This is a genomic window from Nocardia blacklockiae (assembly GCF_015477355.1).
GTDB lineage: Bacteria > Actinomycetota > Actinomycetes > Mycobacteriales > Mycobacteriaceae > Nocardia > Nocardia blacklockiae.
The window spans coordinates 1,318,876-1,376,546 of record NZ_JADLRJ010000001.1 but is presented as its reverse complement, the minus strand read 5'-3'; the positions used below and the strand labels follow the sequence as shown (position 1 = coordinate 1,376,546).

At 72.7% G+C, this 57,671-nt stretch carries 35 protein-coding genes (2 of these 35 only partly in view); 12 read left to right on the top strand and 23 right to left on the bottom strand.

The window, feature by feature from the left end; genetic code table 11:
- A protein-coding gene (locus tag IU476_RS05915) for a helix-turn-helix domain-containing protein (RefSeq protein ID WP_195097249.1) crosses the window boundary here: on the top strand, positions 1–242 show its end. The gene continues 30,199 nt to the left of window position 1, outside the view; only the last 242 of its 30,441 coding nucleotides appear in the window; its start codon lies off the left edge, out of view; the stop codon is at positions 240–242.
- Between the two features lie 40 nt (positions 243–282).
- On the opposite strand, the gene IU476_RS05910 is transcribed toward IU476_RS05915, so the two are convergent.
- Both IU476_RS05910 and IU476_RS05905 read right to left on the bottom strand, forming a co-directional pair.
- Positions 283–576: a hypothetical protein gene (locus IU476_RS05910; RefSeq protein ID WP_195097247.1), complete on the bottom strand. Its 294-nt coding sequence runs from the start codon at positions 574–576 to the stop codon at positions 283–285.
- A gap of 55 nt (positions 577–631) precedes the next feature.
- Positions 632–1,189, bottom strand: coding sequence for a hypothetical protein (locus IU476_RS05905; protein ID WP_195097245.1), 558 nt, complete (start codon positions 1,187–1,189; stop codon positions 632–634).
- 60 nt (positions 1,190–1,249) lie between these two features.
- Here IU476_RS05905 and IU476_RS05900 point away from each other — a divergent pair, with 60 nt between their 5' ends.
- The 3 genes from IU476_RS05900 to IU476_RS05890 all read left to right on the top strand — a co-directional run bounded on the left by IU476_RS05900 (position 1,250) and on the right by IU476_RS05890 (position 3,085).
- The gene (locus IU476_RS05900; RefSeq protein ID WP_195097243.1) at positions 1,250–2,032 is read left to right on the top strand and encodes a helix-turn-helix transcriptional regulator; all 783 of its coding nucleotides are present in this window, start codon (positions 1,250–1,252) and stop codon (positions 2,030–2,032) included.
- A gap of 125 nt (positions 2,033–2,157) precedes the next feature.
- Positions 2,158–2,493, top strand: a complete 336-nt coding sequence (locus IU476_RS05895; RefSeq protein ID WP_195097241.1) for a histone-like nucleoid-structuring protein Lsr2 — start codon at positions 2,158–2,160, stop codon at positions 2,491–2,493.
- A gap of 184 nt (positions 2,494–2,677) precedes the next feature.
- A complete protein-coding gene (locus IU476_RS05890) occupies positions 2,678–3,085 on the top strand; it encodes a VOC family protein (RefSeq protein WP_195097240.1) in 408 nt (135 codons plus the stop codon).
- Positions 3,086–3,179: 94 nt separating this feature from the next.
- On the opposite strand, the gene IU476_RS05885 is transcribed toward IU476_RS05890, so the two are convergent.
- The 10 genes from IU476_RS05885 to IU476_RS05840 form a co-directional block, all read right to left on the bottom strand.
- Positions 3,180–3,650, bottom strand: coding sequence for a MarR family winged helix-turn-helix transcriptional regulator (locus IU476_RS05885; protein WP_195097239.1), 471 nt, complete (start codon positions 3,648–3,650; stop codon positions 3,180–3,182).
- Positions 3,647–4,771 carry an LLM class flavin-dependent oxidoreductase gene (locus IU476_RS05880; RefSeq protein WP_228823012.1) on the bottom strand — a complete coding sequence of 375 codons (1,125 nt, stop codon included), beginning with the start codon at positions 4,769–4,771 and terminating at the stop codon, positions 3,647–3,649. Before IU476_RS05880 ends, IU476_RS05885 begins: the two co-directional genes overlap by 4 nt.
- 5 nt (positions 4,772–4,776) lie before the next feature.
- Positions 4,777–4,914 carry a hypothetical protein gene (locus tag IU476_RS05875; RefSeq protein ID WP_195097238.1) on the bottom strand — a complete coding sequence of 46 codons (138 nt, stop codon included), beginning with the start codon at positions 4,912–4,914 and terminating at the stop codon, positions 4,777–4,779.
- Positions 4,915–4,932: 18 nt separating this feature from the next.
- Positions 4,933–5,679: a DUF1684 domain-containing protein gene (locus IU476_RS05870; RefSeq protein ID WP_195097237.1), complete on the bottom strand. Its 747-nt coding sequence runs from the start codon at positions 5,677–5,679 to the stop codon at positions 4,933–4,935.
- The gene (locus IU476_RS05865; RefSeq protein ID WP_195097236.1) at positions 5,676–7,352 is read right to left on the bottom strand and encodes a dipeptide ABC transporter ATP-binding protein; all 1,677 of its coding nucleotides are present in this window, start codon (positions 7,350–7,352) and stop codon (positions 5,676–5,678) included. The genes IU476_RS05870 and IU476_RS05865 overlap by 4 nt, the downstream gene beginning before the upstream one ends.
- Complete coding sequence (locus IU476_RS36990) at positions 7,349–8,236, bottom strand: ABC transporter permease (RefSeq protein ID WP_195097235.1); 888 nt, start codon at positions 8,234–8,236, stop codon at positions 7,349–7,351. The genes IU476_RS05865 and IU476_RS36990 overlap by 4 nt, the downstream gene beginning before the upstream one ends.
- A 1-nt stretch (position 8,237) precedes the next feature.
- Positions 8,238–9,194 carry an ABC transporter permease gene (locus IU476_RS05855; RefSeq protein ID WP_195097233.1) on the bottom strand — a complete coding sequence of 319 codons (957 nt, stop codon included), beginning with the start codon at positions 9,192–9,194 and terminating at the stop codon, positions 8,238–8,240.
- Positions 9,191–10,858, bottom strand: coding sequence for an ABC transporter substrate-binding protein (locus IU476_RS05850; RefSeq protein WP_195097231.1), 1,668 nt, complete (start codon positions 10,856–10,858; stop codon positions 9,191–9,193). Before IU476_RS05850 ends, IU476_RS05855 begins: the two co-directional genes overlap by 4 nt.
- A gap of 65 nt (positions 10,859–10,923) precedes the next feature.
- The gene (locus tag IU476_RS05845) at positions 10,924–12,108 is read right to left on the bottom strand and encodes an acyl-CoA dehydrogenase family protein (RefSeq protein ID WP_195097228.1); all 1,185 of its coding nucleotides are present in this window, start codon (positions 12,106–12,108) and stop codon (positions 10,924–10,926) included.
- On the bottom strand, positions 12,105–13,292 hold the full coding sequence (locus IU476_RS05840) for an LLM class flavin-dependent oxidoreductase (protein ID WP_195097226.1): 1,188 nt from the start codon (positions 13,290–13,292) through the stop codon (positions 12,105–12,107). Before IU476_RS05840 ends, IU476_RS05845 begins: the two co-directional genes overlap by 4 nt.
- A gap of 217 nt (positions 13,293–13,509) precedes the next feature.
- Here IU476_RS05840 and IU476_RS05835 point away from each other — a divergent pair, with 217 nt between their 5' ends.
- Positions 13,510–14,388, top strand: a complete 879-nt coding sequence (locus tag IU476_RS05835; RefSeq protein WP_195097224.1) for a LysR family transcriptional regulator — start codon at positions 13,510–13,512, stop codon at positions 14,386–14,388.
- Positions 14,389–14,409: 21 nt separating this feature from the next.
- Here the strand turns inward: IU476_RS05835 and IU476_RS05830 are convergent, their stop codons facing one another.
- The 3 genes from IU476_RS05830 to rox form a co-directional block, all read right to left on the bottom strand.
- Positions 14,410–15,759 (bottom strand): FAD-binding oxidoreductase, encoded by a 1,350-nt coding sequence (locus IU476_RS05830; RefSeq protein WP_195097221.1) that lies wholly within the window; start codon positions 15,757–15,759, stop codon positions 14,410–14,412.
- A 117-nt stretch (positions 15,760–15,876) separates the two neighbouring features.
- A complete protein-coding gene (locus IU476_RS05825; protein ID WP_195097219.1) occupies positions 15,877–17,244 on the bottom strand; it encodes an NAD(P)/FAD-dependent oxidoreductase in 1,368 nt (455 codons plus the stop codon).
- Positions 17,245–17,314: 70 nt separating this feature from the next.
- Complete coding sequence (rox, locus tag IU476_RS05820; protein ID WP_195097216.1) at positions 17,315–18,739, bottom strand: rifampin monooxygenase; 1,425 nt, start codon at positions 18,737–18,739, stop codon at positions 17,315–17,317.
- A gap of 649 nt (positions 18,740–19,388) precedes the next feature.
- Here rox and IU476_RS05815 point away from each other — a divergent pair.
- Complete coding sequence (locus IU476_RS05815; protein ID WP_195097214.1) at positions 19,389–42,332, top strand: non-ribosomal peptide synthetase; 22,944 nt, start codon at positions 19,389–19,391, stop codon at positions 42,330–42,332.
- A gap of 159 nt (positions 42,333–42,491) precedes the next feature.
- Here IU476_RS05815 and IU476_RS05810 read toward each other — a convergent pair whose 3' ends face one another.
- From IU476_RS05810 to IU476_RS05795, 4 genes are all read right to left on the bottom strand, one after another.
- Complete coding sequence (locus IU476_RS05810; protein ID WP_195097212.1) at positions 42,492–43,328, bottom strand: M12 family metallopeptidase; 837 nt, start codon at positions 43,326–43,328, stop codon at positions 42,492–42,494.
- Between the two features lie 166 nt (positions 43,329–43,494).
- Positions 43,495–46,095, bottom strand: coding sequence for a helix-turn-helix transcriptional regulator (locus IU476_RS05805; RefSeq protein WP_195097561.1), 2,601 nt, complete (start codon positions 46,093–46,095; stop codon positions 43,495–43,497).
- Between the two features lie 65 nt (positions 46,096–46,160).
- Complete coding sequence (locus IU476_RS05800; protein ID WP_195097210.1) at positions 46,161–47,288, bottom strand: catalase family protein; 1,128 nt, start codon at positions 47,286–47,288, stop codon at positions 46,161–46,163.
- The gene (locus IU476_RS05795; protein ID WP_195097207.1) at positions 47,285–49,102 is read right to left on the bottom strand and encodes a peroxidase family protein; all 1,818 of its coding nucleotides are present in this window, start codon (positions 49,100–49,102) and stop codon (positions 47,285–47,287) included. Before IU476_RS05795 ends, IU476_RS05800 begins: the two co-directional genes overlap by 4 nt.
- Before the next feature lie 310 nt (positions 49,103–49,412).
- Between IU476_RS05795 and IU476_RS05790 the strand changes: the two genes are divergently transcribed.
- Complete coding sequence (locus tag IU476_RS05790) at positions 49,413–50,168, top strand: hypothetical protein (RefSeq protein WP_195097205.1); 756 nt, start codon at positions 49,413–49,415, stop codon at positions 50,166–50,168.
- Positions 50,169–50,380: 212 nt separating this feature from the next.
- Here the strand turns inward: IU476_RS05790 and IU476_RS05785 are convergent, their stop codons facing one another.
- The 3 genes from IU476_RS05785 to IU476_RS05775 form a co-directional block, all read right to left on the bottom strand.
- A complete protein-coding gene (locus IU476_RS05785) occupies positions 50,381–51,007 on the bottom strand; it encodes a hypothetical protein (RefSeq protein ID WP_195097203.1) in 627 nt (208 codons plus the stop codon).
- A complete protein-coding gene (locus IU476_RS05780; protein WP_195097202.1) occupies positions 51,004–51,951 on the bottom strand; it encodes a hypothetical protein in 948 nt (315 codons plus the stop codon). Before IU476_RS05780 ends, IU476_RS05785 begins: the two co-directional genes overlap by 4 nt.
- A gap of 131 nt (positions 51,952–52,082) precedes the next feature.
- On the bottom strand, positions 52,083–52,226 hold the full coding sequence (locus IU476_RS05775) for a hypothetical protein (RefSeq protein WP_195097201.1): 144 nt from the start codon (positions 52,224–52,226) through the stop codon (positions 52,083–52,085).
- Between the two features lie 268 nt (positions 52,227–52,494).
- On the opposite strand from IU476_RS05775, the gene IU476_RS05770 reads away from it, so the two are divergent.
- From IU476_RS05770 to IU476_RS05760, 3 genes are read left to right on the top strand one after another with little or no spacing between them, the layout of a single operon-like run.
- Positions 52,495–53,397, top strand: a complete 903-nt coding sequence (locus IU476_RS05770) for a helix-turn-helix domain-containing protein (RefSeq protein WP_195097200.1) — start codon at positions 52,495–52,497, stop codon at positions 53,395–53,397.
- Positions 53,398–53,442: 45 nt separating this feature from the next.
- A complete protein-coding gene (locus IU476_RS05765; protein ID WP_195097199.1) occupies positions 53,443–54,267 on the top strand; it encodes an SAM-dependent methyltransferase in 825 nt (274 codons plus the stop codon).
- Entirely contained in the window at positions 54,264–55,136 is an 873-nt protein-coding gene (locus IU476_RS05760) for an SDR family NAD(P)-dependent oxidoreductase (protein ID WP_195097198.1), read from the top strand. The genes IU476_RS05765 and IU476_RS05760 overlap by 4 nt, the downstream gene beginning before the upstream one ends.
- Before the next feature lie 12 nt (positions 55,137–55,148).
- On the opposite strand, the gene IU476_RS05755 is transcribed toward IU476_RS05760, so the two are convergent.
- A complete protein-coding gene (locus IU476_RS05755) occupies positions 55,149–55,859 on the bottom strand; it encodes a PAS and ANTAR domain-containing protein (RefSeq protein WP_195097197.1) in 711 nt (236 codons plus the stop codon).
- Between the two features lie 292 nt (positions 55,860–56,151).
- Between IU476_RS05755 and IU476_RS05750 the strand changes: the two genes are divergently transcribed.
- On the top strand, positions 56,152–56,535 hold the full coding sequence (locus IU476_RS05750) for an STAS domain-containing protein (protein ID WP_324193884.1): 384 nt from the start codon (positions 56,152–56,154) through the stop codon (positions 56,533–56,535).
- Positions 56,536–56,618: 83 nt separating this feature from the next.
- Positions 56,619–57,671, top strand: partial view of a PP2C family protein-serine/threonine phosphatase gene (locus IU476_RS05745; protein ID WP_228823286.1) — the 5' portion only. It continues 603 nt past the right edge of the window; only the first 1,053 of its 1,656 coding nucleotides appear in the window; the start codon lies at positions 56,619–56,621; the stop codon falls past the right edge of the window.

Below are 57,671 nucleotides of genomic sequence, written 5' to 3'. Positions count from 1 at the left end.
GTGAAAAACCACCGCAGGCAGGCGAATTCACGTCCGCGTACGCCTGGGTGGACGCCACTCGCCTGTTCCGGCGCAGTCTGTGGGGCGTATTCGACGCGTTCGCCGGGGACCGGGCCCGTGCGCTGCGAAGTCGCCCCGACGCCGCGTACCTGGCGGGCCTGCGCGACGCCGGGCACATCTCCGAGGAGACCATGCGGGCCGCGATGGCGCTCTTCGACATTCCCCCGAATCCCGCCCCGTGACCACCGGCGGCCATGCGAGATCCGGACAGCCGCCAGGCGGTCAGCTCGGCGTCGCGGTCCCGGATTCGAGGACCTCGACGTACATCTCGCCGTCGACGACGCCGAATTCCATGCGCGCGGGCAGCAGCTCCTGGCCCGGGCGCCGGCTGGCGGCGATGAAGGTGATCGCCCAGTCGGTCAGCGGGGTGGGCACCCGGTAGACCGTGCCGTCGGCCAGCCGCAGATACGGATGACCGGTGATCGCGGGTTCGGTGATGCCGACGTCGACCACCTCGAGTATCAGCCCGGTGTCGTCCGCGGACGCGACGGTCGGCGGCTCCAACGCCAGTTCCATACCCTGAAGATAGCCCGACGTAGGTTGCCGGGCGCCAAGACCCCTACGCTCGGCCTCATTGGGCCGGACCCGCCGCGGCCAGGCGCTGGTGGTCTCGGCGGGCCCACGGGTCGCGGGGCTCGCCGACGCGGCGGCCCTGGCCCGCGTCGAGACGGCGACGGGCTTCGGCCAGGGAGGCGCCGATCGAGCGGTGCGTGCCCCACCAGTGGATGTGGCGGAGGTAGCCGCGCGTGCGGTAGGCGTCCATCACCGCGACGTGCTCGGGGCTGCCGGTGAATTCCTCGAGGGGCTGCTCGCCCGCCCAGAGGGACAGGGAGAAGGTGATGCCGCCGTGCGGCTGGTAGCCGGTGACGATGCCCAGCGCGCCGTTCGTGCGCACCACCTGCTGCTCGAGTTCCGCGGAGACCAGGGCGACGGGGAACAGGGCCGTCCGGCGGTGTGGGCGGAATTCATTGACGCTCAACAGGACTCGGTCGGGGAGCGGGGCGGCGGTCGCGAGCCACGCCCGGCACAGGCGGAAGTCGCGGGCGGCGAAGCCCGACTGCGTGTGCGCGCGCAGCGTCGTCGGCACCGAGAACCGGAGAGCCGCCGCGGTCGTACGGACGGAATGCATGGTCACCACTCTTTCGACGAGGTTCGACGCCGGCGCGCCGGTCCCGCTAGCCTCGCAAGGATGGGTGGTGCGGTACTTCCGAAAACGTGCGGTGGCCCGCCGCCGGTGGTGTGGCTGCGGCCCGGCCACGCCGGATACCTCGGACCCAATATTCGCGTCGAGCACCACACCGCCGCGGTCGACGTCCTCAATGTGGGTGTGGACGGGCCCCTGCTGTTCGACGCGCCCGACCTCGCCCCCGTGCGCCTGCGCAGTGTCTTCGCGCCCGCCCGTGTGCCGCATCGGGTGCTGATTCCCGAAGGCCGGGTGCTGCTGCTGTTCGCCGACCCCGGTGGTCCGGTGGCGTCCGGGACGGCCGACGCCATGGCCGGCCGCCTCGGCCGCTTCGGCTTCGGCCACCGATCCGAAGCCGAGATCGCGGCGGCGTGCCGCGCCGGCGAGCCGCCCGAGGCGATCGCCCGGCACGCCGCGGTCGGCGTCGACGTCCCCGCCGACCCGCGCATCACCCGGCTGGCCGACACCATCCGATCCGCCCCCGACGGCGTCTACCGGGCCCACGATGTCGCCGCCGAATTGGGCCTGTCCACTTCGCATTTCCTGCGCTTGTTCGCGCGCGGCACCGGCACCACATTCCGGCGCTACCAGCAGTGGGCCCGGCTGCGCCGCGTCGTCCGGGGCCTGGCGGCCGGCCACGACCTGACCCGCAGCGCCGTCGAGGCGGGCTTCGCGTCGCCGTCTCACTTCAGCGACACCTTCCGGCACACCTTCGGTTTGTCGGCGACCGATCTGCTCCACACCGGCGTGCGATTCGACATCGCGGACCCGGCCGCGGAATTCGCGTGAATCACGGGGCCCGCCGAGTCCCGCGAATATTCGGCGAAAGCTTCGCCACTGTCGAATTGCTTTCTGTTTCGCGCGCGGATTAAAGTTGTTCGTTCTTGAACTTTTGGGAGAAAGAAGGCGGTTGTATGGCGAGGAAGGTCATCGTCGAGTTGGTCGACGATTACGACGGTAAGTCGAAGGCCGAGGAGACGGTTCGGTTCGCTCTCGACGGTGTCGAGTACGAGATCGACTTGTCGCTGAAGAATGCCGGGAAGCTGCGCGAGGTGTTCGAGCAGTGGACCGAGTCGGCGCGCAAGGTCGGCCGTATCCCGAAGGGCAAGAGCAAGGTGATCGGGCGTTCGTCGACCGATCGGGAGCAGACCGCGGCGATCCGGGATTGGGCCCGCAAGAACGGTTACAACGTGTCGAGCCGGGGCCGCATCCAGGCCGATGTGGTGGCGGCGTACAACAAGGCCAGCTGAACTCGCGAGGCGTGGCCGGCATCCGTTTCCGCGGGGTGCCGGCCGCCCGGCGGGCCACGCCGATTGCCGCCCGGCCGTATTCTCCTGCGGGCCGCGGACTTCTCCCGTATCAGGAATCGGCGCGTGCACCGTTCCCGCCGAAAAGCGCTGTCGCGCGCGATCGCGCACCCGTAGTGTCGCGCGCATGGCTTGCAGGATCACCGAACTCGTCATCGACTGTGCCGACCCGCCACGGCTGGCGGAATTCTGGTGCGCGGTACTCGGCTACGCGGTACTCGGCCACGACGGCGGCGCGGTCGAGATCGGCCCGCCCGCAACCGGTTTCGGCGGCCCGCAGCCGACCCTGGTGTTCGTCCCCGGTGCCACTCCGCGGCGCGGGAAGCTGCCGCTGCACTTCGACGTGAACCCCACCGACCGCGACCAGGACGCGGAACTGGACCGCCTGCTCGCCGCGGGCGCCCGCAAGGTCGACATCGGCCAGAGCCCCGACGTGTCGTGGCACGTGCTGGCCGACCCCGAGGGCAACGAATTCTGCCTGCTGCGCCGCCGCGTCGCCGCGGTCGCACCGCAGCCGGAAATCGGATCGCCCTGACCGCAACTCTGTTGCCGCACATCCGCTCCTGCGACTCCGGCGCCCGCGTGTTCGCCAGACACCGTGCCGTACCGGGTCTGGTAACCGGCTTCCGTCAGCTCTCGGCCTCGAGGCGGCGGAGGTGGCGGCGGATCTTGGTCGAGAGCGCGATGAGAGTGTCCAGTTCCTCGGGGCTGAGCGCGTCGACCAGCGCCGCGCGAATGTGACCGGCGCGGTGGACCTGCGCCCGCCGGAAGCAGGCCAGGCCCGCGTCCGTGAGGGCGAGCACCGTCCCGCGCCCGTCCTCCGGTGCCGGATGCTGTTCCAGCAGGCCGCGTTTCATCATGCGGGCGGCGTGCTGATGCAGCCGTGGCTTGCTGAAGCTGATGCGCTCGGCGAGCACGAATGCCCGCAGCGCATGTCCGGGTGTGTTGCCGAGCGCGTCGAGGACCTGCCAATCGGCCTCCGACAGGTTCGCGTCGTCACGCAGCCGCCGGCCGAGCCACTGCCACAGCTCGCCCTCCATCGGGAAGAACGACGTCCACAGCGCCCACTCCCGCGGCGACGCGATCGGCGGCTCGGTCATGCGGTGATCGGCAGGGCGGTGCCGTCCGGCCGCGAATCCCACAGAGTGGTGGGAACTTCCGCGCGCACCACCGGCGCGACCTCGTCGAAGAATCGCTCGAGATAGCCCTTGGTGGCGGCGAGATCGGTGGTGTAGGTGGAGAAGAAGCCCTCGACGCCGACACCGAACACCTGGTTGCCGAACTGCCGCTGCATGCGCAGCAGCTTCTCGGTGATCTGCTCGGCCGTGCCGACGAGCGCCGAGCCGTTCGCCACGAAATCCTCGAGCGAGTCGAACGGAAAGCGGCTCGGATCGGAGAAGTGCTGCCGCACGGACGCTTCGAAGACGGGACGGGCCAGCGCCAGGGCGTCTTGCGAGCGATCAGTGATGATCGGCGAATGCACCCCGACCGCGACGAGCGCGTCCTCGGCGCGGTGCCCGTGGTGGGCCAGCCGTTCGCGATAGTGCCGGACCAGCTCGAGATAGGTCTCCGTGCGGCCCAGCCCGTTCGCCGAGTAGAGCGGGTCGCCCCAGCGGGCGGCCAGCTCGGTGGAGCGGCGGCTGGTGGCCGAGCCGTGCCAGACCCGGGGCGCGGGCTGCTGCAGCGGATGCGGCTCGATGGTCGCGCCGGACAGCGGCGGCCGGAACCGTCCGCGCCAGTCGACCTCGTTCTCCCGCCAGAGCCTGCGCACCAGTTCGTAGGCCTCCTCGAGTCGATCCCACAGATCCGCTTCGGGAACCTGGAACACCGAGGGCGCGACCCGGTCGCCGCCCTTGCCGATGATCAGGTCGAGCCGGCCGTCACTGAGATGGTCGAGGGTCGCGTAGTCCTCCGCGGTCCGCACCGGGTCGGTCAGCGACAGCACGGCGACCGTGGTCACCAGGCGGATGCGCCGGGTGCGCGCGGCGATGTGGGCCAGGATGACCGCCGGTGAGGAGGACAGCAGGTCCGGGTTGTGGCGCTCGCCGACGCCGAACGCGTCGTACCCGACATCCTCGGCCCAGCGCGCCAGCTCGACGAGTTCGCGGAACCGTTCCCGCCGGCTCAGCGCCGGGCGCGCCGACCCGGTGCTGTGCTTCGGAACCAGTGTGCTCGCAAGGAATTTCATCGCCACCCCCCGCACCGGCGAGCTGATAAACATATTAACTAAGCTAGGCCCTCGCGCGCCCCGGCGTCAACGGCCGGATCGTCGGGAAGCGCCGTCGCGAGTTCCTTCGGGCTCGGCAGGTCGACACCGCCGATCCAGCGGGCCGCGCTGCGCTCGGCGTCCACCCCGTGCCGCACCGCCACGACGAGGACGGGTCACCGGGCGCGCTCCGGTGCGCGCCGCAGCCGCGATTCGCCCGCGCGGACCGCGAAGTCGAGGCGGTTCCCGGCCGGGGGCAGCGGGCACAGGAAGTGGTCGGAGAAGGCGCACGGCGGCAGGTAGGCGCGGTTGAAGTCGACCTCGACCCGACCCCGCGCGTCGGGCGCGGGCAGGGTCAGGAAGCGGAAACGCTGCGTCTCGACGCCGTTGGTGGTGTCGGCGAAGGTGATCTGCAGCCCGCCCGAGGTGGTCACGGTGCCGCGCAGGGCGAGCTCCCGCCCGCCGACCGTCAGCCGGACGGTGCCGCCGGGGTTGTCGCTGACGAAGCCGTCGATGTGGTCGAGTCGCAAACCGCCCGAACCGATCTCGGCCACCCCCGGCACCACCCACGCGGGATCGAAGTCGAAGGTGTCGATGCCGAGCAGATCGGCACGGGTGGACGCCTGCGGATCGAAGACCCGCAGCGCCACCTGCCCGGCGCGAACGAGGGCCCGCAGCGACAATTCGCCGAGCCGCAGACTCTCGCCGGGCGCGATCTCGGCGTGGAAGTCCGGGCCCGTGCCCACTGCCCGGCCACCGGAATCGACCCAGGCGCCGGGGATTCCGTCGATGGTCGACGGGTCGTCGCCAAGCCAGTGGGTGCCGGTGAGCGCAGCCGGGCCGTGGGCGTCGAGGGCCTGGGTCTCGCGCTCGGCGTGCCAGCGCTGCCAGTCGGCCTGCCGGGTCTCGAGGGAGGTGGTCATGAGAGTGCCCTTTCGGTGCGGTCGGAGCGGATACGGCGGCCGGGGACGGCGGCCAGCAGACGCCGGGTGCCGTCCTCGGCCGGTGCGCGGAAAATGGCTGCGGTGGAGCCGGATTCGACCACGCGCCCGCGCTCGAACACCGAGACGGTGTGCGCCACGCGGGCCACCACGGCGAGATCGTGGGAGACGAACAGGTAGGTCAGGCCGAGCCGCTGTTGCAGATCGGTGAGCAGGTCGAGGATTTGTTCCCGCACCGACACGTCCAGCGCCGACACCGGCTCGTCGAGCAGCACCACCTCCGGTTCCAGCGCCAGCGCCCGCGCGATCGCCACCCGCTGGCGCTGGCCGCCGGACAGCTCGGCGGGCAGCCGGTCCAGGTAGGTCCGCGGCAGCCCCACCTGGTCGAGCAGGGCGGCGGCGCGGGCGCGCCGGTCGGCGCGGCTGCCCACCCGGAACGACACCAGCGGCTCGATGACGCTGTCGCGCACGGTGAATCGGGGGTCCAGCGACGCGTACGGATTCTGGTGCACGAGCTGGAAACGCCGGCGCAGCGGGCGCACCCGCCGCCACGACAGCCCGGTGATGTCGACGCCGTCGAAGCGCACCGCGCCGCTCGTGGGCGCGGTCAGGCCCATGGCGATGCGCAGCGCGGTCGACTTGCCCGAACCCGATTCGCCGACCACGGCATGGGTCCGCCCGCGCGCGACGCGCAGCGAGACCCCGTCCAGCGCCACCACCCGCCCGCCGCGGCGGGAGTCGAAACGTTTGGTCACAGTGTCGAGTTCGAGGATCGGCGCGGGCGCGTCGAGCGGGTCGTCCGGCACCTCGAAGCGCGGCCGGAGGACGCCGCCGTGCGCCAGGGCGGGCGCGGCGGCGATCAGGCGGCGGGTGTAGGCGTTCTCGGAGTCGACGAGAATCTCCGCGGTGGAACCGGATTCGACGACGCGGCCCTGCCGCATGACCACCACCCGGTCCGCGCGGTCGGCGGCGACGGCCAGGTCGTGGGTGATGATCAGCAACGCCGTGCCGCTCTCGCGCACCAGCGCCTCGAGGTGGTCGAGAATGCGTGCCTGCACGGTCACGTCCAGCGCGCTGGTGGGTTCGTCGGCGATGAGCAGGTCGGGCTCGCCCGCCAGCGCGATCGCGATCAGCACCCGCTGCCGCTGGCCGCCGGAAAACTCGTGCGGGTAGCGGTCGACCCGCTGTTCGGGGTCGTCGAGCCCGGCCTTGCGCAGGATCCGCACGACCTCCGCGGCCACCTGGGGCCCGCGCACGCCACGCAGCCGCACCGCCTCCGCGACCTGGACGCCGATGCGCTGGGTCGGGTTGAGTCCCACCATCGGGTCCTGCGGGATCAGCCCGACCGTCGAGCCGCGCAGCCGCCGCACGACTTTCTCGGGGGCGCCGGCGATTTCGACGCCCGCGACCCGGATCGAGCCGCCGGTGACGCGTCCGCTGTCGGGCAGCAGGCCGAGGACGGCGTGCGCCGTCGTGGACTTGCCGGAGCCGGATTCGCCTACCAGCGCGACGATCTCGCCGGGGTGTACGCGCAGGGACACGTCGCGGATCGCGGTCGTCAGCGCGCCGTCGCGGAGGTATCCGGCGGTGAGGGCGGCGATTTCGACGATCGGTGTGCCGGTGTGCTCGCGGTCCGCGACCGGCGCGCGGGTCATCGCCGCACCTCCTGCAGCGTCTTGGCGATGTGGTTGAGCGACAACACGGTCAGCACCACCACCGCTCCCGGCAGCAACGCGACCCAGGGCGCGGTCACCAGGAAGTTGCGTCCGCCCGCGACGAGCGAACCCCACTCCGCGCGCGGCGGCGCGGCGCCGAATCCGAGGAAGCTCAGCGCCGCCACGGAGATGATCGCCGTCCCGAAATCCAGCACGGCCAGGCCGAGCACCGGTCCCCACGAGTTCGGCAGGATGTGCCGGATCAGTACCCGCGGCCAGCCCGCGCCCCCGGCGCGCGCCGCCTCGACATACGGAAAGGTCTTGACCCGCAGTACTTCCGCGCGGGTCGTGCGGGCGAAGCCGGGAATCGTCGCGATCCCGACCGCGACGGCGACCGGCACCGTCCCGAAACCGAGCGCCGTCACGATCGACAGGGCCAGCAGCAGGCCCGGGATCGCCAGCTGCACGTCGATGCCGCGCATGACGACGGCATCGACGCGACCGCCGAAGAAGCCCGACACCACCCCCAGCACCAGCCCGGCGCACAGCGCGATCGCGATGGCGATGAGCGCCGCCTTCACCGTCAGGTCGGAGCCGTACAGGGTGCGTGCCCACAGGTCGCGGCCGACGTCGTCGGTGCCGAAAAGATGTGCGCCGCTGGGCTTGCGCAGCCGCTCGGCCGGCGCGGTGGCATAGGGGTCGTAGGAGGTGAACAGCGCCGGCGCGAAGGCGGCGACGAGGACGAAGCCGACGAACACGGTGGCGAGCACGAATCCGGGACGGCGAGCCGCCCACCCGAGCCGCAGTCGCCGGCGGCGGGCGACGGCACGGTCCTCGTCCGTGGTCGTCGCCGCGGCGTCGGCGGTGGTGACGGTCTGGAGCACTTCAGTCCCCCTCGGCTGTCGCGGTGTGGGTGATGCGCGGATCCAGCAGCGGATACAGCAGATCGACGATCAGGTTCACCAGCACGAACCCGGCGGCGGCCAGCACCACGATGCCCTGCACCACCGGAACGTCCTTGACCAGCACCGATTCCTGCGCCAAGCGACCGATCCCGTTGCGGTTGAACACGGTCTCGACGACGATCGCGCTGGTCACGGTGACGCCGACGAGCACGCCGACGATGGTGAGCGCGGGCAGCGCGGCATTGCGGAACGCGTGCCGCAGCTGCACCTGCCCCCGCGACAGGCCCTTCGCGCGGGCGGTCACGATGTACTGCTCGCGCAGGGTGTCGTGAAAACTGCGGCCGAGCACCTGGGCGAGTTGCGCGGCGGCGGGCAGCGCCATCGTGATCACCGGCAGCACCAGGTACTTCCAGCCGCCCGAGCCCGCCGACGGGAGCCAGCCCAGCTGGAAGGAGAAGTACTGGATGAGCGCGAGCCCGACCAGGAAGGTCGGCACCGCCACCCCGAGCGCGGGCAGGCGGTCCAGCAGCAGGCGCAGCGGTCGCAGGCGGACGAAGGCGGCCAGGTAGGCCAGCGTCGTGCCGAGCAGTATCGCCAGCACACCCGCGATCGCGCTGAGCACGAGCGTGCCGCCGATCCGGTCGCCGATGAGCTGGGTGACCGGCACGTGCTTGGCGATCGAGGTGCCGAAGTCGCCGTGGAGTACTCCGGTCAGCAGCGTCCGATACTGCTCGAACACCGGCCGGTCCAGTCCGTACTGCGCCTTCGCGGCGGCGAGCTGTTGCGGTGTGAGGGAATCGGTTTCGATTCCCGCCGCGCCGAGCTGGATCGCCACCGGGTCGCTCGGCAGCAGGTACAGCACCGCGAAGGTGACCGTGAACGCCGCCCACAGCACCACCGCCGCCTGCGCGAAACGCCCGGCGACGTAGCGGATCACGGCTCGATCCAGACGTCGCGCAGATCCAGGAAGCTCTCCGAGGTGAACCGGAAACCGTTGACCCGGTTGCGGATACCGGCGTACTGGACCCGTTCGAACAGCGGGAAGGTCACGCCCTCGTCGAGCAGCACGCTCTGCAACCGGCCGTAGATCTCCTGGCGCTGCGCCGGATCGGTGGTCTGCACCGCGCGGGAGAACAGATCCGCGATCCGCGCCGCCGTCTCCGGCCGCTGCGCGTTGCGGGCGAGCGCCTTGGAGTTGGCCAGCCGCTCGACCAGAATGAATTGCAGCGCACCGGGATCCGCGCGGGTGAAGTAGGAGCCGAGCAGGTCGTACTGGCCGTTCGCGACGACGGCCTGCCGCTCGGCCTGGGTGATCACCTTCAGCCGCACCTCGATCCCTACCTGCCGCAGCTGATCCTGGAACAGTTCCTGCCCGATGCTGCTGGGCTCGACCGCGAGGGTCAGCGTCAGCCGCCTGCCGTCCTTGGCGCGGTACTGCTCGCCCGGCGCCGTCCGCCAGCCCGCCGCGTCGAGGAGGCGGCCGGCCTCGGCCGGGTCGTAGGCCAGCTTGGCGTCCTGCGCCGCGAAATACGGTGTGGTGCTGTCGAACGCGCCCGCGACGGCCGGATAGTCGGGACCGAACACCGTGGTGCCGAGCGTCTTCACGTCGAGTGCGCGGTACAGCGCCCGCCGCACCCGATCGTCGGCGAGCGGGCGGCCGTCGGCGACGTTCGGGTACAGCGTGTAGGACACTCCGGGCAGCGACCGGGACCGTAGATAGGCCCCCGAGCGGCCGATCAGCGCGCGGTCCTCGACGGTGAACGGGTTGCGCGGCCAGGCGATGTCGATCTGCCCGCTGACCAGGTTGCCGGTGCGCACGCTGTCCTCGGCGACGTAGCCGACCCGGATCTTGTCCAGGTAGGCCTCCCCGGTGTTCTTCGTCAGCGGGGACGGCCACCGGTAGCCCGCGCGGCGGCTGAGCGTGACGCCTTGGCCGGGCGTGTAGTCGTCCAGCGTGAACGGGCCGGTCCCGGCGATGTCGCCGAGGCAGCGTTGCTGCGGCGTCCGCCGCAGCGACGCGGGGGACAGCAGCGCCAAATTGGTGGTCGAAGTCGCTTGCAGGAACGACGAATTGGGTTGGTCGAAGTGGAAGCGCACGGTCTTCGAGTCCAGCGCGTCGGTCGACCGCAGGCCTTGAATGTAGCTGGCGCCGTAGGCGGTGCCGCCCGAACCCTGCGAAAGCTCCACGAAGGCATCGAAGTTCGCCTTGACCGCGGCGGCGTCCAAGGGCGCGCCGTCGGCGAAGGTGACGCCGTCGCGCAGGGTGAAGGTGTAGTCGCGGCCGTCGGGCGCGATCTGCCACCCGGTGGCCAGCCACGGCACGATCTCGCCGGTGTCCGGGTTCTGGTCGGTGAGCGAGTCGGCGAAGTTGCGGATCAGCGTGCGGTGCTCGATCCAGTAGGTCTGGAAGGGATCGAGGCAGGCGAAGGCCGCGTTGTCGGGAAAGAACGCCAGATTCAGCGTCCCGCCGCGCACGGGCTCCTGTCCTTCCCCGGTCGGGCCGCTGGGCTGGTCGGCGCCGCCGCAGGCGGTGGCCAGCAGGGCGAGCGCGGCGGCAGCGGCAGCGGCGGCCCGGCGCAGCAGGCGGGTCGTGGTCGGCATGGCGGGGTGATTCCTCGGGATCGGCCGGACCGCGGAGGTCCGGCGGGTACGGACAGGGGTGCGGATCAGTCCGCGAGCGGATCGGGCGGCGCGAGCACCGCGCGACCGGCGGCGAGCAGGGCCGTGTCCTCCTGCGGCGGGTGCACGCGCACGCACAGCACGTCGCGCAGGTGCCGTTCGAGGGGGTGCCGCCGGGTCAGGGCCGCGTTGCCGAGCGCGGCGACGGCGGTCTGCACGGCCGCGATCACCGATCGGGCGATGAGCGTCTTGATCAGCGACAGGTGCTGTGCGGCAAGGCCTTCCCCCGCCTCCAGCCGTCGCAGGGTGCCGTACAGCAGCGTCTCGGCCTGCACGATCTGCGCCTCGATCTCCCCGGCCACCGCCTGGATGCGCTCGGTGTCGGCGATGGGCCGTCCCAGCGCCGACGGGACGCGCGCGCGAGCGAACTCGGCGAACGCGCGGCGCGCCGCCCGGGCCACCCCGACGTAGAGGGCGACGTGGCCGAACGAGGCCGGGCCGGTCGCGGCGGCCGGATCGCGGTAGACGCCGTCGCGGAACGGGATCTCCAGGAAATGGCCGTGCGGCACAGTGACATTCGCGTAGGTGACGTCGTGCGTGTTCGACGCGCGCAGGCCGAGGTGATCCCAGGTGTCGTGCCAGGTGATGCCGGGCGCTTCGGCGGGAACGACGACATGCCCCACCCGGGCCGGGGTTTCGTCGGTGACCGCCCACACCAGGTGGTAGGCCAGCGCCGGGCCGCCGGTGGCGAAGCTCTTGCGGCCGTCGACGATCCAGCCGTCGGCGGCGCGGCGGGCGACGGTCGCGGGCAGGCCGCCGCGCGCGGGCGCACCGAGTTCGGGCTCGGCGCGGATCACATTGACCAGCGTCGGCCGCTCGGCGGAGCGACGCAGCAACTCCGTGTAGACGTCCTCGGGCCAGCTGCCGCCGAGCGCCTGCGCGTGATGCGCGGCGAGGGTGTTCGCGGTGAGCAGCGCGACCGAGGGATCGCCCTCGCCGATCGCGGCGAGGATCCGCGCCACCTCGCGGTGGGGGAGTTCGGGGCCGCCGTAGCGCCGGGCGGCCGACGCGGTCAGGTAGCCGCCGCGGTGCGCGGCCCGCAGCCCCGCCGCGGGGATCGCCGCGCTGCGGTCGTATTCCGTTGCGGTGGCGGCGATTTCCGTGGTGAGCGCGGCGAGCGCGGCCGGTGTGGTGTCCGGTGCGGTGAGCGCCCGCGGTCCGGCGGCGGTCACGGGCGGCCCGCCGCGGCCAGGGCGCCGGGATGGTCGGCCTGCAGGGTGCCGCGCCGTCCGGTGGCCGTGCGGTGCGCCAGCTCCTGGCGGACCAGCGGCAGCACCGTGCGCCCGTAGTCGACGACGTCGTTGTAGGTGTCGTAGCCGCGGATCGACACCAGGCTCGCGCCCAGGTCGATGTAGTCGAGGATCGCCGCGGCGACCGTCTCGGGACTGCCGACCAGCGCCGTCGACGCGCCCTGTGCGTTCGTGGCCGCCGCGGTCCGGGTCCACAGCGCGCGGTCGTAAACCTCCTGGCGGCGCGCGAATTCCAGTGCCCGCCGCGACCCGACGTTCTGCGGGGCCGCCTTGTCGCCGAGCCGGTGCGCACCGGATTGGAAGGTGCGGGCGATGCGTTCGACGTAGTCGCGGGCCTTCGCCCACGCCAGGTCGTCGGTGCGCGCGACGATGGGCCGGAAGGTGACCCAGATGCGCGGCCGGTCGGCGCGGCCGGCCGCGGCGGCGATCGCGTGCACCTGGTCGATCTGACTCCTGATGTCGGCCAGCGGTTCTCCCCAGAAGGAGAAGATGTCGGCCTTGGCGCCGCCGATCTCGAACGCGGCGTCGGACTGGCCGCCGATCGAGATCGGGATCGGCCCGGCGTACGGCGGGAACCCGGGACCGAATCCGTCGAAGCGGTAGTGCGCGCCCGCGTGCGAGAACGCCTCGGTCGCGGTCCACGCGCGGCGCAGCACGTCGACGAATTCGCTGGTGCGCGCGTACCTTTCGGCCTTGGGCAGGTAGTCGCCCTGGCGCGCCTGCTCGGCGTCGCTGCCGCCGGAGATGAGGTGCACCACGGCCCGCCCCTCGGTGAGCTGGTCCAGGGTGGCCAGCTGCTGCGCGGCGACCGTCGGGAAAACCGTGTTCGGCCGCACCGCGACGATCGGCTTCAAACGGTCGCTGAGCTGGCCGACCGCCGAGGCCAGCACGAAAGAATCCGCGCCGGCGGACCCGTAGGGCAGCAGCGTCAGGTCGAATCCGCCGTCCTCCAGCGCCCGCACGTACCGGCGCACGAACGGCAGGTCGATGCCGCGCGCGGGAATCGGCTCGAGCTCGGTCGAGGCGTTGGTGTGGGTGAGGCTGATGAATTCAACCTCCGCGGCGGCGGTGGCGGGCACCGCGTCCGGTCCGGATGCGACGGTCATGACATTCCTCTCGGCTCGATGCGTCGCAATATTAGGGAGGCCGCACCGGTGGAAACCAGGGTTCGATGCAGTGATTTCAATTCGTATCGCCGATAACAACCGATAGCCGGAAGCCGTTGCGACGATTCCGATCTCGTAGATTCAAAGGGTATTCGCGCGGTCGCGGATGCGTTTGACTCACGTTGACAATTCGTGTCGATCCGAGGCGGCGAGGAGCATGGCGGACCCCCTGGACCTGACGCATCTGCGCACGCTGGTGACCATCGCCGACACCGGCGGTTTCCGGCGGGCGGCCGACGCGCTGCACCTGAGCCAGCCGACGATCAGCCAGCACGTCCGGCTACTGGAACGACGCCTGAAAATGTCTCTGGTGGAAAAGGACGGCCGGAGTTCGCGATTCACCGCCGACGGTGAGCGCCTGGTCGTCGAGGCCCGGAAATTACTCGCCGCGCACGACGAAATGCTGGCGCGTTTCACGCCGTCGGACCCGCGGCGCATTACCGTGGGGTCCACCGAGCACGCCGCCGACGGGCTGCTGCCCGAACTGCTGGGTGTGCTGCGTGCGGCCTGTCCGGACGTGTATCTGCATTTCCGCATCGACCGCTCCACCACGCTCACCGACGCGGTCGGTAAAGGCGTTCTCGACCTGGCCGTGGTGCTGGGCGGCAACGGCGATCCCGCCGGAGTGGAGGTGGGCGAACTGGGTCTGCGCTGGGTGGCCGGTCCGGGCTGGCAGCTGCCCCGGGTGCCGGGGCCGATCTCGCTGGTGGCGTTCGAGGAGCCGTGCGGGCTGCGGCGGCGTGCCGTGCACCGGCTCACCGAGCTGGGCTACGAGGTCGCGGTCACGGCCGAGTCCGGCAATCTCGACGGCGTGCTCGCCGCGGCCAAGGCCGGATTGGGAATCGCGTTGCTGCCCTTCCATTCCGCGGTGCCCGCCGGTGTGGCCGAGGTGCGCGGCCTGCCCGCGATGGGCGCGGTCGACGTGCGGCTGGTCGCCCGGCGCGGGCTCGCGGCCGATCTCGAGGCCACCGCCGTGGCGGCCGTCACCGCCCACTATCGGACGGTGGCGGGGCGGCGCTTGCAGGGTGTCGCGTAAGCGCCTGGGGCACCGGCACTCTCACGCCGCCTCGGGGTTGAACAGGCCGCCCGGGTCCAGGGCGCGGCGGATGGCTCGCTGGGTGGCGAGGGCTTCGGGGGCGAGTTCGCGCGCGAGCCACCGGCGTTTGAGAACGCCGACGCCGTGCTCGCCGGTGATCGTGCCGCCCAATTCCAGTGCGGTGGCGAAGATCTCGTCGGCCGCGGCGACGGCGCGCGCGGCGGCGCGGGGATCGTCGGCGGGCACCACGATGATCGGGTGCAGATTGCCGTCGCCGGCGTGGCCGAAGGTGTGGATGCGGCTGTCGTGGCGCGCGGCTATCTCGGTGATGCGGCGCACCGCGGCCGCGATGCGGGAGCGCGGCACGGCGATGTCCTCGATCAGCACCCGGCCGTGGCGCTCCAGCGCGGGCAGGGCCGCGCGGCGCACGGCCAGCAGTTCGGCCGCGGTGTCCTCGTCGTCGCTGAGCCGCACGCGCGCGGTGACCGCGCGGAACACGTCCGCGACGACGTCGGCCTCCGCGCGGGCGCCGAAGCCGTCGGTCTGCGCGACCACGAACGCGCCCGCCGCGTCCGCGCGCGTGCCGAGCAGATCCTGGGCCTCGCGCAAGGAGGCCTCGTCGAGGAGTTCGAGCATCGCCGGGCGCACCCGCGCGGCCAGCACCGCCGCGGCGGCGGCGGCCGCCTGGTCGACGTCGTCGAAGTAGGCGGCGACGGTGACGGTGTCGACGGGCACCGGTTGCAGCCGGACGGTGGCCGCCACGATGACACCGAGCGTGCCCTCCGATCCGGTGAACAGGCTCGTGAGATTCAGTCCCGCAACGCCTTTCGCGGTGCGCCGCCCGGTGTGCAGCAGGGTGCCGTCGGACAGGACGACGTCCAGGCCCAGGACCGCGTCGCCGGTGACGCCGTATTTCACGCAGCGTAGGCCGCCCGCGTTGGTGGCGATATTGCCGCCGATGGTCGACAGGGCGGTACTGGCCGGGTCGGGCGCGTAGCGCAGTCCGTGCCGGTGCGCCGCCGTGTCGAGGGCCGCCGCGCTCACTCCGGCCTGCACCACCGCAAGTTCGTCCTCGGCGGCGATCTCCAGAATGCGATCCAGGCCGCTCACATCCAGAACCAGCGACCCGGCGCCCGCCGCCGCGCCTCCGGCGAGCCCACTCCCGGCCCCGCGCACCACCACCGACAGCCCCGAGTCCGCCGCCACCGTCACCGCGCGCCGGACATCGTCGACATCGGCCGCGAGCACCAGCACCTCCGGCTCCCCGGCCGGGACGTAGCCGGACCGGTCGGCGCGGTAGCCCGCCGGAATGTCGCGACCCACCAGCACCGTCCCGGTGAATCCTCCGAGTGCGGTCGGTGACGGGGGCATGCGCGCTCCTGAATCGTGGACGTCGGTGGTCCTTCATCCTCGCGCACCACCACCCGCCCCGACAGGGCCCGAATGATCGAAATATCCGATGTGTCGGGTGAATTCGCCCGCGGCGGGTCAGGAGGGGTTCGGGTCGCACAGGGCTTCTAGGGCGCGCGGGACCTGTTCGGCGGGGAGGTAGCAGCCGGTCTGTTCGAAGCCGCCGATGGTGTGGGCGTCGTAGTCGCCGTAGCCGATGCGCAGGAAGTCGTCGCCGCTGAGGCCGTGGACGGTCCAGTCGAAGGCGACGCGGGTGCGGGCCACGACGGTGCGCAGGGCCATCAGGTGGTAGCCGCGGGTGACGAGTTGCGCTGGGAGACCGTGCAATCCGATCTTCAGCGGGCGGGCCACGGCGTCGGTGCCGCCGAGGTCGACGACCAGGCCGAGGTCGGGATGCCGGTAGGGGCGGCGGCGCTTGCCGCGTAGTTCGGCCACGAGGTTCTTGCCGAGGTGGCGGCCCTGGCGCATGGCGTGCTGGGCGGTCGGCGCGCAGACGGTGCCGGGCTGCTCGGTCAGGTCGGGGACCGCGGCGGCGTCGCCGCACGCCCAGACGCCGGTGAGGCCCGGCACGGTGAGGTCGGCGTCGGCGACGATGCGGCCCTTCTCCGTCGCCGCGCCGAGATGACCCGCCAGGGGACTGGGCGCGACCCCGGCGGTCCACACCACCGTGCGGGACGGGATGAATCGCCCGTTGGTGAGCTGAACCCCGTGCGCGGTCACCTCTTTCGCGGACGCGCCGCAGATCAGTTCGATGCCGCGCTCGGCCAGATTGCGCTTGGCCGCCGCGCCCAGCCGCTCGCCGAGTTCGGGCATGATCCGGTCGCCGCGGGTGACCAGATGCCAGCGCACCATGCCGGATTCGAGTCTCGGGAAGTAGCGGCGCGCGGCGGCCTCGGTCACCTTGTTGAGCACCGCGGTCGTCTCGGTGCCCGCGTATCCCGCGCCGATGGTGACGAAGTGCAGGCGCTCGCGGTCGTCGTCCTCCTCGCCGCGCATCGCGGCCACGTCCAGCTGCTGCAGCACGTGGTCGCGCAGGAACATCGCCTCCGCAAGGGTTTTCATGCCGAAACCGTGCTCGTGCAGACCCGGCACATCGAGCACCCGCGTGATACTGCCCGGCACCAGCACCAGGTGGTCGTAGTCGAGCGCGCACTCCGGCCCCGCGGACCGGCGCACCACCACCTGCCGGGTCTTCGGCTCCACCCCGATCGCCATGCCGGGCACGACCTCGGTGCGCCGCAGCACCCGCCGCAGCGGCACCGCGATCGAGCGCGGATTGAGCACGCCCGAGGCGACCTGCGGCAGCAGCGGCAGATACAGCAGCCCGGCGTCGGGCGTGACCAGCTGGACGAACGCCTCCTCCGGACGGAGGTGGCGTTCCAGATAGCGGGCGCACTCGACGCCGGAGAAACCGCCGCCGACTATCACGATCTTCGCGGAACCCATGTGCTTCACCCTAACGACCGCGACCGGACTCCGGGCCGCCTCGCGCGGCGGCGCTGCCGGACAACCGCTTTCAGCGGGCGGCGCCGAACCAGCGCGGCAGGTGGTCCAGCAGGTCGCGCTGATCGTCACCCACCCAGGCCACGTGGCCGTCCGGGCGCAGCAGCACGGCCGGCGCGTCCAGTTCCTCGCTCACGTCGACCACATGGTCGACGCGGTCGGCCCAGCCCGTCACCGACAGGCGGCCCGTCTGGTCCAGGAGCAGGCCGCGGCCGTCGTGCATGAGGCCGTAGAGCGGACCGCGCTTCAGGCCGATGTCGCGCAGCCGGCGGCCGAGCAGGTGGTGGCCCGGGCCGAAGTCGTAGCGCACGCCGACCGCGATGATCTTCTCGATCAGGTACTGATTGACCTCGTCGAACTCCATCAGTTCGGCCAGGAGCCGCCGCACGGCCTGCGCGCCCGGCGTGGTCGACATCAATTCGGACTGCGCGCGCGTGTTGTCGAGCACCGCGGCCGCCACCGGATGTCGTTCGGCGTGATAGCTGTCCAGCAGTCCCTCCGGCGCCCAGCCCGCGACCTGCGCGGCCAGTTTCCAGCCGAGATTGAACGCGTCCTGGATCCCGAGGTTGAGGCCCTGGCCACCCATCGGCGGGTGCACGTGCGCGGCGTCGCCCGCCAGCAGCACCCGGTCCACCCGATACCGTTCGGCCTGCCGGGTGGCATCGCCGAACCGCGACAGCCACCGCGGCGAGTGCACGCCGAAATCGGTGCCGGCGTAGACCCGCAGCTGCCGCCGGAAGTCCTCGAGGGTCGGCGCGACGGAGCGATCCTCGGACACGCCGTCGGCGGGCACCACGACGCGGTACACGCCCTCCCCGAACGGCCCGAGGCCGAAACCCTTCACGGTCTCACGCACTTTCGCGACGATCTCCGCGACCGTCGCCGGATCCGCCGCCACCTCCATCTCGCCCAGCAGCGTCTCGGTGCGCGCGGGCTCGCCGGGGAACCCCACGCCGAGCAGCTTGCGCACCGTGCTGCGGCCGCCGTCGCAGCCCACCAGGTACTGCCCGCGCACCCGGGTGCCGTCGGCCAGCTCGGCGGTCACCCCGTCCGCGTCCTGCTCGAGCCCGACAAGCGCACAGCCGCGCCGGATCTCGGCCCCGAGTTCGAGGGCGTGCTCGGTCAGCAGCCGGTCGGTGAGGGGCTGCGGCAGACCGAGAACGTAAGGGTGCGTGGTGTCCAGCCGGTCGGGCGCGGGCCTGGTGATGGCCGCGAAGAAGCCGCCGAGCGGGTGCTTGCGGCCCTGTGCGAGAAACCGGTCGGCCAGGCCCCGCTGATCCAGCACCTCGATGCTGCGCGCGTGCAGGCCCAGCGCCCGCACGAAAGCCGGTGGCGCCGCTTCCTTCTCCACCACCAGCACCCGCACGCCGTGCAGGCGCAGCTCTCCGGCCAGCATCGTCCCCGTGGGGCCGCCGCCGGCGATGATCACATCGAACATGAACCCACCCGTCTCGCGCAGTTGTCGGCCGTGCTCCCCGAGTCCCTGTTCGCGCAGGTATCGGCTCCGGCGGGACATTGTGCGCCACGACCCGGCCCTTGCCGCAAGGCCCCCGCGCGATATATGTTGAAGCGGGAGGGGATTCCCTGTCTGCGCGCGGCGGCCTGTGACACGACCAGCGTCCGCTCGGCCTGCACTTATGACTCGAGTGGGTTTCGGCTGCCGCCGTGCGTCTTTCGGCCCCGGCGCGGACGGCCGATCGAGTCCGCCGAGAAGCGTTGCTGCAAGGCTGCTGTGCGACGCGCGATGCGCCGGTCGAGCCCCTGTTTTCGATACCGCGCAGCCCGTGCGAGGGCTGGTTCGCCGTCTTCGGGGGAGCGGAAACCGACCATGATCGGATAGTGTCGAGACCGATTCGCCGCGTCTCGGCGGGCGTTGTGCGAGGTAGACGCGCGAATCAGGGTAGTGCGTTCGAATCGGTTGCGAATTCGATGCAATTTCGACCCAACCGGTCGGGCGGGGGCAACGAATTTCCGAATGGGACCGTCGCGGCGGTTGCTGCGTGTCACACCACTGTTCGCTCGAAGACCGTCGATGGGAGTACCGCATGACCTCGTTGGCCCCGCAGTCGTCAGGTCGACCGGTTCCGGTGTCAACGCGTTCGTTCCCGCTCTCCGAGGCCCAGCTCGGGATGTGGCGGGCCCAGCACATCGCGCCCGACGTGCCGCTCTCGGTCGCCCAATATCTGGATATTCCAGGCGATTTGGACATCGACATCCTGGACGAGGCGATCGACCGCTGCGCCCGGGACCTGCAGAGCGTGCATCTGCGCATCGTCGAGGACGACGGCGAGCCGTCGCAGTGCGTGGCGACCGACCTCCGCATCCGCACCCAGGCGGTGGACCTGCGCGCCGAGCGCGACCCGCGCGCCGCCGCGCTGGCGTGGATGGAGCGCGACTCCTCGACGCCGATGGACGCGCTGCGCCCGCCGCTGTTCGAGAGCGCGCTGCTGCGGATCGCCGACGCGCACTACTTCTGGTACGCCAAGATGCACCACATCGCCATCGACGGCTACGGCGCGATGCTGATCATCAGCCGGATCGTGGAGTGGTACAACGCGCAGGTCGACGAGCGGGACGCGAGCCCGCTGGCCGCCGCGGAGCTCTGCGACGTCTACCGCTCCGAACAGGAGTACCGCGAGTCCGAGGACTTCGAGGCCGACCGCCGCTACTGGCTCGGCCAGATCGAGTCGATGCCCGAGGAATTCGGCCTCAGCAGGCGCTTCGCCCCGCCGGGCGCCCGCCGTCGCACGGCCGGCGCGCATCTCGACGCCCGCACCGCCGCGTTGGTGGACGCCGCGCGCGAGCAGACGGGCGCGTCGCGTCCCGCCCTGTTCATCGCCGCGCTCGCGGGCTATCTCGCCGCGGTGACCGGAAACGACGACGTGGTGGTGAGCCTGCCCGTGACCGCGCGCACCACGCCGGTGCTGCGCGCCGCGGCCGGCTATGTGTCCAATGTGGTGCCGCTGCGCGTCCCGGTCGACGCGCGGGTGAGCGCGCCGGAGCTGGTGCGCGCCACCGCCGCTCGCATCCGCGACGCGCTCGCGCACCAGCGCTACCGGCACGAGGACATTCAGCGGCACCGGGGCGCGGCGGGCAACCGCCGACGCTTCTTCGGCCCGGTCGTCAATATCATGCTGTACCACAACCGGATTCGCTTCGGCGCGGCCGTCGCGACGATGCAGCTGGTGTCGACGGGACCGGTGGACGACCTGTCGGTCAACATCTACAACGGCAGCGACGGCGACGGCCTGCACATCGACTTCGTCGCGAACCCGGACCGCTACGACCCGGGCGAACTCGAGGGCCACCACCGCCGTTTCCTGGACTACCTGGCCGCCTTCCTCTCGGCCGACCCGGCCACGCCCGTCTCCCGGTTGCCGCTGATGAGCGCCGCCGAGCATGCGCGGGTGCTCGGCGCGACGGCCGCGGTGGACGACGCGGCGGGGGACGCGGGCACGCTGCCCGATCGGTTCGACGCGATCGCGGCGGTCTCCGCGCACCGGTGCGCGGTGCGGTTCGGCGCGGAATCGGTCGGCTACCACGACCTGAACAGTCGCGCGAACCGGTTGGCGCGCAAGCTGATCGACGCCGGGGTGGGTCCGGAGACGCTGGTCGCGGTGGCGCTGCCGCGGTCGGTGGAGTTGGTGGTCGCGCTGCTCGCCGTCGTGAAGGCGGGCGGCGGCTACCTGCCGGTGGACCCGGACTATCCGGCGGAGCGGATCGAGTTCATGCTGGCCGACGCCCGGCCGGTCTGCGTGGTGACCACCTCGGCGCACCGGATCGGCCCCGCGGACGTGCCCACCGTGGAATTGGACCGGCTGGACCTGTCCGGATACGCGGCGGACCCGGTCACCGACGCCGACCGCCGCGCGCCCCTGTCGCCCGGCAACGTGGCCTACGTGATCTACACCTCGGGCTCCACCGGCCGCCCGAAGGGCGTGCAGATCCCGCACCGCAACGTCACCACCCTGTTCGCGAACGCGCAGGCGCACTTCGCCTTCGGCGCGAACGACGTGTGGACGATGTTCCACTCCTACGCGTTCGACTTCTCGGTGTGGGAACTGTGGGGGCCGCTGCTCCACGGCGGCACCTTGGTCGTCGTCGACTATCCGACCTCGCGCTCGCCCGAGCAGTTCCACGAACTGCTGCGCCGGGAGCGGGTGAGCGTGCTCAACCAGACGCCGTCGGCGTTCTACCAGCTCGACGCCGCGGACCGCGCCGCCGGGCCCGAGGCCGCGCTGCCGGACCTGCGGTACGTCGTGTTCGGCGGCGAGGCCCTGGAACCGCGCCGCCTGGCGGACTGGTACGCCCGTCACGGCGAGCACACGCCCCGGCTGATCAACATGTACGGCATCACCGAGACCACGGTGCACGTGACCTTCCGCGCCCTCGACGCCGCCGCGTTCGGCGGCGCGCGGCCCCGCGGCATCGGCCGGGCCCTGCCCGGTCTGCGAATCCTGCTGCTGGACACCATGTTGCGGCCCGTGCCGGTCGGCGTGCCCGGTGAGATCTACGTCGAGGGGTCGCAGCAGGCGCGCGGCTACCTCGGCCGCGCGGCGCTGACCTCGGCGCGATTCGTCGCGAACCCGTTCGGCCCGGCCGGATCCCGGCTGTACCGGTCCGGCGACCTCGGGCAGTGGAACGCCGAACACGAGGTGGAGTACCTGGGCCGCGGCGACGACCAGGTGAAGGTGCGCGGCTTCCGCATCGAACTCGGCGAGATCGAGGCGGCGCTGCTGGCCCAGGACAGCGTGCGGCACGCGGTCGCGATCGTGCGCGGCGACGATTCCGGCGCGCAGCGGATCGTCGCGTACCTCGTCGGGCAGCCGGGCGCGACCCCGGACACGGCCGCGCTGCGGGGTGCGGTGCGGCAAGTGCTGCCCGACTACATGGTGCCCTCGGCCTTCGTGGTGCTCGACGCGATCCCGTTGACCGTCAACGGGAAACTGGACCGGCGCGCGCTGCCGGAGCCCGCCGCGGACGTCGCGCCCTACCGCCCGCCGCGCACCGCGGTCGAGCGCGCGGTGGCCGCGGTGCTCGCCGAGGTGCTCGAAGTCGAGCGAGTCGGGCTGGACGACGGCTTCTTCGCGCTCGGCGGCAACTCGCTCGCCGCGACCCGGGCGGCGTCGCGGCTGGGCGAGGTGCTGAACACCAAGGTGCCCGTGCGGCTGCTGCTCGAGGAGGCGACGGTCGCCGAACTGGCGGTGGCGGTGCGCGAACACGTCGGCGCGGACACCCGCAGCGCGCTGGTGGGCCGCCGGCGCCCGGCGCGCATTCCGCTCTCGCTGGCCCAGCAGCGCCTCTGGTTCATCAACCAGTTCGACACGGACGCAAGCACATACAACATTCCCTTCGCGCTGCGCCTGTGCGGCGAGCTGGACGTGGCCGCGCTGCGCTACGCCCTGGCCGACGTGGTGGAGCGGCACGAGTCGCTGCGCACGGTGTTCCCCGGCGGCGTGGACGGCGCCGCCCAGATGATCGTGCCCGCGTGGGAGGCGGTGCCGCGGCTGCCGGTGGTCGAGGCTCCCCCGGCCGACCTCGAGGAGCGGCTGCACGCCGTGGCCCGCCGCGGCTTCGACCTGACCCGCGAGACCGCGCTGCGGGTGGAGTTGCTGCGCACCGCGCCCGACGAGCACGTCCTGGCCGTGGTGCTGCACCACATCGCCGCCGACGGCTGGTCGCTGAATCCGCTGTTCACCGATCTGATGACGGCTTACAGCGCCCGCCGCGACGGGCACGCCCCGCAGTGGGCGCCGCTGCCGGTGCAGTACGCCGACTACACGCTGTGGCAGCGCGAGATGCTGGGCGACGAGTCCGCGCCCGGCAGCCGGGCCGGCGCGCAACTGGCGTACTGGACCCGCCAGCTCGCGAACCTGCCCGAGGAGCTGTCGCTGCCCTACGACCGGCACCGCCCGGCCGTGCAGTCCTTCCGCGGCGGGCGCGTGGACCTGGCCGTCGACGCCGAGATCCACCGCCGCCTGGCCGAGCTGGGGCGGGCCGCGCAGTGCACGTTGTTCATGGTGGCGCACACCGCGTTCGCCGTGCTGCTGTCGCGGCTGTCGGGCATGTCCGACATCGCGGTGGGCACGCCGGTCGCGGGCCGCGGCGAACGCGAGTTGGACGATCTGATCGGCATGTTCGTCAACACGCTCGTGTTCCGGGTGGCGGTCGAGTCCGGGTCCTCGTTCGAGCAGTTGCTCGCCCAGCAGCGCGAGGTCGACCTGGCGGCGTTCGCGCACGCGGAGTTACCGTTCGAGCGTCTGGTCGAGGCGCTGAATCCGACCCGGTCGACGGCCCGGCACCCGCTCGTGCAGGTCGGATTCTCCTTCCACAATCTGGAGCGCGCCGAACTCGAACTGCCCGGCCTCACCGTCAGCGGCACCGAGATCGACACGGCCGTAGCGCAATTCGACCTCCAGCTGGTGCTGACCGACACCTACGCCGACGACGGCGCGCCGGCCGGACTCCGCGGCCACCTGATCTACGCGTCGGACCTGTTCGACGAATCCACCGCGGCCCGGTTCGCCGCGCGGTTCCAGCGGATCCTCGCCGAGATCGTGGCCGACCCCGGCGGCGCGGTGGGCGATCTCGAGATCCTGGAGCCCGCCGAACGCGAGGCGTTGCTGCGCGCACCGAACGCGACCGCGCGGCCGGTCGACCCGGTCGCGACCCTGGCCTCGATGTTCGACGCGCAGGCCGCCGCCACCCCGGACGCGGTCGCGCTAGTGGACGACAGCGGGGCGACGCTCACCTACGGCGCGTTCGCCGCGCGGGTGAATAGGCTTGCGCGCCAGCTCATCTCCCAAGGCGTGGGCCCCGCGACCCGGGTGGCGCTGGGCATGCGGCGGTCGGCCGATCTGGTCGTCGGCATGTACGCGGTGACGGCGGCGGGCGGCACGTATGTGCCACTGGACCCCGACCAGCCCGAGGACCGCCTGGACTACATCCTCCGCACGGCCGCGCCGCTGTGCGTGCTGACCACCGGCCGCGACCTGTTCCCGGCCGCGACGGTCCCGCAGGTCCGCATCGACCGGGCGGAATCGGACGAGCTGCCCGGCGGGCCGGTGACCGACGCGGAACGGATCCGGCCGCTGCGCCCGCACCACACCGCGTATGTGATCTTCACGTCCGGATCCACCGGCCGCCCCAAGGGCGTGGCCGTGCCGCACCGTGCGATCGTCAACCAATTGCGCTGGAAGCAGGACGCTTTCGCGCTCGGCGGCGGCGACGCCGTCCTGCTCAAGACTCCGGCGACATTCGACCTGTCGGTGTGGGAGTTCTGGTCGGCGCTCGTCGCGGGGGCTCGCCTCGTGGTCACGGCGCCGGACGGCCACCGCGATCCCGCGCAACTGCTGAAAACGATGGCGGAGCACCGGGTTTCGGTGTTGCACGTGGTGCCGTCCATGCTGGACGCGCTGCTCACCGCCGCCGGGGGCGCGCTACCGGCGTCGCTGCGCGCGATCCTCGCGATCGGCGAGGCGCTGCCGGCCCGCACCGCCGCGCGGGTGCGCGAGAGCGCTCCGGCGGCGGAGCTGTGGAATCTCTACGGGCCGACCGAGGCCGCGGTGTCGGTGACCGCGCACCGCGTCACCGCGGCCGACACCGCGTCGGTGCCGATCGGCCTGCCGCAGTGGAACACTCGCGCCTACGTGCTCGACGCCCGGCTGCGCCCGGTGCCCGCCGGGGTCGCGGGCGAGCTGTATCTGGCGGGCGTCCAGCTGGCCTCCGGCTACCTCGGGCGCGCGGCGCTCACCGCCGAGCGCTTCGTCGCCGACCCGTTCGCGGCGGAGCCGGGGGAGCGGCTCTACCGCACCGGCGACCTGGTTGCCTGGAACGCGGCCGGGGCACTGGATTACTTGGGGCGCACCGACTTCCAGGTGAAAATCCGCGGTTTCCGGATCGAACTGGGCGAGGTCGAGACCGCGTTGCTGCGCCGTAACGAGATCGCCGCGGCGGTGGCGCTCGTGCACACCGACGCGAACACCGGCGACCGCCTGATCGCCTACGTGGTCCCCGCCCCGGGGGCAGTGATCGACACCGCGGCGGTCAACGCCGGACTGGCGCAGGCGTTGCCGTCCTACATGGTCCCCGCCGCCTACGTGGTGCTCGACGAGCTGCCGCTGACGGTGCACGGGAAGGTGGACCGGCGTGCGTTGCCCGCGCCGACCTTCGAGGTCCGCGAATACCGCTCCGCGCGAACGGAACTCGAACAGGCTGTCGCGGCGGCCTTCACCGAGGTGCTCGGCATCGAGCGCGCGGGCCTGGACGACGACTTCTTCGCCCTGGGCGGCAACTCGCTGGCCGCGACGCGCGTGGTGGCACGGCTGAGCGCGGCGACGGACGGCACCGTCGCGGTGCGGGCGGTCTTCGAGGCGCCGACGGTCGAGGGCCTGGCCGCGCGACTGGCCGGGGAGTCCGGGGCGGCCGCCCGGCCGGTGCTGCGGCCGAGGGAGAGACCGGCACGGATCCCCCTGTCGGCGGCGCAGCAGCGGCTGTGGTTCCTCAACCGGTTCGACTCCTCCTCCGGGGCCTACAACATCTCCGTCGCGCTGCGCCTGCGCGGCACGGTCGACGTCGCCGCCCTGGCCGCGGCGTGCACCGACCTCGTGACACGGCACGAGACACTGCGCACGGTGTTCCCCGACAGCGCGGACGGCCCGCATCAGGTCGTCTTGGACGCGGCGGCGGTCGTCCCCCTGACCGGCGTCACCGAAGTACCAGACTCCGCCCTCGGGCAACGGCTGGCGGAGGCCGCCGGACGCGGCTTCGACATCACGGCCGACGTCCCGCTGCGCGTGGAACTGCTGCGCTGCGGGCGCGACGAACACGTGCTGCTGCTGGTACTGCACCACATCGCGGCCGACGGCTGGTCGCTCACGCCGCTGGCCGACGACCTCGCGACCGCGTACCGGGCCCGGCGCGGCGGGTCGGCCCCCGACTGGGAACCGCTGCCGGTGCAGTACGTCGACTTCGGCCTGTGGCAGCGGGAACTGCTCGGCGACGAGACGAATCCGGAATCGCTTGCCGCGCAACAGCGGGACTACTGGACCGCGCGGCTGGCGGGGCTGCCCGAACGCACCGAGCTGCCCACCGACCGGCCGCGGCCCGCGGTGGCCTCCCAGCGCGCGGCCGCGGTCACCGCCCGGGTGGAGCCCGCGGTGCACGCGCGGCTGGCGGAGCTGGCCCGGCGCGGCGACGCGAGCGTGTTCATGGTGCTGCACACCGCGCTCGCGGTACTGATCGCGCGGCTGGCGGCGACCGACGACGTCGCCATCGGCACCCCGATCGCCGGGCGCACCGAGCAGCGGCTCGACCGGCTCATCGGCATGTTCGCCAATACGCTCGTGCTGCGCGCGCGGGTGCCCGCCGACCGGCGCTTCGCCGACCTGCTCGCCGCGGTGCGCGACGGCGACCTCGACGACTTCGCCCATGCCGACCTGCCTTTCGAACGACTGGTCGAGGTGCTCAACCCGGTGCGGTCGACCGCGCACCACCCGCTGTTCCAAGTGATGCTGTCGGTGCACAGCGAGGTCCCCGACGGGGTGCGGCTGCCCGGTCTCGACGTCGCCGCCGAGGCGATCGAATCCGACGCCGCGGCTTGGGATCTGCAGTTCACGCTGGTCGAGTCCTACACCGCGCAGCGGGCGGCCGACGGCATCGCGCTGCGCCTGACCTACGCCACCGACCTGTTCGACGCCGCCACCGCCGAACAGCTGGCGTGGCGGTTCCTCGCCACGCTGTCGGCCGTCGCCGCCGACCCGCACCTCGTGGTCGGCGACCTCGACCTGCTCGACGACCGCGAACGCGCCGCCCTGGCGCCCGCGACCGGCGAGCCCGCCGCCGCGCCGGTCACCCTCGCCGACTATTTCGGCGCGGCCGTGCGGCGGCGTGCGGACGGCGACGCCGTGCGCGCCGGGTCGCGCGCCCTGACCTACCGCCGGATCGACCGGTGGTCGGATCAGCTCGCGCGCGAACTGATCTCCCACGGCGCCGGACCCGGCGAGGTGGTGGCGCTGGCCCTGGACCGCTCCGTCGAATCGGTGGTCGCCACGATCGCCGTCGCCAAGACCGGCGCGGCGTTCCTGCCGATCGACCGCCGGTACCCGCAGGACCGCATCCGGCACATGGTGGCCGATTCGCGGGCTCGTCTCGGCCTCACCGCCGGAGACCCGGCCGGACTGCCGGACGCCACGACCTGGCTGCCGATGCCCGAGTGCGCCGACACCGACGCGCGGCCGCTCACCGAGCGGGACCTGTTGCGCCCCAACGGAATCGACGACGTCGCCTACGTCATCTACACCTCCGGCACCACCGGTCTGCCCAAGGGCGTCGCGGTCACCCACCGCGGCCTGCACAGCTTCGCGGCCGAACAGCAGCAGCGCTACGGCGTCGACGAGCACTCGCGCACACTGCATTTCGCGTCGCCGAGCTTCGACGCCTCGATCCTCGAGCTGCTGATGGCGCTCTGCGGCCCGGCGACCATGGTGATCGCGCCGACCGACGTCTACGGCGGCGACGAACTGGCCGACCTGCTCGACCGCGAGCGCGTCACGCACGCCTTCGTCACCCCGGCGGCGCTGGCGAGCATCGACCCGGTGCGGCGGCCGCTGCCGCGCCTGCGCTGCCTGATCGTGGGCGGCGAGGCGTGCGGCGCCGAACTCGTGGACGCGTGGGCCGAGGGCCGCACCATGCTCAACGCCTACGGCCCGACCGAGGCCACCGTCGCCGCGATCGTCTCCGCACCGCTGCGGACCGGCGACCCGGTCGTGCTGGGAGACACACCCATTCGCGGGTCGGGGCTCGCCGTACTGGATTCCCGGCTGCACCCGGTGCCGCCCGGAGTCACCGGCGAACTGTACCTGGCGGGCGCGGGCCTGGCCCGGGGCTATCAGCACCGGCCCGGCCTGACCGCGCAGCGGTTCGTCGCGAATCCGTTCGCCGACGGCGCGCGCCTGTACCGCACCGGCGACCTCGCGCGCTGGACCGCGGGCGGACAGCTGGCGCTGGTCGGGCGCGCCGACGACCAGGTGAAGATCCGCGGCTTCCGCATCGAGCTCAGCGAGATCAACGCCGTCGTGTCCGCCTGTCGCGCCGTGCGTTTCGCGCACAGCGAGGTCCGCGGCGACCGGTCGGGCACCCCGCGCATCGTCACCTACGTGGCGGCCGCCGACGGCGCGACTTTGGACGCGGCGGCCGTGCGCGCCGAGGCGGCCGAGCGGCTGCCCGCGCACATGCTGCCGTCGGTCCTGGTGGAGCTGCCGTCGATTCCGCTGACTCCGGCGGGCAAGCTGGACCGGAAGGCACTGCCGGAACCCGACTTCGGCGCGGCCGCGACCGCCGGGCGCGCACCGGTGACGCCGAACGAGCGCCTCGTGGCCGCGGTGATGGCCGAAATCGTCGGGCACACACCGGTCTTCGCCGACCACAACTTCTTCGAACTGGGCGGCAACTCGCTGTCCGCGACCCAGCTGGTGGCGCGGCTCGCCGCCGCCACCCACCGGACACTGGCCGTGCGGGCGGTCTTCGAGCACCCGACACCGGCCGGGCTGGCCGCGGCGCTCGACCGCGCCGGCCGCAGCGGCCCGGTGCTGGGCCGCCGGGAGCGTCCCGACCGGGTGCCGCTGTCGATGGCCCAGCAGCGGCTGTGGTTCCTCAACCGCTTCGACACCTCCTCCGGCGCCTACAACATCCCGATCGTGCTGCGGCTGCGCGGCGACTTGGACGTGGCGGCGCTGCGGCACGCGCTGCGCGACGTCGTCGAGCGGCATGAGGCGCTGCGTACGGTCTTCCCCGATTCCGCGGACGGGCCGAGCCAGGTGGTCGTCGCGGCGGAGAGCGCGGCGATCACACCGCCGGTGCTGTATGTGCCCGCGGACCGCGTGGCGTCGCGGGTGCGGGCACTGGCCGGGCGCGGCTTCGACCTGACCACCGACCTCCCGCTGCGCGGCGAACTGCTGCGCACCGGTGACCAGGAGTTCGTCCTCGTGCTGGTGGTGCACCACATCGCGGCCGACGGCTGGTCGATGACACCGCTGGCGGCCGACGTCGCGGCGGCGTATCAGGCGCGCCGTGCCGGCCGGTCGCCGCAGTGGCCGCCGCTGACCGTGCAGTACGCCGACTACACGCTGTGGCAGCACGACCTGCTCGGCGACGAGCAGGATCCGGGCAGCCTCGCCGCCGGGCAGCTGGAGTACTGGCGCGCCACGCTGGCCGACCTGCCCGAATGCCTCGAGTTGCCGACCGACCGCCCCCGCCCGGCGGTGGCGACGCACGCCGGCGGCACCGTGGTCGCGCGGATCGACGCCGACACCCACGCCCGCGTCGCCGACCTCGCCCGCACCCGCGACGCGAGCGTGTTCATGGTGCTGCACGCGGCGCTGGCGCTGCTGCTCGCCCGCCTCACCGGCGGCACCGACGTGCCGATCGGCACGCCCGTCGCCGGCCGCGTCGACGAGCAACTGGAACGCCTCGTGGGCATGTTCGTCGGCACCCTGGTGCTGCGCACCCGCGTCGACGAGGACCACACCTTCCTCGAATTCCTCGACACCGTGCGCGAAGTCGACCTGAACGCCTACGCGCACGCCGACATCCCGTTCGAGCGGCTGGTGGAACTGCTGAACCCCGCCCGTTCCACGGCACACCACCCGCTGTTCCAGGTGATGCTGTCGGTGCACAACGCCGGGCCCGCGCGACTGCGGCTGCCGCACTTGGACATCGAGCCCGAACGCGCCGACCCCGGCGTCGCGAAATTCGATTTGCAATTCGAGCTCACCGAGACGCGCACGGCCGAACGGCGGCCCGACGGCATCGAACTGCGTCTCGACTACGCGACCGACCTGTTCGACGAGCGCACCGCCAGGCAGCTCGTGGACCGGTATCTGCTGGTGCTGGACGCGGTGGTCGGCGACCCCGCCGCCCGGGTCGGCGCGGCGCAACTCCTGCTCGACGCGGAACGCGCAGCGGTCGTCCCGGCGCGCGGCCGGGGACCGGTCGAGGTGGCGACGCTGCCCGCGCTGTTCGCCGCCGCCGCGGTCGACACCGACCGCATCGCGGTCCGCTCCGAGGTCGCCGAGATGAGCTACCGCGAACTCGACGCACGCTCGAACCGGTTGGCGCGCATGCTGATCGGGCGCGACGTCGGTCCCGGCGACATCGTGGCGCTGGGCACCACGCGGTCGGTCGACTCCGTCGTGGCGACCATCGGCGTGGTGAAGGCGGGCGCGGCGTATCTGCCGGTCGACCCGAACTACCCGCCGGACCGGATCCGGCACATGCTGACCGACTCCGGCGCCCGCCTCGGCCTGACCACCGCGGCGGACGCCGAGCGGCTGCCCGGCGGCGTCGAATGGCTGAATCTGGCGGACCTGTTCGCCTTCGGCGCGGCCCCGATCACCGACGCCGAGCGGGTGCGCCCGCTGCGCGCCGACGACCTGGCCTACGTGATCTACACCTCGGGATCGACGGGCGTGCCCAAGGGCGTCGCGGTCCCGCACCGCGGCCTGGCCAACTTCGCGGCCGAGCAGCGCGACCGCTACGGTGTCGAACCCGTCTCGCGCACACTGCATTTCGCGTCCCCGAGCTTCGACGCCTCGGTCCTGGAACTGCTGCTGGCGCTGTGCGCGGGCGCGACCATGGTGGTCGCGCCGACCGACGTGTACGGCGGCGACGAACTGGCCGACCTGCTCGACCGCGAGCGGATCACCCACGCCTTCATCACCCCGGCCGCCCTGGCCAGCATCGACGCCACCCGCTGGGCGCTGCCGCAGCTGCGGACGCTGGTGGTGGGCGGCGAGGCGTTCGGCGCGGACCTGGTCGCGGCGTGGGCCGACGAGCACGCGCTGTTCAACGCGTACGGGCCGTCGGAAGCTACTGTGGCACCGGCGCTTTCGCACGCGCTGCGGCCGGGCGACCCGATCGTGCTGGGCGGCCCGATCCGCGGCGTCGAACTGGTCGTGCTGGACGGCCGGCTGCGCCCGGTGCCGATCGGCGTGGTGGGCGAGCTGTACGTCGGCGGTTACGGACTGGCCCGCGGCTACCTGCGGCGGGCGGGGCTGACCGCCGCGCGTTTCGTCGCGAATCCGTTCGGCGGACCCGGTGCCCGGCTCTATCGCACCGGTGACCTGGTGCGCTGGACCGGCACCGGCGAACTGACCTTCGTCGGCCGCGCCGACGACCAGGTGAAGATCCGCGGCTTCCGGATCGAGCTCGGCGAGATCACCGCGGTGGTCGCCGCACATCCGGCGATCCGCTTCGCGCACACCGAGATACACACCGCCGACGGCACGGCGCGCATCGTCTGCTACGTCGTCGCCGACGACTCCGCCGCGACGGTCGACGCGGCGGCGGTGCGCGCGCACGCCGCCGCGGCGCTGCCCGGGCACATGGTGCCCGCGGCCGTGCTGATGCTGCCCGCGATCCCGCTGACCCCCTCGGGCAAGCTGGACCGGAAAGCGTTGCCCGAGCCGGTGTTCGGCGCGGACGCGCCCGGCCGCGAACCCGCCACGCCCGCCGAGAAACTGGTGGCGGCGGTGATGGCGGAGGTCGCGGGGCTGCCCGCGGTCGGCGCGGAACAGAACTTCTTCGACCTCGGCGGCAACTCGCTGTCGGCCACCCGGGTGGTCGCGATGCTCGCCGCCCGCACCGGCTGCCGCCTGGCCGTGCGCACCGTGTTCGAGGCGCCCACGCCCGCCGAGCTGGCGGCACTTCTCGAGGCGGCGGACCCCGGCGTGCTGGGCGGGCAGCCGGAACTGGTGGCCGCACCGCGCCCCGAACGGATTCCGCTGTCCTCGGCGCAGCGGCGGCTGTGGTTCCTCAACCGCCTGGACCCGGCGTCGGGCGCCTACAACATCCCGATCGCGCTGCGGCTGCGCGGCGACCTGGACCGCGCGGCACTCACCGCCGCCGTCGCCGATCTCGTCGCGCGCCACGAGATTCTGCGGACCACCTTCCCGGCCGCGCCCGAGGGACCCAGCCAGGTCGTCGCCGCCCCGGCCGACCTCGCGTGGCGGCAGCTCGAACCGGGACCGGCCGCGCTGGCGGAGTTCTGCGCCGAGGGCTTCGACCTGACCACCGAACCGCCACTGCGCGTGGGACTTTCGCAGGAAGCGGCGGACGAGCACGTGCTCGTGCTGGTGCTGCACCACGTCGCCGCGGACGGCTGGTCGATGGCTCCGCTGGCCGCCGACCTCGCCGCCGCCTACGAGTCCCGCCGCGCCGGGCATCCGCCGCGCTGGGAGCCGCTGCCGGTCCAGTACGCCGACTACACCCTGTGGCAGCGGCAGGTGCTGGGCGAGGAGAGCGACCCGGACAGCCTCGCCGCCCGCCAGCTGGACTACTGGCGCACCCGCCTCGCCGGACTCCCCGAATGCCTGGAGCTGCCGACCGACCGTCCCCGCCCCACGGTCGCGACCCATCGGGGCGACGTCGTGACCGCGACGGTGCCCGCCGACATCCACGAGGGACTGGCCGGGCTGGCCCGCGCGCACGACGCCAGCCTTTTCATGGTGCTGCACGCCGCGCTCGCGGTACTGCTGGCCCGCTCGTCCGGGACCTCCGACATCGCCGTCGGCACCGCCCTCGCCGGACGCACCGACCCGGCGCTCGATCGGCTGATCGGCATGTTCGTCGGCACGCTGGTGCTGCGCACCGAGGTCGAGGGGCACCGCTCGTTCGTCGACCTGCTGGCGGCGGTGCGCGCCGGGGACCTCGACGCCTACGCCCACGCCGACATCCCGTTCGAGCGGCTGGTGGAGGAACTCGACCCCGTCCGCTCCACCGCGCACCACCCGCTGTTCCAAGTGCTGCTGTCGGTGCACGACGCGGCACCGGCCGCGCCGCGACTGCCCGGCCTCGACGTGTCCGTCACGGAACCGGAACCCGTTGTGGCCAAATGGGATCTACAGGTCACGCTGACCGAGACCCACGACGCGCAGCGGGAACCGGCGGGCCTCGACCTGTCGGTCACCTACGCCACCGACCTGTTCGACCGGTCCACCGCCGACCGGTTCGCGCAACGCCTGCGGCGGCTGCTCGCCGCGGTCGTGCGCGACGCGTACCGCCCCGTCGGCGACATCGACCTGCTCGACGACCGCGAACGCGCCACCCTGGTCCCCGCGCACGGGGCGGCGGGCACCGCGCCGGTCGTGCTGGCGGAGATCGTCGGCGCGGCCGCGGCGCGCGACCCCGAGCGGACCGCGCTCGCCTACCGCACCGAGACGCTGACCTATCGCGAACTCGACGAACGCGCCAACGCCCTCGCGCGGGCGCTGCTCGCGCGCCGGGTCGGGCCGGGGGACGTGGTCGCGATCGCGCTGCCGCGCTCGGCGGACTCGATCGTCGCCGCGGTCGCGGTCGCGAAAACCGGTGCGGCCTACCTGCCGATCGATGTGCGCCACCCCGCCGAACGCATCCGGCACATGCTCACCGATTCGGGGGCGCGGGCGGGCATCACCGCGGCCGCCGACGCGGCCGCGCTGCCCGGTGACCTGTCCTGGCTGATCCTGCCCGAATCGCCGGAACGCGACCCGGCGGCGGTGACCGACGCCGAGCGGGTTCGGCCGCCGCACGTCGACGACCTCGCCTACGTCATCTACACGTCCGGTTCGACCGGCCTGCCGAAGGGCGTCGCGGTCACCCACCGCGGGCTCGCGAATTTCGCCGCCGAGCAACGGGATCGGTACCGGATCGACCCGCAGGCCCGCACGCTGCACTTCGCCTCGCCCAGTTTCGACGCCTCCGTGCTGGAGATGCTGCTGGCCTGGAGCGCCGGCGCGACGATGGTGATCGCGCCCGCCGACGTGTACGGCGGCGACGAACTGGCCGCGCTGCTCGACCGCGAACAGGTCACCCACGCCTTCATCACGCCCGCCGCGCTGGCGACCATCGACGCCGAGCGGTGGCCGCTGCCCGCGCTGCGATACTTGATGGTCGGCGGTGAGATCGTCGCCCCGGACCTGGTGCGGCGCTGGGCCGGTGGCCGGAATCTGTACGACGGGTACGGCCCGACCGAGACGACCATCATGACCCTCATCTCCGATCCGCTGCCCGCCGACGCGCCGGTCGTGCTGGGCCGCCCGATCCGCGGCACCGCCGCCGTGGTGCTCGACGCGCGGCTGCGCCCGGTGCCGATCGGGGTGGCGGGGGAGCTGTACGTGTCGGGATGCGGTCTGGCGCAGGGCTATCTGGGCCGCTCGGCGCTCACCGCCGGGCGCTTCGTCGCCGACCCGCACGGGGAGCCGGGCGCGCGGATGTACCGCACCGGAGACGTGGTGCGGTGGACCGCGACCGGGGAGCTGATGTTCGTGGGGCGCTCCGACGACCAGGTGAAGATCCGCGGGTTCCGCATCGAACTCGGTGAGATCACCGCGGTCGCGTCCGCGTGTCCCGAGGTGCGGTTCGCGCACACCGACGTGCGCCGCGACACCGTCGGCAACCCGGTGCTGGTCGCCTACGTCGTTGCGGCGGAAGGGGTCTCGGTCCCGGTGGCCGAGGCGGTGCGGCGGCAGCTCGCCGAGCGGCTGCCCGCGCACATGGTGCCCTCGGCCATCGTCGAACTCGACTCGATTCCGCTGACCCCCAACGGAAAACTCGATCGCGCCGCGCTGCCGGAGCCGGACCTCGACGCCGGCACCGCGCCCGGCCGGGCACCGGAGACGCCGAGCGAGATCCTGGTCGCCGCCGCGATGGCGGCCGTGGTCGGGCACGACGAGATCGCCGCCGACCACGACTTCTTCGCCCTCGGCGGCAACTCGCTGTCCGCGACGCAGCTGGTGGCCCGGATCGCCGCCGACTCCGGGCGGCACCTGCCGGTGCGGGCGGTCTTCGAGAACCCGACCCCCGCCGCGCTCGCCGCGGTGCTGGACGGCGCTGCGGGACAGGAGGATTCGGCGCGCCCGGCACTGACGGTCCGGCCGCGCCCGGAGCGTGTCCCGCTGTCCCCGGCGCAGCAGCGGCTGTGGTTCCTCAACCGCTTCGAGACCGGCTCGGGCGCCTACAACATCCCCGCCGCGCTGCGCCTGCGCGGCGCGCTGGACGCCACGCTCCTCGCGCGGGCGATCCGCGATGTCGCCGACCGGCACGAGGCGCTGCGCACCGTGTTCCCGGACGGACCGGAGGGACCGGCGCAGATCGTCACCGCCGGTGACGAGATCCGGCTGTCGGTCGTCGACGTCGAAGATGGCGAATGGCGCGCTGCCGCAAGGGAATTCGGTGCCCGCGGTTTCGACTTGACCACCGAGGCGCCGATGCGGGCCGCGCTGTTCCGGATCGCCGCCGACGACCACGTGCTGGTGCTGGTGCTGCACCACATCGCCGCCGACGGCGCGTCACTGGCCCCGCTCTCGCGCGACATCGCCGCGGCGTACACGGCGCGGCGCGCGGGATCCGCGCCGGAATGGCCGCCGCTGCCGGTCCAGTACGCCGACTACAGCATGTGGCAGCGCGAGCTGCTCGGCCGCGAGGACGAGCCCGGCAGCGTGGCCGCCCGGCAGGCCGACTACTGGCGGCGCACGCTGGCCGGCCTCCCCGACTGCCTCGACCTGCCCGCCGACCGCCGCCGCCCGCCGACCCCGTCCTACCGCGGCGGCAAGACCCGCGCGGCCGTCGAAGCCGCTGTGCACCAGCGCCTCTCGGAGCTGGCGCGGCGGCACGACGCCAGCGTGTTCATGGTGCTGCACGCCGCGCTCGCCGTGCTGCTGGCGCGTTCGAGCGGCCGCGACGACGTCGCCGTCGGCACCGCGGTCGCCGGGCGCACCGACCATCAGCTCACCGACCTGGTCGGCATGTTCGTCGGCACCCTGGTGCTGCGCACCCGGGTGCGGCCCACCCAGTCGTTCGAGGACCTCCTCACGGCCGTGCGGGAGAGCGACATCGACGCGTTCGCGCACGCCGACCTGCCGTTCGAGCGGCTGGTCGAACTGCTCAACCCGGTCCGCAGCACCGCCTACCAGCCGCTGGTGCAGGTCGGCCTGGCGCTGAACAACCAGGCACCGGCGCAGCTGCGGCTGCCGGGCGTCGAGGTGGTCCCCGAGGACATCGACGCCGATGTCGCGCAATGGGATCTGCACTTCGGGCTCACCGAGACACCCGCGCGCGACGGCGACGGCCCCGGCGCGATCGAGGTGGTGGTGCGCTACGCCGCCGACCTGTTCGACCCCGAGACCGCCGAACGGTTCACGGCCCAATTCATCCGCATCCTCACCGAGGTCGCGGCGAATCCGGGCGTCGCGGTGGGCGAGATCGACCTGCTCGACGACCGCGAACGCGACAACCTGGTCCCGGCGCGCGGCGAGCCCGCGGCCGAGACCCGCACGCTGCCGGGCCTTTTCGCGGCCGCCGCGGCCGACCCGGACCGGGTCGCGCTGCGCGAGGGCCTGGCCGAGCTGAGCTACCGCGGGCTCGACCGCCGGACCAACCGCCTGGCGCGGATCCTGGCGGCGCGCGGCTTCGGCGCGGGCGACGTGATCGCGCTGGCCATGGCCCGGTCGCTGGACTCGGTGGTCGCCTCGCTGGCGATCGCGAAGACCGGCGCGGCGTTCCTGCCGGTCGACATCCGCCACCCGGCCGAGCGGATCGGGCACATGCTCGCCGACGCCGAGGCCCGCATCGGGCTGACGACCGACGACCAGCTCGCGCAGCTGCCCGCCGAGGTGCAGTGGCTGTCGTTCACCGAGCTGGACGACCCCGCGGTCGCCACGCGGGCGCTGGCCCCCGAGGAGCTGCGGCGGGCGCCGCGCGCCGCGGACGTCGCCTACGTCATCTACACCTCCGGGTCCACCGGGCGGCCCAAGGGCGTGGCCGTCACCCACCGCGGCCTGTTCAACTGCGCCGAGGTGGTCCGCACCCGCTTCGGCATCGACAGCCGTTCGCGCACACTGCATCTGGCCTCGCCGAGCTTCGACGTGGCGATCCTGGAACTGCTGATGGCGTGGTGCGCCGGCGCGACCATGGTGGTGGTGTCCGCCGACGTCTACGGCGGCGACGAACTGGCCGAGGTGCTCGACCACGAGCGGGTCACCCACGCGGTCGTCACCCCCGCGGCGCTGGCCACCATCGACACCGCCCGCTGGCCGCTGCCGGAACTGGCCACCCTGATCATCGGCGGCGAGGCCTTCGACCAGGACCTGGTCGAGCGGTGGGCGGTCGGCCGCGACGTGATCAACGGCTACGGACCGTCCGAGGCGACCATCGTCACCACGTTCTCCCGGCCGCTGCAACCGGATCGGCCGATCGCGCTGGGCCGCCCGATGCGCGGGGTGACGGCCGTGGTGCTCGACTCGGTGCTGCGGCCCGTGCCGACCGGGGTCGTCGGCGACCTCTACGTCGGCGGCGTCGGCCTGGCGCGCGGCTACCACCGCCGCCCGGCGCTGACCGCGGCCCGGTTCGTCGCCGACCCGTACGGCGTCGTCGGCGACCGCATGTACCGCACCGGCGACCTGGTGTACTGGACCCGGGAGGGCGAACTCACCTTCGTCGGCCGCTCCGACGACCAGGTGAAGGTGCGCGGCTTCCGGATCGAGCTGGGCGAGGTCAACGCGGTCGTCTCCGGCTGTCCCGGTGTGCGTTTCGCGCACACCGAGCTGCACCGCGACGACGCCGGGCAGGCCCGGATCGTCACCTACGTCGTCGCGACCGAGGAGACGGTGCGCGCGCTGCCGCAGCGGGTCGCCGAACGCCTGCCCGCGCACATGGTGCCCACCCTGGTCACGCTGGCCTCGATCCCGCTGACACCCACCGGCAAGCTGGACCGAAAGGCGTTGCCGCAGCCCGACTTCGGAGCCGACGCGCTGCCCGGACGGGCCCCGCGGACACCGAACGAGATCCTGGTGGCCACGGCGATGGCCGACATCGTGGGCCGCGCGGAGGTCGGCGCGGACCAGAGCTTCTTCGACCTCGGCGGCAACTCGCTGTCGGCGACCCAGCTGTCGGCGCGCATCGCCACCCTGTCCGGACAGCAGCTGGGTGTGCGGGCGGTGTTCGAGAACCCCACTCCCGCAGCGCTCGCCGCGCTGCTGGACGTCGCCGGCGACGGTCCGGCGCTGCCCGCGCTGGGACGCCGCGACCGGCCCGTGCGCATCCCGCTGTCCGCCGCCCAGCAGCGGCTGTGGCTGCTCAACCGGTTCGACACCACGTCGGGTGTCTACAACATCCCGACCGTGCTGCGCCTGCGCGGCGACCTCGACACCGCGGCGCTGGAGCAGGCGATCCGCGATGTGGTGACCCGCCACGAGGCGCTGCGCACCGTCTTCCCGGATTCCGGGGACGGACCCAGCCAGGTCGTCCTGGACGCCGACGAGGCGGGAATCACGCTGCGGCACATCGACTCCGACGCCGCCGGAGCGGCCGGGCACGTCCAGGAAGTGGCCGCCGCCGGATTCGACGTGCGGTCCGAACCGCCGCTGCGGGCCGCCCTGGTGCGGGTGGCCGCCGACGAGCACGTGCTGGTGCTGGTGATCCACCACATCGCCGCCGACGGCGGCTCGGTCGCACCGCTGGCCGCCGACCTGACCACCGCCTACCGGGCCCGGCACGCGGGTACGGCGCCCGAGTGGACGCCGCTTCCGGTGCAGTACGCGGACTTCAGCCTGTGGCAGCGCGAGATCCTCGGCACCGAGGACGATCCCGGCAGTCGCGTGACGGCACAGCTGGACTACTGGCGCGAGACCCTCGCCGGGCTGCCGGAGTGCCTGGAGCTGCCGACCGACCGGCCGCGGCCCGTCACCCCGAGCCATGCGGGCGCGTCCGTGCGCACGACGGTGCCCGCGCCCACGCACGCCGCGCTACACGAGCTCGCGCGGCGGCACGACGCGAGCGCGTTCATGGTGCTGCACGCCGCGCTGGCGGTGCTGCTGTACCGGATGTCGGGTGTGGGCGACATCGCGATCGGCACCCCGATCTCCGGCCGCACCGAGGAACAGCTCGAGCACCTGATCGGCATGTTCGTCGGCACCCTGGTGCTGCGGACGCCGCTGGCGGCGGACCGGTCGTTCGAGCAGACGCTGCGCGCGGTGCGCACCGGCGACCTCGACGCCTTCGCCCACGCCGACGTTCCGTTCGAGCGGCTGGTCGAGGTGCTGGCCCCGGCCCGGTCGACCGCGCACAACCCGCTGTTCCAGGTCATGCTGTCGGTGCACAGCGCGCCGCCGGTCCGATTGCGGCTGCCCGGCGTCGAAATAGACGCGGAGCAGCCCGATTTCGGCATCGCCAAGTTCGATTTGCAATTCACCGCCGCCGAGGCGTTCACCGGCGACGGCCGGCCGGACGGCATCGACCTCACCGTCACCTACGCGACCGACCTGTTCGACGCCGAGACCGCGGCCGCGCTCGCCGACCGGTTCACCCGGCTGCTCGACGCCGTCGTCGCCGCGCCCGCCGCGGCCGTCGGCGATCTCGCGGTGCTGTCCGACGACGAGACGCGGGCGCTGACGCCCGTGCACCGCCCGTCCGACATCGCACCGGCGACCCTGGCGGAGCTGTTCGGCGCGGCGGTGGCGCGGCACCCGGTCGGCGCGGCCGTGCGCTACCGGTCCGAGCAACTCGGCTACGCCCGGCTGGACCGGATCACCAACCAGCTCGCCCGGGTGCTGATCGGGCGCGGCATCGGCCCGGAACAGTATGTCGCCGTGGGCATTCCGCGGTCGGTGCATTCCGTGCTGGCGGTGCTGGCGGTCGCCAAGACCGGCGCGGCGTTCCTGCCCGTCGACCCCGCCTATCCCGACCAGCGCAAGCGGCACATGCTGGCCGACTCGGGCGCGGCGCTCGGGCTGAGCGTGCGGGCCGCACGCGACGCGCTGCCCGGCGGCGTCGACTGGCTGCTGCTGGACGACCCGGAGTTCGTCGACGCCCTCGGGATCGCGTCGGACGCGCCGATCACCGACGACGAGCGCACCGCCCCGATGCGGCTCGATCAGCCCGCGTATCTCATCTACACCTCCGGCTCCACCGGAATCCCCAAGGGCGTCACCGTGACCCACGCCGGACTGGCGAACTTCGCCGCCGAGCTGAACGACCGGTGCGCGGTGGTCCCGGGCTCGCGGGTGCTGCACTTCGCGTCGCCGAGCTTCGATGCCGCGGTGCTGGAGCTGCTGCTCGCCCTCGGCGGTGCGGCGACGATGGTCATCGCCCCGGCCGACGTGTACGGCGGCGCGCAGCTGCGCGATCTGCTCGCCGAGGAGGCGGTCACGCACGCGTTCGTGACCCCGGCCGCGCTGGGCACCGTGGACCCGGCCGGGCTCGACCGTCTCGAGGCGGTCATGGTCGGCGGCGACCGCTGCGGCCCGGAACTGGTGCGGCGCTGGGCGGGAGAGGGCGGCAAGCGGATGTACAACGCCTACGGCCCGTCCGAGGCGACCGTGGCCGCGACCCTGACCGCGCCGTTGCGGGCCGGTGGCACCGTCACCGTCGGCGGCCCGGTCCGCGGATTCGGCCTGCTGGTCCTGGATTCCAGGCTGCATCCCGTACCCGTCGGCGTGCCCGGCGAGCTGTACCTGTCCGGTCCGGGCCTGGCGCGCGGCTATCACGGGCGGCGCGGCCTGACCGCCGAGCGGTTCGTGGCCGACCCCTGCGGCCGTGCGGGCGAACGGATGTACCGCACGGGTGACCTGGTGCGCTGGACCCCGGGCGCGGACGGCCCCGAACTCGAATACCTGGGCCGCACCGACGACCAGGTCAAGATCCGCGGCTTCCGCATCGAGTTCGGCGAGATCGACGCCGTGCTCGTGGCGCACCCGCAGGTCCGGCACGCGGTCACCCTCGGCCACGAGTTGCCCGGCGGGACAACGATCCTGGCGTCCTATGTGGCCCTGGCGCCGGGCGCGTCCGCCACGGTGGCCGAGCTGCGCAGGCACCTGTCGGAGCGAGTGCCGGGATACATGGTGCCGCAGGCGATCACGCTCGTGGACGCGCTGCCGCTCACCGCGGCCGGGAAGATCGATCGCGCCGCCCTGCCCGCGCCCGAGCCGATGACGAGCGCGAGCTACCGGGCACCGGCCAAGCCCACCGAGACGGCGCTGTGCGCGGCCTTCGAGATCGCGCTCGGCGCCGACACCGTGGGCGCGGACGACAACTTCTTCGAGCTGGGCGGCAACTCACTGCTGGCCACGCAGGTGGTCGCCATCGTGCGCGAACGCCACGGGCTCGACGTGCCGATGCAGACGCTGTTCCTCGACCCGACCCCGGCCGGCATCGCCGCGCGTCTCGACGCCGGGGCGAAAACGACCGAGTCCGTGGTGGATTCGGCGTTCGCGACGATGCTGCCGCTGCGCGCCGGGAGCGGCGCGCCGCTGTTCTGTGTCCACTCCGTCACCGGCGTGGCCTGGACGTACTCGGGACTGCTGCCGCACCTGGACCCCGAACAGCCCGTCTACGGCCTGCAACTGCCCCACCTCACCGGCGACGGCGACGGACTGGAGACGGTCGAGGCGGTGAGCGCCCGCTACGTCGCGGAGATCCGGAAGGTGCAGCCGCACGGGCCGTACCACCTGCTCGGCTGGTCGCTGGGCGGGCTCCTGGCCTACGAGATCGCCGGGCAGCTGCGGCAGGCCGGCGAAGAGATCGCGCTGCTGGCCATGATGGACACCCGCATCCTGGCCGGCGAACCCGAACCCGCCGATCCCACCGCCAGCGAACTGCTCGGCGCGCTGCTGGGCGACACGGACCTCGGCAGCCGGGACGTCTCGGCCGAGGAGGCGGCGGAACTGCTGCGCCGCCACGGCGGCCCGTTCCAGTCGCTGACCGCGGCGCAGGTGCAGCGGGTGTACGACGGCTACCTCGCGGGCACCCACATGGGCCACCGGTTCGTGCCCACCCGCTACGACGGCGACCTGCTGTACTTCACGGCGCTGGCGGATTCCGGTCCGGTGGGCGAGGACGACTGGATGGAGTCGACCGGCGGCGCCGACAGCTGGCGCTCGTTCGTCCTCGGCGAGGTTCACGAACACCTCGTCGACTGCGCGCACGTGGAGATGTGCAACCCGGAGCCGCTGGCCGTGATCGGGCCGATCCTGCGCAAACAGCTCGGCGCGCGGCGGCAGTGACACCGAGCGGGCCCGCGCCTTTCGAAGCCCCACTGACCCGCGGCACGTGTCGGCCCCCGCACCTCGTCGTGCGGGGGACCGGGTGAGGACTCCGGTTGTCCTCGAACCGTTGCGCCGCAGCGGATCTCCGTTGATTCGGGGCGGCGCCGGTCGTCGGTGCTAGCGCGCGGCAGGGTTCGCCGCGGCGGCCGGCCGCGCGGACGGCGCGGTGACGAGTGCGGTGGGGTAGAGGTCGTGGGCGAAATGGTGGTCCCGGTCGTTGATGTCGAGGCCGCCGGGGACGCCCCGGCCGTCGCGCATGATCCGCGCCGGGAGCTGGTAGCACATGATCGACTGGTTGTCGGTCGGGGTGGCGAGGAGGGCGGTCTCCTCGAGCGGCGTGAGGACCTGGGCGCGGGTGGTCGCCTCGTCCCAGCCGGCGAGCTGCGCGAAATACCGGATCGCCTTGTCGGGGTCGATGCGCGCCACGATGTCGCGGCGCAGATGCTCGTGCGGGAAGCCGAGGGTGTGGCCGGTCTCGTGCCGGACCACACGCCGATACTCGTTCTCGGAGGTGGTGAGGGAGAACGAGTCCAGGTTCATGGTCGGCTGGTCGGGGTCGATGTGCAGGATGTCGGTGCCCAGATACGACCAGTACCCGCCGCCGGGCGTGCGGGCGATCCGGACCTCGGCGTCGGCGCTGTGGCTCTCGCTGAATTGCACATTCGCGCCCGGGGACCACGCGTTCATGTGCGCCAGGATGTGATTCTTCAGCGCGGTGTCGCGGGTGTCGAGGAACCGCACGGCCAGGTGCACGCCACCGCTGCGCCAGTATTTGCCGGCCAACGCGGCGATGAGTTGTTTCGTCACCGTCCCGGCGCCGAGGAACTTGATTGCCGGGCGCAGATGAGGATGGTTCGCGGGATTGATTTCCACGGCCGTTCTGGCGGACTCCAGCTGCCTGTCCTCCGGCAGGCTCTTGGGGCAGCACACAGCGGTGTCGTCGGGCGTACTCATTGTTGCTCTAATCTCTCGTTACGATGTCCGGCGACCATCGGAGCGGCCGAACACCACGAGTATCGGCAGGATTGCCAGGCCGTGGCTGGCGTAGTGGGGTACCCAATTCCGCGCCGAAAGACCGAAATATTTGTGCCCGAATACGCGAATGCGATAATAATTTCTTTTATCGCTCGGTGTGATGCCAGATCAATTTGGCGAGCTGCTCGCGATCGGCCACATCGAGTTTCGTGCAGGCGCGGTAGATGTGGCCCTCGACGGTGCGAATGGACACCCCGAGCCGCTCCGCGATCTCCCGGTTGGACAGCCCGCGCGCGACCAGGGCGGTGATCTCGCGTTCGCGCGCGGTGACGGGTAGCGGGCGCGCGGCGGCCGTCAGGGCGGGACTGGTCGCGCCGTCGCAGCGGGCGGCCAGACCCAGTGCGCGCGTGGCGGATTCGGCGCTGAGCCGGCGGCGTCCGGCGCGGTCGTGGATCGGCACCGCCTGCGCGGCGGCGTCGGCGGCCGACAGCAGCAGGCCCGCCGCCTCGAATTCGGCGCTCACCGTCGCCAGCGCGTCCGGGTCGGCGTGGCCGACGGCGGCGGCGTGCCGGCTGTAGAGGTCGACGACCGGACCCTGCACCCGGCCCGCGAGCGCGGCCAGCCGGCCCGCCACGGTGCGGTCGCCGTACCGGGCCGCGTGGTGCAGCGCCTCGGCCTCGACGGCGTACTGCCCCGCGCTGCAAGCCATTCCGGCGGCGCTCCGTGCCAGCTCGATCGCCCGGTACGGGTTGCCGGACGCCGCCGCGAGCCAGGCGCGCGCGAGCACGCGCTGCGGTTCGTGCAGCGCCAGGTGCGGCCCGGCGTGGTCGTCGGCGTCGGCGAGCACCCGCTCGGCGGCCGGGACGTCGCTGAGCGCGGCGTAGGCGCGCACCAGCAGCAGCCGCGCCGGCAGCAGCCAGGGCAGCGGGATCTCGGCGTCGAGCGCGGCCAGCGCCTGCTCGATCGCGGTGATCGCGTCGCGGAACCGGCCGCGGTAGGTGGCCACCACGCCGAGCCCGATCTCGGTGATCGCCCAGCCGAGGAACTGCCCGGCGGTGGAGAAGGTGCCGAAGCCCGCGGCGCGCCGCTCGGCCCGGTCGAGTTCGCCGGTGAAGGTCAGCGCCAGGACCTCGCCGTAGCCGACCATGACCCGGATCAGGCCGTCGGTGGCCTTCTGCTGGGCCCGGCTGCGCGCGGCGATGGGCTCGAAATCCGCGCCGCGCCCGGCGACCGGCATGGCCAGGCCCGCGGCGAACGCGGCGAGATCGACGGCCTGGCGCGGCGCCTCCGGGGCGGCCAGCACGCGCTCGGCGGCGTCGATCCCCTCGGGAATGCGGTTCTCGTGCACCGACATCGCCGCGCCCATGGCGTCGACGATGAGCCGCAGCACCGGCAGTTCGACGCGGTCGTTGAGCAGGTCCACCAGCGCGCGGCTGCGCCGGACGTCGCCGAGGTGCCAGAACAGCAGGCTGGCGCGAGGCAGGCCCCACTGCACGAGCTGAATCGGGTCCAGCCGCTCCGGATCGAAGGCGGCCAGGATCTCGTCGGCCGCGTGCGGGTGGCCCTGCCACAGCAGCGCGCGCGAGAGCAGTTCGGCCGCGGTGAGGCCGCCGCCGCGGTCGTAGGCCGCGCGCGCCAGCTGCTCGCCGGTCGGCAGGTCCGACAGCGAGACGGCGTCCTTGGCGGCGGTGATCAGCAGGTCGGTGTCGACGGGCCGGTCGCTGTCGATGTACAACTGCGCCAGGCGAATCCGGTCGGCGGCGGTGTCGAGGACCCGCCCGCGCAGCATCTCGACGATGCGCCCGCGCTGGCGGCGCGCGGAGGCGGTGCCGATGCGGCGGCGCACCACGTCGCCGAGCAGCGGGTGGCTGAACCGGGCGTTGATGTGCCGCCCGTCGGGGCAGGCGCGGATCAGGCCGGCGATCTCGGCGGTGTCGACCGCCTGCTCGCCGACGAGGCCGATGAGGATGTCGATCTCCAGCGGCTCGTAGAGCGCCAGCACCTTCAGCGCCTCGCGCACCGCCTCGTCGGTGCGCGACAGGCGCTCGTCGAGCAGCGCGGCGAGCCCGGACGGGACGGCGGTGGGGCCGCGCAGCTGCCACACGCCGTTGACCTCGGTGAGGGTGCCCGCTTCCAGCGCGCCCTCGACCATGTTGCGCAGGAACAGCGGGTTGCCCGCCGAGGACTCCCACATCACGTCGGCGGTCAGGCCCTCGAGGAGCCCGCCCAGCGCCGTCTCGACGAGCCGGACGGACTGCTGTTTGGTCAGCGCCGGCAACTCGACGCGCTCGAGATATCCGTCCTTCCACAGCGACGTGACCGCGTCGGGCACCGGCTCGCCGTCGCGCACCGTGGCCACGATGTGGGCGGCCCGGTCCACGGCGATCTGGTGCAGCAGGGTCGCGGAGAGCTTGTCGAGCAGGTGCGCGTCGTCGACGCCGATCACCGTATCCTGTTGGCGCACCAGGTTTTCCCGCGCCGAGCCGAGCAGCGCGATGGGGTCGCGCGTCGCCGAGGGCGCCACCCACGGCGCGAACGCCCCGAGCGGGATGTCCCGCGAGGACTCGGTGCACACCGCCCACCGCACCGGGGTGGGCAGCGCGGTGGTGACCAGGCGGGCCAGGGTCGTCTTGCCGACACCGGCCGCGCCCGTCAGCACGACGCCACCGGTGCCGGTGCTCGTGAGAGTGGTATGGATCGCCTTGAATTCGACCGGGCGGTCCAGCAGTTGCCAGCTGTCCCCCATGAACAGCAAGCTTAGATCGTGCCCGCCGGTGTCGCGACGGGTTTCCGCGGGGGTGTTCGCCGTGGTCACCGCGGCAGCTCGGTGATGTCCGCGGGTTCGACCCGCGGCGCGTTGTTGACGTGGTGCCGGAAATCGCTGGAGGCCTCGTAGACGCGCTTCTTGAGCCGGTTGATCGAGCCCAGCGGCCGGTGGTCGCGCAGCCCGCGCCAGGAGTTGAACGACAGCACGTCGTCGCCGAACGCGCGCCGCTGCGGGCTGTAGGGATCCTGGGCGCCGAACCGGACGGTCGCGACGGCCCGGTGCGGCGACGCGTCCTCGGGCCAGGGCACCGTGGCGTCCTCGATCGGCATGGTGCGCGGGTCGGTGCACAGCTGGACGCGCAGCTCGTATTCGGCGCTGTGCGCGGCGAAGAAGTCGACCACGAGGTCCCGCAGGGCGTCGATGTTCCCGTCGTGGCCCATCGGCTGTCCTTGCAGGGCACGCACTTCCGGCGACACCGGGGTGTAGAGGATCTTGGCGACGTGGTCGCCGTAGCGCAGCGGCGCCGACGAGTAGAAGGTGTCGCCCAGGATGTGGGTGTTGGGGCGGACGAAGACGTTCAGGCTCGGCGGCAGCGGGTGCCCGAGGGGGCTCAGCACGCGGGTGTCGAGCGCGGAGAGCGCGGTGGCGGCGGTCGCCAGGACGGGGTCGGGCAGCCGGGCCAGCAGCCACGCGGTCGGCATGCCGCGGGTGTAGTAGGCGTGCGCGTCGGCGAACAGGAATTCGCGGTGGGTGACCATGACGAAGTCCTGCGTGGTGGCGGTGTCGTCGGGCAGCACCCGCGGACCCTGCACGCCGAGCACCTTGAGGCCCAGGCCGCGCACCCCGCGCAGCTGGTCGCTGCGGAGCACGCCGGAGGTGCTGGAGAGCCGGGTGATCACCGGATACGTTGCGGGCGTGGCGAACAGCCCCTGCGCGAGTTCCGGCGGCAGCCCGGCGTGCACGGTCAGCTCGCCCCGCAGGATGCCGTGGCTCTTGGCGTGCGCGTCGCGCAGACCGTGCTTGTATTTGCGGTACGCGCGTTCGTTGTTGCGGCGCAGCACCGCGATGATCTTGTCGATGGTCGCTTCCTCGTCGCCCCGCGGGTGCTCGAGGTCGTCTCGGTAGCGCAGATAGGTCGGCCGGTTCGTCCGCGGCGTCACCACGTCGGTCATCGGGAGTTCCTTTCCGGGTGGTGCGGGGGCGCGGCGCTTCGCCACGGCGCGAAGGGGTTCGCGACGCCCGCGAGCGCGGGCGCCAGGGTCGGGAAGTGGCGCAGCAGCACGCTGCGCATGGTGTTGTCGCGGATCCACGCCATCCCCGCCTCGGTGTAGATCTCGGGCCGGAAATCGGTGGTGAAGTAGCGGTCGCTGGACAGTCGCCGCGACGCCATGAGCACGAACAGCCGGAAGGCGGTGTCGCTGAAGCCGAATCCGGGCGGCTTGGGTTCGGCGTAGAGGCCGACCATGAGGTCGACGCGCTCCACGTCGCCGTAGACCTGTTCGAGTTCGCGCGCCCACCGCGGGTCGTCGGTCAGTTCGCGGAACGAGCGGGCGGGCGCGAGCCGCAGCTGGCGGCGGAACTCGTTGTAGCGCGGCACCCCGCGTTCGCGCACCCGCAGGATGTCGACGGTGGCCAGGTCGGTCAGCGGGTGGCCGGGGCGCACCAGGGCGCGCAGGTGCTGCGGATAGTTGTGCAGGGTCAGCGCGCCGGGGTGGGCGCGCCCGAACGAGTAGAACAGGTCGGGCATCGGCGCCTCGGCGAGGCGGCGACGCACCTCGGTGACCTGCAACTCGGGGAACGGGTGCTCGGCGGCGACGCTGTCGTCGGCGAGGCGGCGCACGCGCAGGGTGTCGGGGATGAGCGGGTGCATCCGGTAGATAGCGACGAACTCCTCGGTCAGCGAATACGGGATCCCAGCGTCGTCGGTCGCCGAACCCGGTATGCCGCAGAGGATCTCGTTGCCGCTGAGCCGCCCGAACCGGCGGTGCACCCGCTCGCCGAGCACGCCGAACCAGTTGGCGCGCATGCCCGCGACGGTGGTGGGGTGGGCGATGATCGCCGGTGTCCAGTCCAGGGTGTGGATCTTGGCGATGAGCGCGGCGTTGATCAGCCGCGCGGTGTCGTAGAGCCGCTGGTCGCTCATGCTCGGGTAGCGCTGCGCCAGTCGCGCGCAGATCGCGTTGTGCTCGCGCATGAACAGCGAGTGCAGCAGCGCGAGGCCGACCCAGAAGTTCGCCGCCGGACCCGTGGGGTCGACCAGGCGTTCGGCGGCGAGCGGCGGCAGGCCCAGGTCGTCGAGGACCAGGCGGCCGCCCTCGCCCGCGCGCAGCGCCCGGGCGAAATCCGCTGTGCTGCCGTAGATCTGGGAGGCGTCCCACCAGTGCGTGTCGTTGGTCGTGAAGGTCGGGGGACCGCCGGGGTCGGGGCTGGGGATCGTCGCGGTGCGCGGGACGGTCATCGGCCGCAGGGGCCACGGGTCCTGATCGGACAGGGGGACGTTCCACGGCGCGCTCTCGGCGTCGCCGTGGCTCATCCAGTCGTGCACCTCGAACTGGATCCAGGCCGCCGCCAACAGGTTCAGCGTGGTGGCCGGCCGGAACTCGTCGCGGGCCAGCAGGCGCTCGCTGACCAGCCGCGGACTGGGTGTCAACAGCCGCGCCGGATCCTCGGGGTAGCTGTGGCGCGGTGCGACGTTGCGGCCGAACCGGCTGCCGACCGAGCCCGTGCGGGGCGCGGCGACGGCGTTGTAGGTGCCGTCGACGGTCCGCGCGCGCAGGTACTCGCCGTCGGGCGGCTCCGCGGCGGGCGGGGTCGGATCGGGGTGGGCGCCGGTGTCGAAGAGGTTGCGGGCGCGCAGGCGGCTGCGCAGGCCGACGAGCACGGCCACGCCCAGCGGGGTCGGCAGCCGCGACCACCCGACGGCGCGGTCGACCGCCTCGGCGGCGTGCGCCAGCAGGCGGGTGGCGGGCGGTGGTGTCCTGAGCATCGAACCTCCACGTGGCGTGCGCGAGCAGGGCTCGCCGAACGGGGCTGGATGAACAGTGTCGGTGCCCGGATCGTCGCGGACACGAGTAGCGCGCTACCCCAAACGGCGGCGGCCGCGGGCGGCGAGTCGGCTCGTCGCGAGCCGCCGCGCCCGGTTCCCGCACCGTGCGGGTAGTCGCGCGGGGGCTCGGCCGGCCGCCGGATCGAGTAGGGCGTTACCCGGGTCGGCCGGGCGGTCGGTCTGCCACGCTGACGTCGACCGCCGCCGGGCACCGGAGGCGGCCGAGTCGTCGTCGGGGAAGGGTGCACTGGTGATCACACCGATCGAGATCAAGGTCGACCTGGCGGGTGAGGTCGCCGAGACCGTGTTCCGGCTGGGCTGTGCCGGTCGCCCGGTGATCCGCCGCCGCGTGTGGTTCGCCGAGACGCGGTCGCCCGGCGCCTGCCCGGAGTTGCTGGCGAACCGGATCATCATCCGGTTGCGCAGCGGCGCGCGCGACGACCTGACGGTCAAGCTGCGTCCTTGTGACGCGGCGCAATTGGTGGGGCGCTGGACCGAGCCGTTCGATGCCGCCGGGCTGCGGTACCGCATCGAAGGCGAGTGGTCGGCCCGGCGGCGGGTGCTGGCGGCCTCGGCGGTCAGCGAGCGACCGGCCGGGTCGCTGTGGGCCGCGGCCGCGCCCGGCGCGGACGTCGCCGCCGCGCTGGATTCGGCGCAGCGGCAGTTCCTGGTGAGTTGCACGCCGCCGGGCGTGGCGGTGGATCACCTCGGCGCGCTGGGGCCGATCGCGTCGACGAAATGGCCGGACGTGCGGATCGGCGATGCCGTCGCGGACGTCGAGCGCTGGCAGGTCGGCGACCTGGACCTGCTGGAGCTGTCGGTGCGGGTCACGCCCCGCCCCGGCGAAGCGCGCGAGGACCTCGACCTGCGCGCCGCGGCCGCGAAACAGCGGATCGAGTCCGCCGCCCGCCGCCTCGGCTTGCGAATCTCGCAGGGGGCCAACAAGACCGAGCAGGCTTTGGTCGCGCTGCTGGGAAAGCGCGCGGGCTCGACCGATTCGAGGTGAACCGCGAACGTGCGCCTCGGGCCGGGCATCCGGACGGGTCGGGGTGCGGGGCTCAGCGGTTCGGGTGAGGTTCAGTCGGGTCGGGAGCCGGTGCGGGGTGCGGGGCTCAGCGGTTCGGCTGGGGTTCGGCCGGGTCGGGGCCCGTGTGGGGTGCGCTGCTCAGCGGTTCGGCTGAGGTTCGGCCGGGTTGGGGCCGGTGTGGGGTGTGCGGCTCAGCGGTTCGGCTGGGGTTCGGTCGGGTCGGGGGCCGGTGCGGGGTGTGGGGCGAGGGGGATCGGTCGCCGCAGATCGACCATGATGCCCACGGGAAAAGCCTGCTCGCGCTGGAAGATCGGGCCGAGTTGCGGCACGCCGAGCGAGATCGTCACGGTACAGTCGCCCGGCCCGAGCGCCACCAGCATGCCGTCGCGGACCGTCGCCGTGAGCGGGCGCAGCAGCACCGCGGCCTCGACGTCCACCTCGAACTCGCAGACCCGGTGCTCGTCGATGGTGACGTCGAGACGCGGGCAGGCCGAGCGGACGACTTCGTGTTCGAGCAATTCGACCTGCTCGGTGCCGCCCGCGCGGGTGCGCAGCGCCGCACCGTGCAGCTTCTCGTAGCGCCGCCATCCCATGACCACGACGCCGCCCAGATCGATCGCGAGCAATTCGTCGACCGCCCGGGCCAGCTCGCGCAGCGTCGCCGACCGCAGGGCCACGGTCACGGCGGGCGCGTGCCGCAGCACCAGCTCGTCCACGCCGCTGTCGTGCAGCCGCTCGGCCAGCTCACTCTCGACGACCTCGCGCGCCGCGTGCCCGAAAAGCACTGTCCGGGCGGCGATCGATACGGGACCGGTCATCGCGACACCTCTCTCACGTGTATTCGCGTCTCGCCGGCGCGCAGCCGGACGCGGACCGAAGGGACAGCGGCCAATTCGCGCACCCGCACCGACGGCTCGGCCTCGCCCACCACCCGCACCCGCACCCGCGGCGGCCGCGGCGCGTGATGTTGCGGGTGCGTGAGATCGGGCGCTGGATCCTGCGGGTGCGGGAGGCCGGGCGCGGGATGTTGTGCGTGCGGGAGATCCGGCGCGGGATGCTGCGTGTGGGGGAGACGGGGCACGGTTCGGCGTCGGCGCAGGACGAGTGCCGCGACCACGACGGCCAGCAGGAACGCGAGGACGGCGAGGACGGCGACGGTGTTGTCGCCGCGCTCGGGGCCGTCGCCCGGCGACTGGGCGACCGACGGCACCACGTCCGTCGTCTCGGGCACGGTGGCCTGCCGGGTGGGCCCGGTGGCCCGGGACGTGCGCTCGGTGGTCTTCGACGGCTCGGCGCGCACGATCGTGATGCCCACCGCCGCCGACTGGCGACCGCACGCGGCGGTGATCGAGTACGAGCCGGAGACGACCCGGTCATCCACCGGCAACGAGGTCCCGAACGATCCCGCGGTGACCTTCGGGCTCCGCGTCGCACCGGACCAGCTCGCCGTGACCTGCACCGTCTCGCAGCGCCAGTAGTGGCCGCTCACGGAAACCTCTGTGCCACTGCGCGTCTCGGGTGGCGCATCGAGGGTGGGATCGGGATGGCGAGTCCCGCACGATTCGGCGACCGCGGCATTGCGGGCACTGGTGCACGGCGGCACCGGTGTGGTCGGGGAGACGGCCCCGCTCGGCGACACCTGGCCGCTCGGCGAGACCGGCGTGCTCGGCGCGGGCGCGGGCGCCGCGTTCGGCGCGCCCACCACCCCGACCAGCCCCGCGGCCGCCACCGCGACGACGAGCCCTCGCGTGCCCCTGCCCATCACTACCCTCCGGAACGCGGACCCCGAGTTCGGCCCGCAGCCGACCCCGAGACTCCCTCCGCCACAGTCGTTCCGGCACGCGTAGACCACTACCCGATTCGCCGCGATATCTCTCCGGCGTGGCGGGACCGCTATTCGAGGAACTTGTCGATGGCGAGGATGACGGCGACCACGCCGCCCACGATGAGCAGTCCGTAGTGGCCCGCGGACCTGCCGTAGTCGAGGGTCGAGATCGCGACGATGATCGCTATCAACAGAAACAGCATGCGTTTCATCGCCGGGCTCCCTCGCACTCGGTGTCACCGTAGCGGGCACGGCTTGTGTTGCGCCACAGGACCTTCGGTGTGGGGCAGCGCAGGGGCGGCGGCAGGACGGCGGGGCCGCCGCCGAATCGACAGCGGCGCGGTCATCGGCTAACTTGACGGTGACCGGGCTCCGGTCCGGAGGGAGGGGCAGTGCACGATGGCCGCCGCGCACGAATCCGCGACGCGCCGCGGCGCCGACAAGCCACGAGATCACGGCCGGGCCGATACGCTCTCCGCCATGGGTACGCGACTGCGAACCGCACGAAAGCTGTTGCTGGGGCGCGAGATCGAGCACATGATGGCGAAGGCGGGGGTCAGCCAGAGCGAGGCGGCCGCGATCCTCGAGACCAGCCAGAGCCGCATCGCCATGCTCGTCGGCGGGGTCGGCGCGATCACCATCGGCGATCTCGAAAGGCTCGCCACCGCACTGGGATTCACCGATCCCGGCTATCTGGAAACCCTGCAGGAACTACGCCGCGACGGCCACAAGCGCGGCTTCTGGAGCACCGGCTACCGGCGCGCCTACGTGGAGGACCTGCGGCTGCTGGTCGACCTCGAGGCGCACGCCGCGCTGCTGCGCGTGACCGAGGCCGAGATCGTGCCGGGGCTGCTGCAGTGCGAGTCCTACATCCGGGCCCTGCACGAGCCCGACGACAGCGCGGCGCCCGACCCGGACCGGGTGACGGTCGAGGATTCGGTGCGCGCCCGGCTGGCCCGCCAGGAGATCCTCGCGGGGCCGAATCCGCCTCGGCTGCAGGCGATCCTGTCCGAATCCTGCCTGCGCCGCGCCTACGGCGGCCGCACCACCATGCTCGAACAGCTGGAGTACCTGCAGAAGCTGTCGCAGCGGCCGCACCTGCTGATCCAGGTGCTGCCGTTCACCGTCACCACGCAGGGCGCGGGCATGGAGGATCGGTTCACCCTGGTGCGGGTGCCCTCGCCGGGCATCGCCGGCGATCTCGACATCGCGATCGCCGAGAGCCAGGGCGACATCCGCTACATCGACGACAAGGCCGGGGTGGCGGCCCGCGAAACCGTGTGGGCCCGGCTCTCGGCGGCCGCGCTCGGCGCCGACGACAGCCGCGACTTCATCGACAAGGTCGCGCGCTCGTTCCGCCGTAAGACCGTCACCGGCCCCTGATCCGACGCACCGCCAGTATCCATCGCAGCACCGAGGAGACCCGGGATGAACGCCCCCGACTTCGAACCCCGTGAGATCGACGTCAGCCGACCGTCGTCCGCGCGCCTGTATCACTACTACCTCTCCGGCGAGGCCGTGTTCGAGGTCGACAAGATTTTCGGCGAGCACCTGTTCGAGGTGTTCCCGCACGCCGACGCCTGGGCCCACCACAACCGCGCCTTCCTCCGGCGCGCCGTGAAATTCATGGTGGGACAGGGGATTCGGCAGTTCCTCGACATCGGTTCGGGCCTGCCCACCGTCGGCAACACCCACGAGGTCGCCCGGCAGCTCGCGCCCGAGACCCGAGTCGTCTACGTGGACAACGATCTCGAGGCGGTCAACCGCGCCGACGAACTGCTACGCGGGCAGCGGGCCACCGACCGCACCGCCGTGCTCGAGGCCGACCTGCGCCGCCCCGAGGTCATCCTGGACCACCCGGAGACCCGCCGGCTCATCGACTTCGACCAGCCGCTGGGCCTGCTGATCGTCAGTGTGTGGCCGTTCATCCCCGACGCCGACCGCCCCCGCGAACTGATGGCGCGGCTGCGCGAACGGCTCCCGGCGGGCAGCTACGTGGCGATGAGCCACGCCTCGATGTCGGAGGTCGACGCCGAGACGCAGCAGCTCGCCGCCGAGATCGCCGAAATGTACTCCGACACTTCCGATCCCCTCACCATGCGCGACCGCGACGACATCGCGGCGCTGTTCGAGGGCCTCGAACTCGTCGAGCCCGGACTCGTCTACGCCGCCGACTGGCGGCCCGAGGAACCGGTGGACACCGCCGACCAGGCGCGGCCCGGCAACTTCGCGGCCGTCGGGTACAAGCGATGACCGCGCCCGGCCCGGCCGCGCTGTCCGGTGTCGTCGCCGTGGTCACGGGCGCGAGTCGCGGCGTGGGCAAGGGCATCGCGCTGGAACTGGGCGCCGCGGGCGCGACGGTCTACCTCACCGGCCGCACCACCGCGCCCGGACCGCTGCCCGGCACGATCGGCGAGACCGCGCAGGAGGTCACGGCGCTGGGCGGCACCGGGATCGCCGTGCCCTGCGACCACCACGACGACGAACAGGTCGCGGCGCTGTTCGCCCGGATCGCCGCCGAGCGCGGCCACCTGGATCTGCTGGTGAACAACGTCTTCTCGGCGCCGGATCTCGCGCCGTGGCTGCACCGGCCGTTCTGGGAACTGCCGGTGCGCGCCTGGGACCAGGTGCTCGGCATCGGGCTGCGGTCGCACTACGTGGCCGCGCTCTACGCCGCGCCGCTGCTGTTCGAGTCGCCGCGGCCCGGGCGGCTGATCGTCAACATCTCCTCCTCGGGCGCGGTGTCCTACGGCCACAACGTGGTCTACGGCGTCGGGAAGGCCGGGCTGGACAAGATGACGGCCGACATGGCGGTCGAACTGCGTCCGCGCGGTGTCGCGGTCGTGTCGCTGTGGCCGGGGCTGGTGCGCACGGAACTGCTGGCCACCGGCGCGCGCACCACGGCGGACGGCCGCACCGTCGTCGAGATCCCCGGCACCGGCACCTTCGATATCAGCCACGCCGAATCCCCGCGCTTCGTCGGCCGCGCCGTGGTGGCGCTGGCCCGCGACCCCGATCTCCTCGACTACTCGGGCGAGAGCCGGACCACCGCCGAACTCGCGGACCGGCACGGCTTCACCGACGTCGACGGCACCGGAGCGGGTGCGGCACTGCGCACCTGAGGACGGGCGTCGTCAGGCTCGCGGACCGGGCGCGGCGGCCGGCGGCTCGCCGACGAGTTCGTGCACGGTGAGCAGCACGTGGTCGAATCTCGTGCGCGCCGCCGCGCCGTTCGGATCGAACCGCCGCGCCTCCTCGACCAGCCGCGTCGCCAAGGCCTGCAACTTGGTATTGGTGTGCTGGGAACGCCATTTGAGGACCGCGAACGCCTGGTCGGAGCTGAGCCCGTAGATCAGCGCCAGCACGCCCTTGGCCTGTTCGATCGGCGCCCGCGACGCGATCACCTCGGGCAGCACGGTGTCGAGGGCGTCGCTGCGCTCCTCCTCGAGCGCGTCGGTGAGGTCGATGTAGTACCCCGAGGTGCCGATCACGGCGCCCGCGTCGTCGGTGTCGTAGTCGCCGATGACGATGACCTCGTGCACCTCCCCGGCGGTATCGATGATGCGGTGCCGGCTGCAGAACGGCTCGCCCGCCACGACGCGGTCGATGACCGCGCTCACGTCGGCGCGATCGTCCGGATGCTGGTGGGAGAGCAGCAGTTCCGTGCTCGGCTCGACCGCACCCGGTTCGTAGCCGAACATCCGGGCCAGGTCGTCCGACCACTCCCAGCGGCGCTCGGCCGTGGAGTAGCGGAACTCCCCGGATTCCGAGCAGGGGGCCTTGCCGACGACGGACCCGATGACCGTCGTCAATTCCAGTTCGGCCCGTCTTTCACCATCGATCATCGCTGAAGTATCCGTCGTGCCGTTGCGCTGCGCCGACGCGGGTCCGCCGAGGCCGCCCACCGACGCCCGACACGTGTCGGCTGCCGTCGACCCGGGGTTTGCCTTTAGACTCGAAGACATCAGCGGTGGTTGAAGAACACAGCCTCGCACCGTCTCCATGACGGGCCCGCCCGAATTTCGGGGGCCCGATTCCGTGTGCCCGTGCCGCAGGCAGTGGCAGCGTCGTTCCTCGCCCGAGGCCGGACGCGCCGCGCGCTCGGCGCGGCGGCGGCGTCATCAGGAAGGTCAACAGGTGCGTTACGCAGGCCAGTCGCGTGATTTCACCGTCGAGATCGTCTCGTCGGGGCCCACCGCGGTCGTGATCACCAGCGGCGAAGTCGACATGCTCACCTCACCGCGGCTCGAGGAGGCCATCGAACACGCCGCCGCGCGCCGGCCGCCGCGGCTGGTGGTCGACATGTCCACGGTCGAGTTCATCGACTCCGCGGGCCTGCGGGTGCTGCTCGCGGCCGTGCCGGCCGTGCCGGAACTGCGGGTCGTCGCCTCGCCCGCGGTGCGGCGGCTGCTCTCGATGGCGGGTCTGTCGGAGACGATCCGGGTGGTCGACCGCGTCGGCGACCCGGTCACCGCCCAGCCCGAGGGCGTCGGCCCGGTCGCCGACGCCCCGCCCGCGTAGGCACCTACGTCTTTCGGCCGGACCGACCCCCGGGATGCCGCTCGCCACGCGTGCGGACGGCGTCCTTGTTTGGAGGACCATTGCTGGACGATTTCATCGACATCGCGCGTCCCGCGCCCGCCCACCACCCGCCCGAGACCGGCTGGGCGGCGGTGCCGCATCCCGCGGTCGTCGTCGACCGGGCGGGCACGGTGGTGGCGCACAGCGGCGCCGCGCGCACGGTGCTGCCCGCCGTCGCCGTCGACCGGCGCTGGTGCGACGTCGCGCCCGGCTGGCTCACCCGCGCGCACGACGACACGATCGAGATCGACGCGGCGGACGACCGGTTCGCCCCGGTATCGGGTGACCTGGACGGCCGCGTGCTCGAGGCGCGCCCGACCCGGCAGGCCGACGGCTCGCTGGCCTGGTGGCTCATCGAGGACGGCACGGCGGCGCTGCGCGAGGCGCTGCGGCAGGAGCGGGAGCGCACCGCGTTCCTCGCCGAGACCTCCGACATCCTGCTGTCCTCGCTCAATGTCGAGCGCTGCATGGCCGCCACCGTGCGGATGGCGGCACGGCACCTCGCCGACGCCGCGGTGCTGGTGGCGCCCGCGACCGGTCCGCGGCTGCCGATCACCTCGTGCTACTCCGACGTCGTGCACCACCGCGCCGTTCAGCACGATCCCGGCGTCGTGGCGGGACTGGCCGAGGCGCTGCGCGGGTTCCCGCCCGTGCCGTCGCGCTGGATCGATCCGGCGACGGTGCCGGATTGGCTGATACCCGAAGGCTTTCCGGGCTCGGTCGGGTCGGTGGTGATCACTCCGCTACCGGGGCACGGGGTGTCGGCGGGCGCGCTGATCCTGTTGCGCCGCAACGGCGAACAGGTCTTCAGCGCGCGCGACGAGACCTTCGCCCAGCTGTTCGCCGCCCGCGCCGGGTCCGCGCTGTCCGCGGCGCGGCTGTACGCCGACCAGGCCGCCGTCACCGGGCTGCTGATGCACGAACTGCTGCCGCCGCGGCTGCGCCGGGTGCACGGGATCGAACTGGCCGGCGGCTACCGGGCCTCGGAGAACCACGAACTCGTCGGCGGCGACTTCTACGACGTGCACCCCGCGCCGACCCCGGACGGCGAGACCCTGATCGCGCTCGGCGACGTG

Excerpts from the sequence above, each read along its gene's own strand:
- IU476_RS05865 (WP_195097236.1), bottom strand. The coding sequence starts at position 7,352 with ATGACCCGCGCGCCGGTCGCGGACCGCGAGCACACCGGCACACCGATC.
- IU476_RS05785 (WP_195097203.1), bottom strand. The coding sequence starts at position 51,007 with ATGACCGGTCCCGTATCGATCGCCGCCCGGACAGTGCTTTTCGGGCAC.
- IU476_RS05895 (WP_195097241.1), top strand. The coding sequence starts at position 2,158 with ATGGCGAGGAAGGTCATCGTCGAGTTGGTCGACGATTACGACGGTAAG.
- IU476_RS05780 (WP_195097202.1), bottom strand. The coding sequence starts at position 51,951 with ATGGGCAGGGGCACGCGAGGGCTCGTCGTCGCGGTGGCGGCCGCGGGG.
- IU476_RS05810 (WP_195097212.1), bottom strand. The coding sequence starts at position 43,328 with ATGAGTACGCCCGACGACACCGCTGTGTGCTGCCCCAAGAGCCTGCCG.
- IU476_RS05885 (WP_195097239.1), bottom strand. The coding sequence starts at position 3,650 with ATGACCGAGCCGCCGATCGCGTCGCCGCGGGAGTGGGCGCTGTGGACG.
- IU476_RS05830 (WP_195097221.1), bottom strand. The coding sequence starts at position 15,759 with ATGCCCCCGTCACCGACCGCACTCGGAGGATTCACCGGGACGGTGCTG.
- IU476_RS05900 (WP_195097243.1), top strand. The coding sequence starts at position 1,250 with ATGGGTGGTGCGGTACTTCCGAAAACGTGCGGTGGCCCGCCGCCGGTG.
- IU476_RS05835 (WP_195097224.1), top strand. The coding sequence starts at position 13,510 with ATGGCGGACCCCCTGGACCTGACGCATCTGCGCACGCTGGTGACCATC.
- IU476_RS05800 (WP_195097210.1), bottom strand. The coding sequence starts at position 47,288 with ATGACCGACGTGGTGACGCCGCGGACGAACCGGCCGACCTATCTGCGC.
- IU476_RS05890 (WP_195097240.1), top strand. The coding sequence starts at position 2,678 with ATGGCTTGCAGGATCACCGAACTCGTCATCGACTGTGCCGACCCGCCA.
- IU476_RS05765 (WP_195097199.1), top strand. The coding sequence starts at position 53,443 with ATGAACGCCCCCGACTTCGAACCCCGTGAGATCGACGTCAGCCGACCG.
- IU476_RS05905 (WP_195097245.1), bottom strand. The coding sequence starts at position 1,189 with ATGCATTCCGTCCGTACGACCGCGGCGGCTCTCCGGTTCTCGGTGCCG.
- IU476_RS05850 (WP_195097231.1), bottom strand. The coding sequence starts at position 10,858 with ATGCCGACCACGACCCGCCTGCTGCGCCGGGCCGCCGCTGCCGCTGCC.
- IU476_RS05755 (WP_195097197.1), bottom strand. The coding sequence starts at position 55,859 with ATGATCGATGGTGAAAGACGGGCCGAACTGGAATTGACGACGGTCATC.
- IU476_RS05870 (WP_195097237.1), bottom strand. The coding sequence starts at position 5,679 with ATGACCACCTCCCTCGAGACCCGGCAGGCCGACTGGCAGCGCTGGCAC.
- IU476_RS05880 (WP_228823012.1), bottom strand. The coding sequence starts at position 4,771 with ATGTTTATCAGCTCGCCGGTGCGGGGGGTGGCGATGAAATTCCTTGCG.
- IU476_RS05770 (WP_195097200.1), top strand. The coding sequence starts at position 52,495 with ATGGGTACGCGACTGCGAACCGCACGAAAGCTGTTGCTGGGGCGCGAG.
- IU476_RS05910 (WP_195097247.1), bottom strand. The coding sequence starts at position 576 with ATGGAACTGGCGTTGGAGCCGCCGACCGTCGCGTCCGCGGACGACACC.
- IU476_RS05775 (WP_195097201.1), bottom strand. The coding sequence starts at position 52,226 with ATGAAACGCATGCTGTTTCTGTTGATAGCGATCATCGTCGCGATCTCG.
- IU476_RS05760 (WP_195097198.1), top strand. The coding sequence starts at position 54,264 with ATGACCGCGCCCGGCCCGGCCGCGCTGTCCGGTGTCGTCGCCGTGGTC.
- IU476_RS05840 (WP_195097226.1), bottom strand. The coding sequence starts at position 13,292 with ATGACCGTCGCATCCGGACCGGACGCGGTGCCCGCCACCGCCGCCGCG.
- rox (WP_195097216.1), bottom strand. The coding sequence starts at position 18,739 with ATGTTCGATGTGATCATCGCCGGCGGCGGCCCCACGGGGACGATGCTG.
- IU476_RS05805 (WP_195097561.1), bottom strand. The coding sequence starts at position 46,095 with ATGGGGGACAGCTGGCAACTGCTGGACCGCCCGGTCGAATTCAAGGCG.
- IU476_RS05825 (WP_195097219.1), bottom strand. The coding sequence starts at position 17,244 with ATGGGTTCCGCGAAGATCGTGATAGTCGGCGGCGGTTTCTCCGGCGTC.
- IU476_RS05795 (WP_195097207.1), bottom strand. The coding sequence starts at position 49,102 with ATGCTCAGGACACCACCGCCCGCCACCCGCCTGCTGGCGCACGCCGCC.